The organism is Corticicoccus populi (assembly GCF_042686195.1).
Classification (GTDB): Bacteria; Bacillota; Bacilli; order Staphylococcales; family Salinicoccaceae; genus Corticicoccus; species Corticicoccus populi.
In genome coordinates, this window is sequence record NZ_JBHUOQ010000001.1 from 1497745 (window position 1) to 1554158 (window position 56414).

The following is a 56414-nucleotide window of genomic DNA, read 5'->3' on the forward strand; positions in this document are numbered from 1 at the left end:
TGTTCAGCTTGATTTCGGAAACTCAATCAGAGACAACATCCCTGTAGCAAACCATATTCAGGCAAGATTTCTGATTACTTTAGAACTCGCAATCTACTCAACAATATTTGCTATTGTTATGGGTGTTTTCACAGGAATTGTTTCATCTGTCCGCAGATACTCAATTGAAGACGTTACAATCATGGTTATCGCACTTTTTGGTTTATCCATGCCAAACTTCTGGCTTGGTTTGATGCTGATTCAATGGTTCTCCATTAATCTCGGCTGGTTCTCACCGACAGGCTGGGGCAGCATGAGTCAAAATGTACTTCCGGTTATTGCACTCGGTACAGGCGGAGCTGCAATTATAGCCCGTATGACACGAAGCAGTATGCTGGATGTTATATCACAGGATTACATCAGAACTGCACGTGCCAAAGGGGTTCAGGAGCGCGTCGTTATTTTCCGTCATGCACTGAAAAATGCAATGATTCCGGTAGTTACAGTTATCGGTCTGCAGTTTGGTTACTTACTTGCAGGAGCTGTACTGACAGAAAGTGTTTTCGCAATCAACGGTCTCGGCCGTCTGATTATTGATTCTATTCTTCAGCGTGACTTCCCTGTAGTGCAGGGTGCAGTATTAGTCATTGCAGTCAGCTTCGTCGTTGTAAACTTACTGGTCGATATTTCTTATAAGATGCTTAACAAACGTGTTGATCTAAACTAAGAGGGGGTACTCAATATGTCAGAAGAAGCAATTCTCGATATAAATAATTTACAAACTTCCTTCTTCGTTGAAGGCAACGAAGTTAAGGCAGTCGATGGTGTAACATTTGAAGTACCTAAAGGAAAAACTTTAGGTATTGTAGGAGAATCCGGGTCCGGGAAAAGTATTACCGCCCTGTCCATTTTAAGGCTGATTGAAGATCCGGGGAAAATTAAAGGAGGCAGTATAAAGTTTAAAGGTGAAGAACTGACATCTGTGAAAAACTCACGTATGCGCAGTATCCGGGGAAATGAAATCTCAATGATTTTCCAAGAACCAATGACTTCACTGAATCCTGTTTATACAATCGGGCAGCAGCTTAGAGAATCATTTAAAATTCACCAGGGTCTCGGTAAAAATGCAGGTACTAAACGGGCAATAGAAATGCTTGAACTGGTTGGTATTCCATCACCGGAAAAACGTGTCAATCAATATCCGTACGAACTATCCGGCGGTATGAGACAGCGTGTGATGATCGCGATGGCCTTGGCATGTAAGCCGGAGCTTCTCATCGCAGATGAACCAACCACCGCTCTTGATGTAACAATCCAGGCTCAGATTCTGGAACTGATTAAAGAACTTCAGGAAGAAATCGGCATGAGTGTCGTAATGATTACACACGACCTCGGCGTTGTTGCTGAAACGTGTGATTACGTTGCAGTAATGTACTGTGGTAAAGTCGTTGAATATGCAGATGTTGAAACACTGTTTGAAAGTCCGCGACATCCCTATACTGTAGGATTGATTAATTCACTGCCGCGTCACGATATTGACCAGGATGTACTCGTTCCTATCAAAGGTAACGTTCCAGCACCGAATGAAATGCCGTCAGGCTGCAGATTCGCGCCGAGATGTCCGCATGCGAGTGAAATATGTGGAAAACTTCCTGAACTTCTTGAACAGGAAGACGGCAATGATGTCAGATGCTGGATTTATACAGATGAATGGGATGGAGATAAGGAGGTAAAAGTCTATGACAGAGAAAGCACTTCTTGAGGTTGAAAACCTCCAGCAATACTTCCCTATCAAAGGAGGATTCCTGGGTCGTACAGTTAACCACGTAAAAGCAGTTGATGATGTTACATTTAACATACGTGAAGGTGAAACAGTATCTGTTGTAGGTGAATCCGGCTGCGGTAAGTCTACAACAGGACGTGCCATTCTGCGGCTTGATGAGCCCACAAACGGCAAAGTAACATTCCGGGGACAGGATGTTCTGTCACTTTCAAAAAATGAAATGCGTAAAATGAGAAGTGAAATGCAGATTATCTTCCAGGACCCATACGCTTCATTAAATCCGCGTAAAACAGTAAAACAGACATTAATCGAAGCAATGGAGATTCAAAAGATCGGTAAAAACGGTAAAGAGCGCGTTCAGCGGGCAATCGAGCTGATGGAAACCGTCGGTCTTCAGGAACATCAAATCAACCGTTTCCCGCATGAATTCTCAGGCGGTCAGCGTCAGCGTATCGGTATCGCCCGTGCACTGGCAGTAAACCCTAAGCTTATCATTTGTGATGAGGCTGTAAGTGCACTGGATGTTTCCATTCAGGCACAGGTGCTTAACCTGCTGCAGAGACTTCAAAAAGAAATCGGACTGACTTACCTGTTTATCGCACATGACCTTGGTGTTGTCCGTCATATTTCAGACCGTATCATTGTAATGTATTTAGGAAAAATCGTTGAAATGGGTGATACGAAGAGTATCTTTGAAAACCCGCAGCATCCATATACTAAAGCATTACTTTCTGCAATACCGGTACCGGATCCGAAAATGAAAAAAGAACGTATCTTCTTAAGAGGAGATGTGCCTTCGCCAATCGATCCGCCGGCGGGCTGCCGCTTCCATACACGCTGCCCGTTCGCAACTGAAAAATGCCAGACTGAAACACCTGCCTTGGAAGCTAAAGACACAGTTTTCGAAGGTAAACATGATGTTGCCTGCCACTATGCATTAGACATTCAGAGCGGTAAACATGAAGCTACTCACGAAATGAAAGACGTTCGTAAAGTACTTGACGATGCCGGTGAAGAAGCAGCTGCATCCAAAGAAGATTTTCAGAGCACTAAATAAACAAAAAAGCGAGATGTCCGGTTTCGGACATCTCGCTTTTTTTTTAAAATAGAAATACATCAAGCAGGAACCATATAATCAACAGAATGTATATCACAACATTAAACGCTGCACTTGAAAGAAATGCAAGAAGCGATCCAATGGATGCTTTTAATGCCTGATCAAAATTTCTTGATCCGATAAATTCAATGACCAGTACAAATATGAACGGGACAAATATGACACCGAAAGGCGGATAAACAAACATACCGACAATCATACCGATAATTGCTGCAGCCTCTCCTTTTTTGGTTCCTCCGTAACGTTTTACAAAATAACTGTTTGCGATAAAATCACTGATTAATACAATCACTGTAAGCACAAACGCAATAATCCAGAACATCCAGCTTAACTCATCGCTGTTAATCAGGAAGTGATATACCAGAAAACCGACCCAGTACATCAATACTGAAGGTATTACAGGGACAACCACTCCGACAAACCCCAGTATAAAACTTAAAACAACAATACCCCACCAAACAATCTCCATCAAACGACTCCTTCTTTTACTTCGTTTCCAGTGAAACAGAACAAGATAAATGCAACTGTTAAAAATGCTCCGGCCAGAAAAAACGAATTCTCTAACCCTACAATATCACTTGCAAGCCCTCCAAGTAAATTACCAAGAAGCTGGCCGATAATCATAGCATTCGCAAACATTGTTGAAGCATAACCCGGAAACTTCGGCAGAAGATCCTGGAAATAGCTGATTCCAAGCCCGAGCAGTATCGCAAGAAAGATTGATAATGGAACTTGACCGATGAGCATCGCTGTAAAACTGTTAAATACTCCGATAGATAAAAAGTAACCGGCTCCGAGGATCCCTCCGAATATTAACAGTGTTTTGGAACTTATCCTGCCTGCCATATACCCCATAAATATCATAAACGGTACTTCAAGCCCTGCACAGAGACTCGCCAGAATACCAACAGCACCTTCTGTCCGTCCCAGATACTGCGTGACAAAGAGCGGCATATTTAAGAGGTACATCCACTGGCCGACGTGCAGCATTGTAAATGCTATGAATGGCAGCAGCAGCTTCCAGTTCTTCAGCATATTCGGTGCCTTTTCATTCAAAAGAACGGGCGTTGACTGAACTGTTGTCACTTCTTTACTTTTTACAGGCTTAATCATCAAAGATAAAATCAGAACAATCGTAAAGGTAATTACTGTACCGCTGAACAGTCCCTTAAAACCGAACCCTGCAAGAAGCAGTGATCCGATTAACGGGCCGAATAAAAAACCGAAAGAAAACGTTGAACGCAGCACGGTATTCGCCATAACAGCAATACTTGAGCGGTATGCGTTAATTGATTCCCTGGCTGAAGCATAAAGCTGCGGCATCGCCGGAGCCCCGAGTGCTGCAAATATGATATAGGATGCAGCCAGAAGCCATACATTCCCTATTATCAAGTAACTGGAAAAGGCGATTATTTCCATCACAAGACCGATTAATATAATATATTTTCTTTCAAATCTGACTATATCACTCAATCGTCCGACAATAGTATTCATTGTAAATCCGCCTATCGCAACAAGCGCCATAAAAATACCGTACTGTGCTGTTGTCATACCGTGAGTCTCAGTCATAAATATAACCAGGAACGGTGCACTGAGTGCAACTGCCATTCCAAGCAGTGTCATATTCACTAAAAACAGCCGGTAGTTCTGTATCTGCATTAAATCTTTTAACATATTATCCTGCTCTCATCTAAAGTTAGTTGGCTGCAACAAGCGTCCTGAGCAGTGTAATAAACGCCCTCACCTGCGGCAGCTGTAATACATTTTTATCGTAGGAAATATACGTATTCCTCGTAATAGGTTCGTTATCGACATGCACCTCTTCGATACTGAACTTCTCTTTGTCAAAACCTTTGACAATTATTCCCGGAAGCACAGTCATTCCAACTCCCTCCAAAAGAAGTGCGCGGCAGGTTGCAATTTGGTCGACACGAATCTGCGGCCTGTATTTCTTTTGAAAACGTGACTCAAAATACTGCTCTATCTGCTTCAAGTACATTGGGTCTGATAAAAATTCAATTACCGGCAGATCTTCTGATTTTCTGCCTGACTTCGGCATAATTAAATAATGCTTATCCACCGCAAGCAGTTCATTTTCTTTGTTTAGTATCCGGCTGCCTCTGACAATTGTTAAATGATACTGATCCGAATCATTAATCAGCTGCTGGGATGATCCCACTTCAATGCTGATATTGACGTTCGGATACAAATGAGTATACTGTGCAAGCACCTCCGGCAGAATGGTATGTCCAATTAAAGAAGATACACCGATGGAGAAATTCCCCTGAATACCGTTTTGATTGGCTGAAATAAAATCTTTTACTCTTTTTTCACGTTCAACCACATGCCTGGCATGCTCTATAATTCTTTCACCCTCACCCGTAACATATAGTTCACGTTTAGTCCGCACAAATATCTGTACGCCCCATTCATTTTCAATCGAACGCAGTCTCTGACTGACCGCCGGCTGTGATATGTATAACATTTCCGCAGCTTTTCTTAATGTTTTAGCTTCATCCAGTGTTACTAATAATTTATAGTCATCTACTTTCATTCTACTCACCACGCTGTAATTTTATATAACATTCATGTCTCCAAGTTACATATTATACTCTCAAAATCATCAAATGGGTACTATTTTTTCACAATAAAAAGCCCCATCCTCTGTTGAAGGAGCCCGTTATACTTGTTTTTTAATCTTGGAAAGACATGACTCCGCGAATGTCTCGAAACGGGAGAAATCTTTCTCAAGGTCATTCATAATATTATGAGCGGTTTTATACGCTTCGTCTCCATCTTGACGCGAGATTTTATGATGTTTTTTAGCACGTTTTAAATCTTCTTCATCCACGAGTTCAAATGTCCCGTCCGGAAGTGCCAGAACATCCAGGTATAAATCTTTGCGGCGGGCTTTCCCCGGCTCCAGATAATGTTTTTTATTTACATCAAAATAATACTGCAGTACATTCCATTGGTCATCATACATTACAGTCATACTGTACGACCTTTTCTCTGGCATAATCTGCAGCCATCTGTAATTTTTATCGACCACTTTAACTTTTTTATTAACAATCGGAACAACAAGCGGCGAGCGGACTTTTTTTATGTCGATCAAACCAATCAATATCTTCTCATCATCAATCACCGTCAGTGTTTCATAATAATTAGATTGAATGATTCTGCGCCATCCCCGCTTATCAAGATATTTGGTTTTCATCATCATCATCTCCCAATCTCAATTATACCGAAATTGTGAAGAAAATGTGAAGGGATAAGGCTGTCCGGCCTTATCCCTTATTTTACTCTATACCTATCAGGTCATACATATACCCTGCAGGTTCCGTATATTCTTCGTCAGTGCCGGCTTCTGTAACAAAGCCCTCTTCACCCATATACGAGTTATAGATTAATACTTTTGATGCGGAAGCATCTAGTTCATTGTTGTTAATGCTTTCAACAGCCGCTTCCTTCTCTTCTTCAGAAAGCGCTGTAAGGCTGTATTTCTCTTCAATCTCTTCAAAAGGTATACTGTCAAAATCTCTGAAGAAATCCCGTTTCTCCTCCTCCGACAGCTCGAGAGTATACATGTCTCTTGAAACATCTATATCATAAAACAAAGAAATATCAACGTTATGTTCTTCCATCAGTTTAACCACTGCCGGGTGGTATGGAGAGACATTCACTTCAACATAATCATTATCTTCAAACTCCAGCTGCATCCATAGATTTGATGTACTTCCACGGTTGACCAGCGGTCCGTATGCGGACTTCAGCACCGGCAGGTCTGCTTTATACTCTGCGATAAAACTGCTGATTTCTTCTTCTTTTGTTAATTCGATTGTATCGATCATATTACCATTCAACGATAAATATTCAATCTTTGAAGGATCTGTCACTGCATTTATGAAATCCTGTTCTGCAAGAAGATTGTACTGATTAATATTGTTCAACAGATTTTCACCTTCTTGACTTTCCAGTAATGAATCAAATGAACGGGACATTGTACTGCCGTCACTGAGTTTATATGTGACATTCATGCTGGCGAAACGGTCTGGATCCTGTTTGTTCGACATATGACTCACTGCATATTCATGTGTTTGATATACAGCATCAATAAACGAATCGTCTTCTATAAACAAATAATCTTCATCAACATATTTTTCGAAGTCATACATATAATATGACGGGCTCTGGCTGTAAGCAAAATCTCCGTTCACTTCAACATATACACTTTCAACCTCTGCCCGGTCGGGAATTTTATTCACGTAATGATTCCATCCTGTAAAGAACAGTGCCCAGAAAATAACTACTGCTGCCAGCGCAGTAAGGATTGTTCTTAACTTGAATTCAAGCTTTACGGAACTTTGGAAGAACATTTCAATCACAATAAATGACACGATAAACCCAAGGACAAAAAAGATAATCTGTGCGAATGAATGAATCGCAAATGTCCATGAAATCACAGTTCCAAGTGCCAGCATACCGATAATTGAAATTAATGAAGTCAGAATATCTTTTACCCATGTGTAGGTAAATGCCTGATTGACAAATTCATTTTTCCGCCTTGCATAAAGCAGATAACTTACTGCTGTTAACAGAACCGCAATAACCGTCCACACTGCAATTTTCCATATTTCAAACGTTTCGAATGTCTGCGTTACAGCGAATACCGGAAATGTATTGTCTACAACCGGATCCATCAGGGAACTGCCGTAGCCTGTGAATGTTGACGCTGTAATACCATCAAAAAATAAGTCTGCTGTAACTACTGTCATCGCCCAGAATGCAAGTGGAAGGAAGAAGAGGACAACGACCATCTGTAAATGGACGAAGATTTTATTTACTAGAAATCCTGCAAATACAGAGACTGCAAATACTGTGTACAGTACAAACAGTGTATATAAAAACCATATGCCCACTTCACCGGCAGTAATTGTAAACACCAGCGCATACCGCAGGAAGAATAAAATCACTCCTGTAATAATAAGCGGAAGGGTCATCGACAGAAATCCGACAAATAATGCATGAGTCAATACACTGTGACGTTTCACCGGCAGGCTGTGTATGAAGTCTGATACATCCTCATTATTTTTGTAATTAAACATGAACAAAGTCAGCAGTACAACATAAATCCCGCTCAGAACGATGTGTACTGAAGCTATCTCCATCAGCATGTTATCCCCGGTACCCGGCATTTCCCCCGGCATGGAATTAATTGATAATATCCACAGAGACAGCGGAAGCGCAATAATACTTACGATTAAATAGACAAACGAAAGCCATACCACACTGCCGGAAAAATAATTAAACAACGATTTATTCCACAATGATGTTTGAGATTTCATAGCCCTGTTCCCCCATTTCATACGCAAATATTTCTTCTAATGTCAGTGGTAAAATATCATACATAAGAGGATTGTATTTTGTCACCTTCTCCTCAATATGTTCTAAATCCCCTTTAATAATACATGTCACAATACGTCCTTTTACGCTCTGCTGCACAACACCAAGATCTTTATAAAACGATGCATCAGGCAGTGTCTTAAATGCCATCTGAAGTTTGCAGTGCGTCCCTTTAATATCACTCAGCTCTCTGTGGAATAACAGTTTTCCGTGATGCATAATGGAAACTGAATCACACAGATCCTCCATCTCTCTCAGATTGTGGGATGATGCAATCACAGTCATATTGTGATTGGCAATATCTTGAAGCATTATATTTTTCACCTGACGTCTGATAATCGGATCCAGACCGTCAAACGGCTCATCGAGAAGCATTACTTTCGGTCTTGATGAGAATGCCAGGATAAATGATGCCTGACGCTTCATTCCTTTAGATAAGCTTGACAGCTGTACTTTTGGGCTTAATTTAAAATGTTCTGCAAGCTGATTAAAACGTTTATCCGAGAAATTCGGATACATACTCCGGTAAAAGCGGGCCATATCAGAAAGCCTTGCACCTCTGAAGAAATAGGGAATATCATGAATGAACATCAGGTCTGATTTCACATCAGTATTTTCAAATACATTATGTGTATCATAACGAACCGTTCCTTTATCCGCTTTGTAGATACCGGACAATACTTTCATAAAAGTTGTTTTACCTGCGCCGTTTGAACCCAAAAGCCCATGAATCGTACCGGCTTTAATATTGAGTGATACACCATCAACAGCTTTCTTTCTGCCAAATGATTTATCAACATTTTCAGCATTCAATATCATTTATCTCCCCCCAATCGGTCATCAATATCATTTCCACCAACTTTTAGTGCAGCTTTGTCAATCATCTCTTTTAACTCACCTGGAGATATTTCAAGATAAATCAGTTCTTTAATAATACGTTCAAGATCTTCAGTAAGCATTTGAATACGTTCTTTATTAATTGTCTCATTCATATCATTCACAAAGCTCCCTTTCCCGGGTACAGAATACGTATATCCGTCCCTCTCTAATTCACGATAAGCTTTTTGAATCGTGTTCGGGTTGATGGTTAAATCCTGAGCTAAATTCCTTACTGAAGGCAGCTGTTCATCAGGCTCCAGCACCTTTTGGATAATCATCATCTTAATATGTTCCACCAACTGTTCGTAAATCGGCTTTCGGCTTTTTAGATCCAAGTCAAACACAGGCACTCCTCCTAACATTCTAATTACGTCATCAACCGTACTATCTGTACTATTTATTATAATACAGTTAATACAATCTGTCTATAAAATTAATTTCCATGACAATAAAAAACCCGGCCAAAGGCCGGGCTGCTGTACCTATTCTTCTAAATTAACATTGTGGTACACATTGGATACGTCTTCCAGCTCTTCAAGTACATCAACCAAACGGTCAAAAATTTCTCTGTCATCGCCTTCCAGAGTCACTTCATTTTGAGCTGTCATAGACTGTTCTGCCACCTGGTAGTCTTCAACACCCATTTCGTCAAGTGCACCTTTAATTTCATGAAATGCATGGGGATCGCCGTAGACTACTGTAAAATCATTCTCGTCGGCAACATCATTGATATCCACATCTTTTTCCATCAGATACATCATCGTTTCCTCACTGTCAAAGCCTTCAAAAACAAAAACTGACACAGCATCAAACATGTAACTGACAGCACCGCTCACACCCATATTACCGCCGTTTTTACCAAATGCCGCACGGACATCCGATGCAGTACGGTTCACGTTGTTCGTAAGCGCATCAACAATCAGCATCGAACCGTTTGGTCCAAACCCTTCATAGCGAAGTTCAGAGAAAGTCTCCTCGTCGCCGCCTTTTGCTTTATCAATTGCCTTATCCACTATATGTTTAGGAACCGAATATGTTTTCGCACGATCGAGGACAGCTTTTAATGCCTGATTGCTCTCAGGATCAGGTTCTCCTTTTCTCGCAGCTACATATATCTCACGCCCGAATTTTGCGTAAATACGGCTTGTATTCTGATCTTTCTGGGCTTTCTTTTCTTTAATATTGTTCCATTTTCTTCCCATATCATTCCATCTTCCTTTTCAATCAATTCTATTTCTTATTATCTGTTATTCCCGAACCTTCTGTAAAGCTCGAGAAATCTTTTGATAATCATCAACAAGTCTATAAATAAATTAAAACCCATTACCCTCGGGTTGCGGTACGCCCTGTTTTTCATACGGTTAAAATCATACAATGTATAACCGAGATAGAGGATAAGACCTGTTACTGTAATTGTAAACGCCAGCCAGTCGAGCTGCAGAAAAAAGTTCAACAGACTTGAAAAAATCACAATCAACAGTGATACGAATAAGTATTTTCCCCAGCTGGTAATGTCTTTGAACACATAGTACCCAAAAAACCCAAACACCATGAAAACAAAAATACTTAATATAATAATGCTGTAAAACGTACCTGCATCAAACTGATTGATAAATCCTTCAAACGTACCGTACGATACCAGTCCAATCAAAATGGCATAAACATGGCTGATGACAGGCCCGGTTCTGTTAAATCCACGGGTAAACAGCGAGATCATAATAATGATGAAAATCGCCATGGATAAAGTCGGGCGTACTGATTCCGGTAAAAACTGCCCGAAAAATGTTGCGATACCGAATATCATCCAGTAATAAAGGAAAAACAGCCATACTTTACGATGATTCTTAATCATTCATCGATCCTCCTAAATTGTATATCATTATTATATTATACTACTCAAAATGTCCCTTTTACATCAATAAATATTACAGGCATCCCTAAAAGAGCGGGTTTTGTATTTTAATTATTTTACAATTATATTACAACCTACAATTCGGTTGAGATTTCTGATATTATATACTTTGTATTGATTTTAAGGATATTTAAATACTTAACCATTTATTTCAACTCAGACATTACATGCACCTATATTAAAATAAAAAATGCTTAAAAGCACAGGAGGACTATAATGAAAAAAGTACTTACTGCCTTAACAGCAACAGCAGCATTATCAGCAATCGCATTATCAGATGATGCAGAAGCTTCTTCACATAAAGTACAGAGCGGAGACACACTTTGGTCAATCGCTTCAAAAAACAACGTATCCGTATCAGATTTAAAGAGCTGGAACAATTTATCTTCTGATTTGATTCAAGTAAACCAGACACTTCAGGTAAACGGTTCTTCATCAAGCAGCTCATCATCCAACTCATCTTCATCAAATAATGCATCAGAAGAGAGTACAAGCAGCAGTTCACAATCTTCAAGTTCTGCAAGCTCAAACAGTTCATCAAATTCTACATATACAGTAAAATCCGGTGATTCTCTATACGGCATTGCCCGTCAACACGGAATCACATACAGAGAATTGATGTCATTAAACAACCGCGGCAATAATATTGTTATTCACCCTGGTGATACTCTTACAGTCAGCGGTAATGCTTCATCAAATTCAAATGATACATCTTCAAATGATACAAGTGAAGCTTCTGAAACAACAAGCAGCAGTTCATCAAGTTCTGCTTCTTCAAATAACTCAAGCAGTTCAAGTTCAAATGCTTCCCAGGCACCGTCACCGACTCAGTCATCATACGGTACAAACTACTACGCTTGGGGCGACTGCACATGGTATGCATTCGAGCGTCGTAAAGAACTCGGCAAACCTGTAAGCAACAGCTGGGGCAATGCTTCATCATGGGCTTCAAAAGCACAAAGTGCAGGTCACAGTGTTTCAAGTACACCTTCAGTAGGTGCAATCATTCAAGCTGACGCTTGGACAAACAATGCATATGGTCTTGGCCATGTCGGCGTTGTTGAACGTGTGAATCCTGATGGATCAATTCTTGTTTCTGAAATGAACTTTGGCGGCGGCCAGGGTAACAAAGCATTCAGAACAATCAGTGCTTCATCAGTATCAAGCCACAACTTCATTCATTAATATGAAAAAGCGTATCTCCCGGGAGGTACGCTTTTTATACCGTCTGATAATTTGTTAACCGGCAGGAAACTATGATTTTAACATCCACCCTGAAAACATTCGTTCAACACTCATTCTATAACCATTAACAAACTTATTGTTATCATTATCTATAAATATTTATTAAATATCTTTCCCATCTGATTTAAGAAATACACACCATCCTGATTTTCTTCCCATCCGTCCGTAAATACTGAAAATATAAGCGTCCGCCCATTTTTATAAATTACTCCGTATTCGTGCTCCAGCCCTTCAACAGTCCCTGTTTTAGAAGCGATATATTCTCCATTCTCTTCATCTATACCAATATATCCTCCGACACGTTCATTAAACTGCTGAGATTTAAGCACATCAAAAAAAGATTCTCTCATGTCTTTAGGCAGAATGCCGGAATCCTCATTCAACAGCTTCATCACTCTGAACATATCACCGGCAGATGCTGAATTTCTTTTACCGTTTTTTGCCGCTTCAAAATCATAATAATTAAGGCCTGCAACAGAATTCTTCAGACCCATTTCCTCAAATCCTGTCTTTAACTTTTCAAAACCAACATGATTCATAAGCATGTTGGAAGTCGAATTATCAGACACAATATTAGAAAGAACCACCGTGTCCCAAAGTGAAAGTTCATCCATATCTTTAAGTGTATGAAGCACACCCGAACCACCGACTTTTTTACCTGCCTTCAATTTTATATCTTCATAATCCTCTGTGTGCTGCTGAAGACAGACGATACTGATTGGTACCTTAATCGTACTTGCCGAGCGGTATTTTTCATCCTCATTCCAGCTGAATACTTCATCCTGAAACTGAATTTTATACGAAATATCCACTCCGGACTGTTTTTTAATCAGTGTTTCTATTTCTTCAATAAACATAATGTCTCCCCCTCGTTTTATATAAAACTGTACATTTAAAAAGATCCCTCTTTTATGTATAAGAATAAACCAGCATACCTGTTATCTCAATATTTTCGAAAAAGAGGTGCATGAATATTTAATTCATTGAAAAATTAAAATAGGTTCAGTGATGATTCAGATGTATAAATAAGATTTGAGAATGTAAAAAAGAAGACTTAAAAGTCAGAGGGAAAACAAGACGAAAAGTCTTAATAAATATTTTCTTAAAATTTATTGCCTCGGATATAAAGAAAACCCCCGAGAACTCAATGTTCTCAGGGGGATATTATGCCAGGTGCGAGAATCGAACTCGCGATTCAGCCTTACCATGACTATGTTATACCATTTAACTAACCCGGCTGCTTAATCAAGAATCCAATCAGTAATCATTTCATTAATACTAAGGATTGTGTTCATTTATATGATGAAAACACTAAATATTATTCTATCATATTAAATGATAATTCTTAAGCATTTTATAATTTAATTTTACAATCTGTAACCATAACAAAGCAGGCATGATATCTTATAATCAGTCTCCCATAAGATATCATTTCTTTTTATATTTCTGCGTGAATTCGTTCATACCCGCGTCATTAATCACCATTTCGACCTGATAAATACGATTTATCAGTGCGTGAATAGGTGCCTGCATAAACACATACATTATCCATGGGAGCTTCGGTTCATAGTCATGAAGCGCCATAATAAATGATTCCCCGCCGGGCATTTCCCTGAACTCAAGTCTTGACTGCTTATTTGGATATTTTTTGGACATCTTTCCACCTATTATTTTATATATTTCTACGCCACCGCCACTGTTTTCTTCATCATATTTCACCATAAAAACAGGGTCATCTATACCTATGACACTGATTTGAAAATGCTGATTTTCTTCTTTTACATTAATGCCTTTATAAAGTATTTCATCCAGCCATGCAAAATAGTATTTACCGACTTCTTCAATCGTCCATGTTTCCGGCAGAGGTGCTTTTTGAATACTTCTTACATTATTGTAATCAGACTGTTTATAGGATAATGTTTTACCGTACCTTTTAACGGGTGTTTCTGTCTTCTGAACCGGCGTCCCATATGCCCCGAGTACATCAATTAATTCTTCGGATGCCAGTTCATCACCGACATAGATAATCTGTTCGACATGATTTGTGTTTGAGGCTCTCGCGATATTGTCCGCAATTAAAAGATAAATTTCATCAAAACGCCCCTGCGTCAGCCGGTTGAGCCGCATAATCGGGTCTTCAAAGAATATTACAATATCAATATTTTCAAGTGCCTCTTCCACCTCAGGCAGTATGAAAAGATCTTTTTTCACATAAGTGATTTTCAAGTCATCATCCTCACGCCCTGCACCGGAAAAACAGTGAAGCCGGTATGTGTCTTTCAGCTCCAAATATAAATGTTGGCCGATTCTGCCGTGAATACCCATCAGCATCACATTTTTCATATCGCTCATCCTTTTCACACAATTTTTGAATACTTTCTAATTATCAGCTGCACACACAGCATCACAAACAAAATGATGCCTATAAATATAAACGGGAACTGAAAATATGTCGCAAATACCCCGGATAAAAATGACCCTGCCACCGAACCGATGGAGAAATATGCATAAAATATTCCGTTCGCCTTTCCCCGTTCATACACTTCTGTATTTTGGGCAATCATTTTATTCATTGAAGGGAAAATCAAACTGAATCCAAGACCGTACATCAGCATCACAACCACCATCATCCACATGTCAGAGACTACATGAAGTGACGACATAGATAAAGCAACGATTAGAATGCCTGATGCCACTAAATCTTCGGACCTGAATCTGGTATATACAACGTTCAATTTTGAAGCGAAAACGATAATAGCTGTGATTCCGAAAATTGACAGGAGCATGCCCGTAATATGATCCTCAAGCCCCAGCGCAGTCACTTTCAACGGCAGACCGAATGCAAGTGAGCCGTTGGCAATCATCAATGTAAATGAAGAAATATACGCCACATTTAATGCTGGTCTTTTAATCAATGCTGAAAATGATGTGGTATTATACTGCAGACGCTCTTCTTTTGTAGTACTCTCTTTCACAGCGAAAAATGTAATCAGCAGTCCGACAATATAAATTACAGCAAGCACCATATAAACAGCCTGGTAAGTGAACTGTGATGAAATAATCCCGCCGAGTGCAGGACCGATTACAGCAGCTGAACCGATAGATACACCGGTAAGTGCCATTGATCTGCCGATCATTTCTTTACGTGATAAATCTGCGACTAAACTGAATGCTACCGGTGTCAGCATCCCGCTCGACATACCGTGTATCATTCTGAGGAAAATCAACCCTCCGACTGAATCAATCAATGAATAACTGAACAGTACAAATATATTCACCATCATTCCAACAATGAGTATGTTCTTTCTTCCAATTCTATCAGAAAAATAACCGCCGAACACATTGCCGAAAAGATTAAACAATGAGTATGCTGCAACCACAATCCCCGCCTGATATTCAGATGCCCCGAGTGACATCGCGAATGGTGTGACAATCGGCAGTTCTATAAATAAATCCATGAAACATATAAAAATGACAACATATAATAATCGTCTCATATTCTCTCTCTTTCAAACTAAAATTCGTCTGACCCTATTATATATGAATTTTCCGGAGGATACTTGAATTTCATTATATTGTTAAAATTAACGTTTAACATTCCCGCACCATAAAAAATGCATTACCATTTTAAATGATAATGCACGGAAAATTAAATTCATTTTTGATATTTTAATTACTCACATATTATCAATATACACTTTAATCGCAGCTGCCTGATTATACTTCTCATCTTTCGCTGCATACAGAAGTGTAACATTATGTCCTTCCGAAAGTTTTTTAATATCTTCCAGTATTTCTTTATGGGGATAAAGTTCCTCAAAATATTTTTCCTGAAATTCATCCCATTTATCGGGATCATGGTTAAACCATTTTCTCAGCTCTCGTGACGGGGCAATTTCTTTTAACCAGTCATCATATTGTAAATCTGTTTTCTTAATGCCGCGGGGCCATAAAGCGTCAACGAGTAATCTTCTGCCGTCCTGACGGGAAACTTCATCATATACACGTTTTATTTTAAGCATACAGGCCCCCAATTTATGTTTCAGCAGTATATGAACTGCCTCTATAATTTTATTTTACCGTTATTTATTAATTCTCTGCTCCACAGCATCAACAATACCGGCAACGGCACCATCACCAGTAATGTTTGTTGCCGTACCGAAACTATCCTGAGCCATATACAGTGCAATCATGAATGCAACTGCCGCTTCAGTAAATCCTAAACTGCTCATTAAAACACCGCTCGCTGCCATAATGGCACCTCCCGGTACCCCCGGAGCTGCTACCATCACTACACCAAGCAGCAGGATTGTTCCAAACATTGAAGCAAACCCCGGTACTTCATACCCGGGCAGCACAGTCATAACTGCAATCGAACAGCTGACAATCGTAATTGTACTTCCGGATAAATGAATTGTCGCACATAAAGGAATCACAAAGTCCGCGATTCTGTTTCTAATACCGTTCTGTTTGGTCTGTTTCAGAGTAACAGGAATTGTTGCGGCACTGCTCATTGTACCAAGCGCAGTAAAATATGCAGGCAGCATGTTTTTTAGCATGGCAAACGGATTTCTTTTAAGCAGAGACCCTGCCACTGTATATTGAATCGTGAGCCATACCCAGTGCAGTATCACAGCCACTAACAATACAAGACCGAATACCGCGAGTGTATCAAATACCGTACCTTCAGATGCCATGCCTGCAAACACTCCTGCAATATAGAACGGAAGGATACGAATGATGACTTTTTCAATGATATATTCTGTAATGATCTTACCGTCATCCACCCATTTGCGCATTGTATCCGTCTTCGTAAGTGTAATGACAATTCCGAGCGCAAATGCAAGAACCAGTGCTGTCAAAATATCCATTACCGGCGGAATTTCAAATTCAAAAAATGCTCCCGGTGCCGATCCTTCCTCAGGCACTGAACCGCCGTCTGTAATACGCGGCATCACAAGTGTTGCTACAAAGTATGCAAGAAGTCCTGCACCAATGGTAGACACATACGCAATTCCGAGTGTCGCTCCGACCACTTTTCCGGAGCCCTGATTAATTTGAGAGATTCCCGATGCAATAAAAAACAATATAATAAATGGAATCATAAAAAAGATAAATGATCCGAGAATCGTTTCAAGTGTTGCCAGTAATCTTACCAAAAACTCAAGAAACCCGCCCCCGACAGCGTAATAACCGGCACCAACTGCCACACCGACAATGATACCGCTGATTAATTTTAACAATAACTTCATTTCCTGCTTCCTCCAATGCTGTTCACTTTATCCCTCATTTTACACTAGATGATATGTAAATGGATAGAGCAGTTTTAAATAACGGTCAGTATACTTTCAAGAGTCTGTGTTTTCATTATCAAAAAAGAGTACCGCCTGGAGGCGGTACTCTCAATTTAACTCTTAGTCCTCGGATTCATTATGAAGCTGCCGCTTTTCAGATTTCTGTCTGCGGACATCTTTTCCACGGTCCGCTTCATATTTTGCCTGCTTTGACGGCGGACTGTCAGGCGGCACATCTTCTTTCACTTCATCATTCGGTGCATTCTCTTTTTTCCGGCGCTTAAGCTCTTCTTCCTCTTCCTTTGTCGTCATTCTCTTCTTATCAGCCATATTAAGTCACCCCTTTTATACTTATATTCCACAAATACAAAACTTAAAACCTGACCGGAGTAAAGCGTAACTTCAGTTTACGATTAAATACAGTGTAACCTGGGATTATCGTCCCGTGTCATATAATAACTTCTCGTAAGCCACATACCAGTCGTCTTGATTATCATCGAGATGGAGCTTCCCTTTGAAATGAAAACCGTTCTTTCTAAAGATATTCTGCATTACTTTATTCTCAAGTGACGTATCTGTATGAATGCCGGAATACCCCGCAGTCTTAATAATATTATCTGCACTTTGAAAGATTTTGGATGCGATGCCCTGTCCCTGTGAATCCGGATCAACTGCCATACGGTGCATCGCCATTGTGTCATTTCCCGGCAGCGTCCATTCAATTTCCTCATATGCTTCAGCATGATTGTTATCAATCACTACAAACCCTTTAATTTCCTGTTCTTCGTAAACAAATAGTGTGCCGTTATTGATATCTTCTAAAAATCGTTCTTCATTCGGATACCTTTCAGACCACTGTGTATTCCCTGCAGCTCTCATAATCGGTACGACCTTTTCCGTAATTTCAAGAACCTTTTTTAAATCGGATATTCCGGCCTGTCTTAATGTCATATAGTGTCTGCTCCTTCATCAATTATTCTGTAATTTGCTATTTTTTTTATCATTCGTATTGTATAATATGAGTATGTTTTATAGTAGAGGGGATTTTAAAAATGTTTAAATTCGATAAAAACACAATTCCTTATCACATCTCAAATCTAGTTTTCTATGTATTTACTACAGTCGTCATTGCGTTGATTTTTGCATACGGTTTTCTGCCGCCTATTTTAGAAGTGGCTTCCGGAGAAGGATTCTTCTCAGGTATCGGTGTAAGGGAAGTCGGCGGATTACTATTTTTCGTCATCACCGCTGCAGTACCGCTGCTTGTCATTTTCGGCGCAGTGTATCATCTATATAAACTGATTACTTTTAATAAAAACAAAGAAGCTGCTGAATAAGCACATATTGGGATGGGGTATAGAAAAGAGACGGTGGAAATCACCGTCTCTTTTTTAACCTTTATAATTGCCGATCATCTCAGTGTTCCGGAAGTCTGAATGTCTCAGTTCCGAAAGACGTGCTTCAACAAATTCTTTGGATAAACCATGTTCAACACTGTAGCGGTTTTTTGGATGCTCCGCACACTCCATTGAACATCCGCCCAAATGATATGCTTCGTTTTCTTCAGAAGCAAGAATCTGAGCATTACACTCAGGGTTTGAGCAGTTTATATATCTTTCGCAAGGTTCATTATCATAATGATCCTTACCGACAATCACGTGTTCAACCTGATTCACAGGCACAGTAAGCCTTTCATCAAATACATACATCTGCCCGTCCCACAGCTGTCCTTTTGCTACCGGGTCTTTTCCATACGTTGCGATACCGCCGTGAAGCTGTCCGACATCATCAAAGCCCTCACGTTTTAACCATCCTGAGAACTTCTCACAGCGGATACCGCCTGTGCAGTATGTCAGAACTTTTTTACCTTCAAACAGCTCACGGTTATTTCTCACCCATTCCGGTGTATCACGGAATGTTTCAACTTCCGGACGGATGGCGCCTCTGAAATGACCCACATCATATTCATATGTGTTTCTCACATCAAGCACCACAGTATCTTCACGCTGCATCTGTTCATAAAAATCAGCAGGCTCCAGATACTCACCGGTAATTTCATGAGGATTCACATCATCTTCAAGACTCAAATTCACCAGCTCCGGACGCGGACGCACATGCATTTTTTTGAATGCGTGATGTTCTGATTCGTCTTCTTTAAATACAATACCTTTAAATAATGGATGCTTCTCCATATACTGCCTATACTTTTCAGTATTTTCTACAGTTCCGGATACTGTTCCATTGACCCCTTCATTCGCAATCAGTATACGGCCTTTAAGGTCCATATCTTTACAAATGCGTAAATGCTCTTTACTCAAACCTTCAGGGTCAGAAATGTCTGTGTAAAAATAATAAAGTAAAATTCGATATTCCATTGTCAATTCCACCTATCAATTATATTTGCAGGATATACCTGAATCAGTGTTTTAGCCCGTCATCATAGGCTTTTAAATTCTCATGCTCATGTTTTTGCTCATGTTTCAGTCGAATTTAATTTTTCTGATACACTTCCCATAAGCTGACTAAACTTATTTGAAGCATCCTGTTTCATTGTTTTGGTCATACTGGCATAGATATCCATTGTCGTGCTTAATGAAGCATGTCCCAGACGTTCTTGTATTTCTTTGATGTGTACACCGGCTTCAATGAGTAATGAAGTATGAGTATGTCTGAACGAATGTGACGACAATTCCTTCTCTATACTAGTCTGCCCCAATAACCTTTTCATTCTATCATTTATCAATGTGACTGTTAAGGGGTATCCCTCATTACTGGCAAAAATAAAATTGAAATCATTATATAGAATATGATTTTCTTTCTTAATTTGAACCTGCTCATTTTTGTGCTGTTTCAATAGTTCAACAACAAATGGATCAATGCTAATGGTCCGAATAGATTTCTGTGTTTTCGGTGTAGTGATATCAAATTTCTTGCGGTTATTCTTAATATTGTGGAGTGTCTTCCTCACTTTAATAGATTTTTCCTTGAAGTTAATATCCTTCCACTGTAAAGCCCTCAATTCTCCCACACGTAAGCCTGTGTATGCGATTGTAGTAAATAAAGCAAAATCATTTAACATACCATTATTTTTAGCGACCGTTAAAAATTCTTCCAGTTCTGCTTTCTCCATATAGTTATATGACATATCTTCATTTTCAATATCTTCAACTGTTTGCCGTTCTTTAGGTAGTTTCACACCGTCACATGGTGAATGATTAATTAATTTCATTTCTTCCTGGGCATACTGGAAAAGCATTCTTGAAGAAGTGTGGATAATCTTAACGTGATTTCGACTATAGATTTTAGACAAGTCATTGATAAACTTCTGATAATTTTCTTTCGTGACCTGTTGAAGTATTTTGTCATCAAAATTATCAATTAATTTCTTTATAGCCTGCCTTCTCATTTTCACAGTGCTTTCTTTTGCATCCACACTGTAAGCATCTAACCAAGCTTCGGACACAGTTTTTAAATTGATCTTACTCGGTGCAACATACTGACCACCGTGAAATTGTCTTTCTACAATTGCAGCTGCAAGCTGTGCATCTTTCTTCTTAATGAATCCACTTTTGGTTTTCTGCTTATCTTTGCCTGTCACAGGGTCTTTGCCGACATACACACGATACGACCACTTACTGCCACGTTTATAGATATTTGCCATTTAATCACCCTTTATAAAAGTACGATCTAACAATGAGATTAAAAGTTCTTTGTCATCCTTATCTAACTCATTCCTTTTATACATTACATTTTCAGTTTTCGATAATATTTCATAAATATCAAGATAATTATACTTTGAATAATCAACGACCCCACCACTACCAACGGCTTTTGTAAATTCTATGTTACCTTTGCTATCACTTGCAGTCATGTATCCTTGTTTCTCATTTTCATGTTGACTAGGCGGGAACATATCTGCAAAAGAAGATATCGGAACACTACCGTCATCGTCCGTATAACCTGCTTCAGTCATTAATTCTACATATGATATATCTAAAGCTTTTGAAAACTTTCTGAGCGTATCAGGCTTCGGAATTCCTTTTTTGCCATTTTCTAAATTAGATATATAAGGTTGAGATACGCCTAACACTGTTCTTAATTCTTCTATAGTCATTTTCTTTTCTTTTCTTTTCTTCCTTAAAAACGCACCAAATTCTTTAGCTTCCATAATCACACCACCAAGTTTATTTATATAACTATTTTATCATCAATATAACTTTTTTGGTATTTATACTTGTTTTTTATTTAACCATGTGGTTTAATATATCCATAAGGTTATATAACATAATAGTTATAAAGGGGGTGAGAATGTGAATACAATAAAGAAAAAAAGGTCTAAAAAAGGATTGACCCAATATCAATTAGCTGTACTTATGGGTTTGAGTACTGCCACGATTTCATATTACGAACGTGGAGTTAAGCGACCATCTTTACACAATGCTTTCAAGCTTGCCAGAGTATTAGATACATCTATTGAAGATATATTTCCTTTAGATGCGGTAATTCATGAAAAGGAGGCCAACTAACAATGTTCCAATTACAAGTAGATGAAAACACAGCTAGAAAGATGATGCAGGATTCAATTGACAAACGTGTGGAAGAACTGGCGCAGGAAAAATTCTTTATGACGTACAAGGAATTATCTGAGTATCTGAATATCAGTAAACCTGTGATTGAAGATCGTTTAATTAAGAACGGACTCCCCTTTTACAAAGCAGGTTCCAAATATTTATTCCGAAAATCAGAAGTAAATAACTTTCTTGACCAAATGACAGCGCAGATGTCCGCAACGAACAATGATTTAAAATTCTTTGAAGGTTTGAAGGAGGATAACTAAATGGAAAATGGATATGAAGAAGGTAAGTACCAGGCTGAACATGATTTTAAAGAGTTACTGGATGAAATAATGATTAATGAAGCAAATAACCATGAAGTAGTGAGTGTGCTTGCATATGTCAAAAACGCATATGAATGAGCGCATAAAAAAAGTCCCCTGTAACAGCAGAGGACAAAAAGCGAATAGGAAAATTAATACTTCTTATTATACCTTCCAAAACACAAAAATACAACATAAAAATGAGGTGGTGGATACATGACAGTAACAACGAATAAAGTCTCACCGGTTGATTTTGAAAATATACCGGATGAATTGAAAGAAATTAATGCCTGGGTCTTGTGGAAATTAGAACCTGTGCCTGATAAAGAAACTGGAGAAATTAAATATTACACGAAAGTACCTATACAGCCCACAAGTAAAAATGCTTCGGTAAGTAATCCATCCACATGGAGTACATTCTCTTCCGTTGAGAGAGCATATAACAACAATGTGGGCGATGGTATAGGCCTAGTGTTGAATGAGAGTCATGACGTGTTTGTACTTGATATAGACGACACTTCAGAGCATGAGTATCATGACCAGTTCAAACAAGGTACGTACTGTGAGTATAGCCCCAGTGGTAATGGGATTCATGTGTATTTCAAGGGTAAGAAACCGAAGACTCACAGTAAACATAATCAAGCCAAAGACCTGGAGTTATTCTCTAAAATTGGTTTTGTGACAGTCACGGGGCATCAGACGAATGATATTGACTATGTGGCTGAAATGGACTCGCATATTGATAATTTAATTGAGAAGGAATTTAAAGAGGATGTTCCCACACATGAGGAGTCTGATATAACAGAACGTTCTCCTAGCCTATCGGATGATGAAATAATTACATTATTCAGGAAAGCTAAGAACAGCGATAAATTTTCGCAGTTATTTGATGAAGGTGACACCTCTAATTATAACGGTAATGAATCAGGTGCAGACCAAGCACTAGCGAATATAATTGCTTTTTATACGCAAGATCCTGCACAGATTGAAAGAATCATGCGCATGTCCGCCCTAGTCCGTGATAAGTGGGATAGAAAGGAAAAGTATCCCTATATACAGCGTACTATTGATGAAGCTATAGGCAGCCTTAAAGAGGTGTATAAAGGTTCATCTGCTTCAGAATATAACTTTGAGATTTTGAACGGAGATAAGCCACAAACTATGAGTGAGTTAAGACGATCTTTGATTCAACGCAGAAGTTTGGAAATTGAAAAATTAATAGAGCAATGGGAACTTGAAGGTAAGAATGGTTATAAACCATACAAGCTCACACCTTCACACTGTGCGATGTTCCTGCCTGAATACGTACACTTTGCACTATTTGACATGGAGGAGAACACCAGGTTAGCCATGTATTTACCGGAAGACGGTGTGTACACCCGAAACCGTACTTTAATTAATAGAGTGGTTTCATGGATAGAACCGACACTTTCTGAAAATCAAACACATACGGTTATATTCTACCTAACGAATAGAGCTGAGGTTATAGAGCCTACAAACTCCAAATACTTGATACCTGTGAATAATGGCGTATTCAATTTAAAAACAAAAGAACTCGAACCTTTCACACCTGACTATGTTTTCACTTCAAAGATCAGTACTAATTACATTGAGAAACCCGAGAATCCACTAATTGATGGCTGGGATGTTGAACAGTTTCTCAATTCAATCGCTTGTGGTAATAGCGGGGTCATCAAATTATTATGGCAAGTGATATCTGATTCCTTGAACGGTAACTATACCCGTAAAAAAGCAATCTTCTTAGTTGGTGAAGGTAATAACGGTAAAGGGTCTTATCAGGATCTTATCACTCACCTAATAGGTGGTTCTAATATCGCAAACCTTAAAATGAATCAATTTGAAAAAAGATTTATGCTCGGTGGATTAGAAGGTAAAACGGCAGTCATTGGTGACGATAATCCGAATGATGTGTATTTAGAAGATTCATCGAACTTCAACAGCATTGTGACAGGGGACCGTGTGCTTGTGGAGTTAAAAAATAAGCAGCCATATTCCGCAAGATTCCATACAACCATAATTCAGTCAACAAATGGCATGCCTCGTTTCAGAAATCAGACCAATGGGACTTATAGAAGATTAATCATTGTTCCTTTTAAAGCAAATTTCAATGGATCAGTGGAAAACACCAAAATTAAGGAAGAATATATTAAAGATAAGCGTGTACTTGAATACGTACTATATAAGGCTATCAATATGGAATTTGATAGGTTTCATGAACCTCATGCTTCAATAGTAGCCATAAGAGAATTCAAAAAAGACAATGATCCAATCTATGAGTTTAAAGAACAAGAGTTTGATATGTGGAATTTAGATGCTATTCCCAAAAATGTGGTCTATAAAATGTATATGTTTTTCTGTGAAAACAATGGCTATAAAAGTATATCCGTTCGTAAATTCCACAATGGTTTGAAAAGACATCTCAATTCTAACTGGGATACGACAAGTACTAAGAGATTTACTGCAGATGAAATTAACAGGTTTAAGGATTTAAACCATACAGGCTATGAAAAAATATATTATGAATTACCAGAAGAAAATGAAACAACAAGAGTTTATAGTAAAAACTTATTGTAACTGAAATGGTCTTGTAACTAAATTTGTAACTGAAAAAAATCACTCCAGTTACGGCGGGGCTGTTACTCCCCCATAGGATTGACCACAGTTGTAACTGAGTAACTGGAATATGTCCTATTGAAATATAAATAAGAAATTGTTCTATAGGGTGTTAAATAAAGTAATAGTGATTCTTCCAGTTACAGTTACAGAAACGCTACACACCTTGTGGGCCAATGGTTTTGACTGTAACTGAAAAATATCGTTTCAGTTACAAGATATCTTAAGAGGTAATATTACACAAAGGAGAATAAATCATGACTTTCATTCAATGGCTGTCACAATTTGAAGAATTGGACGAACCTATAGGAGATTTAGCGGATGATTTTAGAAGATGTTCCGATTTTCACGGTTTGAAAGAAAAAACGGATATCGAATTCTATTTAAAAAGAAAAGGTGCTTGTGTGGATGCTATGAGAACATTTAACGAAGCCTGGAATTTATATAAAAAGGAGATTATAAAATGAATAAAAGAGTATTTAACAATCGAGCGTTTGAACTGGTAAGAAATGTTGTTGTCATGAGTGAAGTATTAGTTGAGGATGAAACGCATTCTTTCACTCTAAGTGAGGACCCATTCAATATGAAGTTCATTGTGGGGGCGGGTCAATTATTCGCTGCTATGGAAGTGTATGCGACTCAGGGCGTGCAGAAAGCCTATAACATCGCCGGAGTGGAGCATTTAGAGCGATTGCTGTATCCAATGGATAGAGATTATACACAAGAACAGCATACGGAGTTTTTCATTAGTCAACTGAAGAGGACTACTTCCTACATTTACTTGAAGAATATCTAACTAAAGATGTCTTCTCTGTTCCTGCAGATGAGATGGAACTTATGAGTAGTTCGAAGGCTGATTTGGTCGGTCATATTGAACAATTGTACTTATACGCTTTACCCCTTAATAATCCGGATGAAAAATTAGTCGATATATTACGAGATATCACAATAATTATGAATATAGAAGAAGTATCTATATCAGATTTTGAATCACTTAAAACTAAATTGGAGGAACTATAAAATGAATAAAACTGAACTGAATCAAATGACGGAGAAATTATCGAATATACAAAATACTTTGGAGATGCAAAATCATTTATTTGAATTTGTTCCTTCGGTGGGAGGAATGGAAAAAGATGAATTGTTACTCGCTTATCATAAACTGTACTGTGCAACAGATACGATTTATGAAATGAATCAGAAGACTAATAATGTACTGGAATCTTTAATTAATACCTTGCTAAAGGCTGAGGAGGAATTGGAAGATGATTAAAACAATATTACCGGAACTGATATTTCTCACTGCAGGTTTACTAATCATTATAGCCATGTGGTCGCTTATGGGGAGGCCGTATGCGGCTATCTTTGCAGGTGGGTTCCTGCTTGTGACATCACTGTATTTATCCAGTGTGATGTATTCTGAGTATTAAAAAAAGCCGATACATTAAGTATCGACCGACTCATTTCAACTTGTGGGAGGTCTAAGCCGTGAACACCACAGAATATACAACAGGAAGGAGGTTAATGTTATGTACGGCGATTTAGATCATACCGATGAGTTTATAAGCTCACACCATACGAGCAGGCGGCACTGATTGAATGGTGTGAACAATTGGAGAAGGTAAGGACCATACACAAAAGTGAGAATTCTTATACGATTAAGCATTACTTTGAGTATTCAGGCAAAGGTTTCTATGTGACAAACGGTGCAATGAAAGAGGCGTTAGTGCTTTCCGGCTTCGAGATACTTGACCGGAGGCAACAGAATTATCAAGTCAATGTTTCAAAACGATGTGTCAATAAACTGTTTAAAGAAATGTGCATGGTTCATTAATTCATATCTCTACTATTATAACATGGCAGGGGTTGAATTGATGAAAGAAATTGATGAAGTTTTGACGGATTATGAGGTAATGACTCACTTCAATAGGTACTTTCAAGAATGGCGGATGAATGAGCTGCAAGATGATTTACAGGATTTATATTATCAATCTATCGGCAAAACAGATTACGACGGTGTGTACGGCATATCCATGGCAGCGACATCGGTTGAGAACATCGTTGAACGGACATGCGCTGTTAAAAGTCTTATAGCGATGCAAGATGAGAAGGATCGTATGTATAACTCCATGCTCAATGCATATTTAGAATCGTTACCTGAAGCATCTGTTCGTGTGGTGAATCGTTATTTCTATCAACAGTTTCATCACGGCATCACACTTCAACATCCAGTTATGGATGCGCTGAAAGATAATTTATATATTGCCAGTCAAGATGCCCGAGCAGACCGTAATCAGAAACGTAACTTTGAGCGTTATCAGCAGGCAGTGAAAAAGGCAGCTGCGATTAAGACAAAACCAAAACGGGACAAAATTAAATTAATATGGAAGGAATTTTAATTTGAAATTTAATCAAGTATATCAAGAGCAAGTGCTTTCAAAAGTGAAAGGTAAGAAAGAATATAAAAAACAGTACGGTATGTTAAATGATAAGTATCAATCATTAAATCACTCTTTATCTGAATCCAATGATTATATTGAGAGGCAGAACATCGAAACTTTAATTAAAGAAGTTGTGTCTGAAATAGAAGTACTCCGTGAAGTATACGGTACAGACCCGGACTTTAGTATCAATCGATCAAATGTGGACACACTTGTCGGATTGTATCAAACAGAAGTCAAACCGATTCACGAGGCTGTAAATCAAGAATATGTCAAACTCATTGCGATGTTGGATGAAGTTGCCAACCAATATGATAAGGTGCTAGGACATCAGTATCAAGCAGTAGTGTTGCGTTCTAGATTGACTGCCAGTAAGAATCTGATATCCAACCCGGATAATGCCCGTCTACCGGATAATATGACTACTGTACCCGCTAACTATATTACTCCTGGAACGATGGAGAACACTAAGAACTCTGAAGCCATATTGAAAGTATTAAAGGCTAAATTGAATTATACAGAATATCATTTCAAAGGAGAGAAATAAATTATGAACATACCAACATTTAAAAGACAGGAAGAAATAGCAACACCAGTATTTGATTTAAAAGGCATCGAGTCACGTTTAACACAGGCATTGACTGTAGAGTTGAAGGCTAAGCAGCAGGAATATATGACAGCTGTGAGAAAGAAACATCAGAAGTATATAGGTTACAGTATAAACCTCAGTAACTTTAATGAGGCCAAAGAAAATTATCCAAGTGATCCAAGAGTGATGCGTGATATTAAAGACGGTTATGAAACAGCTGTTCAAAGTTATGAGAAATCAAAGCAAGATGAGTCGAACATTGAACAACAAATCATGACAGCAATTGAAACACAATCATTAGGTGATGATGAGAAAGCGTATATTAAGCAGCAGAGAGACGTCTTGAATAGAATGGACAAAGACACTGCAAAACGTTTGAAGGCTTGCGTTGACGAGATAAAGGGCATCCTCGAAGGTGAATATAACGAACTAAAAGCAGGCATTGAAATATTGAATCGACTGGAACAGTACGATAAAAACATCCACCGTTTTGGTAGATTGAAGTCAGAACCACCAATGACACATATCCCAAAAATGACAACGGAGACTGATCAGCTGATGGCAGACTTCCGAAAGTATTTGAAATAAAGCCCCCCATAATTTTTCAACGTGTTGTTTGGAAAGAGAATTAACCGACGCTCCCCCCTTGTTGGCGTGATTCTCTAGAAAAAAGCTGAAATTCACAAAATATTACAGAAAGGAGGGCATCTATGGGAAAAGACCGATTATTAGTAGACAATGTAAAAGGGAATCTCACTCAAGATGAAATTGATGCCCGTAAATCAGCTGAGAAGCGTATGTATGATTTAGAGCCGATTGATATTACACCCCCTGAACATTTAGATGACATTGCTCAAACGGAGTACAAACGTATTGTGCCACTGTTACGAGAATTGCCGATTGCGGCACTGGACTATTCTATGGTGTGCGCATATTGTCAATTTTATTCCAACTGGCTGCAGGCTTCAGAACAAATGAAATCTGAATCACTTACGATTACTACAGCGCATGGCGTACGTTCCAACCCGCTCATTATAATACAGCGGGATGCACATCGTTCCATGCAAAGCATCGCGAGCAAGTTAGGTATGACAATAGACAGTCGGTTGAAGATTATGACACCGAAACAGTCAGAACAGAAATCAGATCCATTCAAGAGCTTCTTTGAATAACAATTGAGGTGATTATGTGGGAATGACTTACCGGGAATATTTAAGAAAAGGGATTGAATCTGAAGTGATTAGACGTTGTCATGGATTGTCGTCTGAACATATAGAAGTAGACCCATATATTGAGAACTGTTTTAAACAAATATCGGTGGCAAAGAAATATTGCCAAACTCGAATGGATTTTGAAAAAAGAATTAATGAGATTATTCTAAAAATAAATGAATATAGAAGGGGTGTTTCATAATGGTGAAAGCAGCAGGTTACGGTATCATTTACGGTGCCCCGGATGCAGAAGGTAAAATTTTTGACAGTGGTTGTTTTGATGATGCGGATATGAGGGACACACGGTTTTTAGTGGAAAAGGTTGACCCGATATCGAATGTTGCATTCGGTACTGCCAAACTCATGTTAGATGAAAAAGGGATAAAGTATATTACGGATTTACCACAGACATTGACTGGAGGTCGTGATGTAGCTGAAAGTATTCGAAATGGTAACTTCATGGGGGTAGATGTGCACGCCAATATTCAGACACGTATAGTTGATGGTGTGAAGCATGTGACGAAAGTTGAAAGGCTTCTGGGATTCCGGTTTAATTCAAACTCTAATGGCACATATAGTAGCGCTTATTTGATTGATGATGATAACCTCACAGTGGAAGAACTGCATGAGCGAAAGCGTAAGTTAAAATTAGAACTAGAGTTATTGGGATAATAGGTTTTAAAATGATACAATAGTTATGTACTTTAGACATGTACAAAGATGGTTTTCCATTAAAACACTCAGTCAATTTGGCTGAGTGTTTTTAATTTGATAAACAACATATGCTGGTAATATTTAGTGGTGAAATTTTATTGATTTTTTATTCAAAATTAAGATTGATATGAAAGATGTGTATTGAAATGGTAGTTCAAGATAATCCGACCTCACATAATAGCCTGTATGAAGTGTTTAACATCAATTTAATGGTATAAACTATTGATGAGTTAAATGCTCTGTACGGGCTTTATTTGACGTTGTGTGGGACTATTAGTAATGATGCCATAAATATAGATGGTTCGGTAGTACCGACGGCACAAACACGAGTGAAGATGTGATAGCTGAAATTGTCGAGAGGGCGAAGGAAAGACAAAAGGAATCAATAGAAATTGCAAACATGAAAAATCCTAAACACAAAAGAAATAATGTGTTAGGTTCTGCCGGTCCAAACCCATTAAAGCCCACCAACACCAACCAAGAAATCGGAAAACTAGCAGGTGTTTGCACACTTGCGTGAGAGGTTATACAATATGCGACATCGCACAATTTAGGCATGGATTGGAACACATCAAATAGATTTATGAAAGTTGCTGATGAACTACCGAATTCTGATACGTACCACAATTTAGGCATGCAAGTATAACCTCGCACACACGTGCGTGATGAAACATTTCAATCCACGCACCCTCGCGGGGTGCGACTCTGTATAACCTCGCACACGCGTGCGTGATGAAACGTAGTATGTGTATTTCATATTGCTCATCCCCTATGTATAACCTCGCACACGCGTGCGTGATGAAACGGTTATCATGGGTTTACTCATCCGATTGAAGTAATGTATAACCTCGCACACGCGTGCGTGATGAAACTCGATGAAAACTTAAATCGTTCTACGTCGAACAATATCGGTTTGGAGGCTTTGTATCAAATCGCAACTTTACCCGAACCTGAACGCACTAAAAAATACGTTACAGAAAAAGACGAAACGAAGGTATTACTTTTGATTCTACTCTATAAAGAAAATATAATAGTTATTAATAAATATTTAGAGAAGAGTGATTATGTTGTCAATTTATGACTTTGAAGTAACAAAGGAAAATGGTGAATCATACAGTTTAAATCAATACGAAGGCAGACTGATGATTATAGTGAACACAGCTACTAAGTGTGGTTTGAGTGGTCAATTTGAAGAACTCGAAATGCTATATCAGAAGTATAAAGAGGATGGTTTAATTATATTAGGTTTTCCTTCCAATCAGTTTAAACAGGAGTTAGGTAGTGCAGAAGAGTCTGCAGAATCTTGCCGGCTAACGTATGGAGTTACTTTCCCTATGCATCAGTTAACTGTAATTAATGGTAAGGATGCTGCCCCACTCTTTAAATATCTCAAAGAACACGCACCAGGTACTATGGGGAATTCTATAAAATGGAACTTCACTAAATTTCTAGTTAGCCCTGATGGTGAAGGAGTGAAGCGTTTTGCTCCAAAAACAAGTCCCAAAGACATGGTTACAAGTATAGAAGAGTTATTAAAAAGATAAGTAGTAGACATCCCTTCAATTTTAAATTGAGGAGTTTTTTTGTGCAAAAAAACCACCTTCCCTTTGGAAAAGTGGCGGAAGGATAGTTAGATAATGAACAGTCGAAAGAAAAATTTTAAAGGGTTCTATTTCTAACTATATTATATCATTATGAACCTTTATTTTATACTTAATTACTTAGGTTTTATTAATGAATATTATTTTTAATGATTTAAATTTTATGCTTACTTTCTCTCGTCAGAGGGTTTCTCAAATTTAAATTCTTGAAGTTTTTCATTTGCGTATAACGCAGACCTTAAATACTCACGAAAATAATTTTCTCTTCGAGACTCTAAATACTTTAGATAATCTTTTTCATTATTGAAGTCTGATTGCTGTTTCGAGTGAGGCATGGTTTGAACATACGCTGCAGCAAAAGAAGCTGGGTCAAATTGAAGGGCATTAGACATACTTATCATCTCCTATAACAACAGTAACATAGTTAGGAAGGTATATGTAATTTATCCTTCGATGATGAATTCTCTTAATTATTGAGACCGGTGAAATGAGTGACAGAATTAAATAAATATGATATAATATATAAGGTTATAATATACACAAGTGATTAAAGACCACTCAGCCACTTCCTAACAAGGATGTTGCGACTGTGATAATATAAATACACTAGAAACTCAGTGTATAGTCTGACAGAGCCCGAATATCTGTCCATAACTTGAATTAAGTTAGATATCCTAATATGAGATATTCATATTCGAGTTTTATATATGCGCCCGTAGAAGGGTACGTCGAGACACATACTAGTTAATGTGTCTTTTTTATTTCTAAAATTTGAGTAGACCCTTTAATTAGGTTAATACTAGTTTACATGTTACACTTACATATACAGTTCACCAAAGACTGAAGTTAGACTCCTTATCTGTGCGGTAAGGACTTTCATATAAGACCAGCCACTTGGGTTGGTCTTTTTTTAATTATAGATGCTTTCTGCCAATAAAAACCGGCCTTGGTGAGCGTCTTTTTGGATAATTTAGTTTAGGAGATGAAAAAAATGGAAGATAGAAGTAAACTTACTTTAAATACTTATTTAACAGTCGACTTCACTTATGCGGAAAAGGTACCGTTCGAGGATCGTGATATTGCTACATTCATAAATGATTTAGCAAAAGATACGAAATTTATAAAGGATTATAGAGGGGTATGGCATAATAAAGATTGTATCTTAAGATTTAGACGTAAGGAAGTATCAGAAGAACTAGATAAACGTTATGGTAGTCCTTTATATGATGAGTTAACACAATAATTTATAAAATAGGCCTTTAAATTCTTCCTTATAAATAATCGTTGTTTTACTTACTTTCTTATATATAAGGAATGGCATACAGCTTGAATCTATGATTAAACATGCTAGGTCAGGAGATAAAATATATATTACGAAAAATAGACCGCCTGGCACGTTCTATCATGGATTTAAACAAGATTGTCAGTACATTGAATGAGAAGGGTGTATCTGTGTGTTTTATACAGGATAACTTAACCTTTGAAGCAGGTAACAATTCACCAATGAATGCACTGATTTTTAACATGCTGGGAAGCTTTGCACAGTTTGAGCGTGATCTAATCATACAGCGGGCTTCTGAAGTGCGTGAGCGTGTTAAGAAGCAAGGGAAAACACCTAGGTAGACCATCACAGCCTAAAGAGAAAATAAGCCGAGCAGTAAGCTTATTTAACGATAGAGAGAACAATAGTTTAAGTGTTAATGATATTGTAGACATGACTGCTGTGCCGAGAGCTACACTGTATAGAGAGATTAAGAAAGTGTAGTATGGAATATATAATTTGTGACGCCTAATAAATGCTGATTTATCAATGTTTTTTGTTAAATATTAAGTTGTTTTTAATGTAAAAAAGTCTTAAAAATGTGACCAAAAGAGTACAATAAGTGATGGAAATACCATAAAATCAGAAAAAAAATAGTAAATGCTGTGTTTTTAGTTTAATATAAGGGTATTAGAAATATGGAGGAGGAGAGCTCTAATGATTAAAAATGAGCACTTTTTTAATAATATTGATGATTTGATTGGATATATGAAATCTAGGTATCAGTATATATCTCCGTTAAAACTTCAAAAGGGATTATACTTCCTATTTGCATACTATACCCAATTGTATGGGCAAAAGTTACAAATGGCTAGTGGACTGTCAGAACAAGATTTCAGTGATTATCCTAAGTATTTATTCGGTGAAGATTTCGAAGCATGGAGATATGGTCCTGTAATAAGAGATGTGTACTTTAAGAATAGAAACGGAGAGTACACCGATGATTTTAACGAGGATATATTTGAGGGAGATACAGGCAGAGAAATTCAATTATTTATTGATGATATATTAGATGACCTTATGAGAACAAGCGATTTTAACTTGGTTGATAGGAGTCACGAAGATGAATCGTGGATTACCGCATATCATTCAGGCGGAGGAACAGGTACTATACCAAAGGAAGATATAGTGAAGGATTATTCAAAGAATAGTTAATATGTCTAGATTAGATAGGAAAAATAACTTATTCAAATCAAATCGATTTGATCAAAAACGACTAATCCCAGAAGAAGAACATAAACCTATACGTATAGACGCAGAATCCCTTTATTCTAAGCACATTCCTGAAGCAGAATTTACAAATTTCTTAAACAAAAGTAATAAATCTGATTTTGAAAAAGGGATGGTAGACTTTACTAATAATCCTGATAGAATTTTTGAATATACTAATGGTGATGAATCTGATGACTTAGAAGAAGAATTACAAGAAATATTAAAAATATGTTATCCCGATAAAAGTCCAGATGATTTTGAGTTTATTATGAAAACAAGATGGAGATCATTGCTTGATGATCCTAGTGCCTTTAGATTGTATTTCGCTTTGAATCTTGAAGGGGATTGCTACAATTTAATATTAGTAGATCCTTTGCATTTATGTATACCAAGTGCTATTCAAAGACGTGAAAAAACGTATATTAATAATAAAAGTAATAATATTTGTATCTCTGAGAGTGTTCGATATATAAAAGAATCACTTTTTATCAAAAGCAAAAATATATTAAGGGAAGTAAGTTTAGATTGACCACCTTTCAATAGGTGGTCTTTTTTTAACTTCAAGGAGATGATATTATCACATTAATCAACGAACAGGCATTAAAAAAATTGATTCGCGAAGCAGTCCGAGAAGAATTATCCCAACAGGACAATGAGCAAATTTATGCCGGTTACGCAGACGTGAAGCAGTTTATGGAAATCTCGGGGATATCAAAAAGAGATATGGAAGATAGAGTAATACCACACCCTGACTTTACGCATTGTGTAAGACGATTTGACGGTGGAACAAAAAGATACATCCACATCAGAGACGGTTTATCAGCATTGGATAACATACTAATTTCTAGGAGGATTGAGACGTCTTTAGCGATATCTCTGTAGTTTCTGGAGAAGTTAATATATTTAATTCCATCATTATAACTGGCACATAACTGGCACATGCAATAATTAAACCAGCCGATTACGGCTGGTCTTTTTATGCTCATGTTTTGCTCATGTTCTTTAGTAAAAATAGCTGTTTTAACAACTGTTAAAAATAGTAAAACATTGATTTAAAGCCATTTATAAAGTATGTGATAATGTATTTTCAGCAATATTATATTTGCAGGATATACCTGAATCAGTGTTTTAGCCCGTTATTACAGGCTTCATTTTTCCGATACGCTTTTCATAAGCTGACTAAACTTATTTGAAGCATCCTGTTTCATTGTTTTGGTCATACTGGCATAGATATGTTTATTACCGTGTAACGTCCCTATTCTATACCTGCCTCCCAATAACCTACTTATTTTATCATTTATTAATGTCATTGTTAAGGGATAAATCCTATTACTGACAAAAATAAAATGGACGTCCTTATATAGAATATGATTCTTTTAGTTTATTTCAAGCTTCACTTTATTAAGCTGCCTTAGTTATTTCATTTTGATAAACATTCAATTACCTGAAAAGCACTGATATTCTACGATGCTTACTTAGCTTTTTTAAAAACTGAAATCAGTAAGTAAACCAATAATATAATTATGAGGATAGAATATCCGATGTTGAAGGCTTCAATATCGAAGAAATTCACAAAAGATAAGAAAGTAATATTTAAGTCTTGAGCTACGTCCTCTATTCCCCTCACGTCAACTTCTATTTTATTTAAAAGCCAAAAAACTATGTATACGCCAACGAGTAACACTATCGAATTTATTAAAGCCTTTAGAAAGTTTTTCATTCTTTAACCCCTTTTAAATTTTATTTTACAAATATATGATACAACACTTTTTCATACAATTTCAGATAACACACCAGAAGTAAAATAATCAGCTGCAGCTAAGTAAATCATCCTCAACTATCTCCCACCCGCTGCAAATGAATTTCTAATCATCATATCATTATTTCCAATATAATCCAATAACAGAGTTAAGAACTAGATACCGTTAATAAAATTCCATATTTATTACTAAACTGTTTCACGCTCAGATTTTTATTGTAAAGATTCCAGAGCGGCTGGTGGATTATTATTTGCGAAATTGATAAAATTTAGTGAAGATACTGAGTAAGGACGGTAATTTATGAATAAAAATAAAGCAGTTGTTGTGTTTTCCGGCGGTCAGGACAGTACGACATGTATGTTTGACGCGCTAAACCGTTATGAAGAAGTTGAACTGATTACTTTTCAATACGGCCAGAGGCACGCAGAAGAAATCAATACAGCCAGAAAAATTGCAGATGAACATCAATTGAAACATCATGTGATGGATATGAGTCTCCTGTCACAGCTCAGTCCGAATGCACTGACCAATCACGACATGGCAATAGAAGAGACAGACTCTGTGCCAAACACTTTTGTACCGGCACGGAATATGCTGTTTTTATCTTTCGCTTCTGCACTTGCCTATCAGATTAATGCAGGCGTGATTATTACAGGTGTCTGTGAGACAGATTACAGCGGCTATCCTGACTGCAGGGATATGTTTATTAAATCGATGAATATTACCGCAAACCTCGCAATGGATAAAAACTTTGTGATTGAAACACCGTTGATGTGGCTTGATAAAAAAGAGACATGGGCACTGGCCGACTCTCTTGGAAAACTGGATTATATCCGTCATAATACACTGACGTGTTACGAAGGGGTTATTGGTGACGGCTGTGGTGAGTGTCCTGCCTGTAAATTAAGACAAGACGGTCTCACTGAATACTTATCAGAAAAGGAGGCTGAGTAATGTTTTACCAGACGCCCGAACATAACTATCAATATGAACTGAATAAAGACTTAAACTTTTCCGCTGCACATCATATACCTGATGAACGTGCGGGGAAATGCTCCCGTATTCACGGGCATACCTACCATGTTAATATCACTGTTGCCGGAGATACACTTGATGAGCTCGGATTTTTAGTCAATTTCTCCGCTTTGAAGGGCTTAATTATGGATGCCTTCGATCACCGGCTGATTAATGATCATGAAGCATTTAAAGACATTCCGCCGACTTCTGAAACACTTTCAAAAGTCATCTATGATATGGTGGATCATTTCATACAGACTGAACAGCCGAACGACTTAAGATGTCTCCAGATTATTTTAAGAGAAACACCGACAAGCTATGTAGTATACCGCCCAAAGGAGTATCGTTGATAATGAAAATACCTGTACTCGAAATTTTCGGACCGACTTTCCAAGGGGAAGGTGCTGTTATCGGCCGTAAAACGATGTTTGTCAGAACAGCCGGCTGTGATTACAGCTGCAGCTGGTGTGATTCAGCCTTTACATGGGACGGCAGTCAGAAAGAAAACATCAAAATGATGACAGCAGATGATATTTTTTATTCACTGGACCGGACGGCGCCGGGCAACTATAATCATGTCACCATCTCTGGAGGCAACCCGGCACTCCTTAAGAATTTGTCGGAATTTGTTGAAAAGGCAAAGTCACGCAATATAAAACTCGCTGTTGAAACACAGGGCACTGTTTATCAGGACTGGCTGAAAGATATTGACGATGTCACCATCAGCCCGAAGCCGCCGAGTTCCGGCATGGATACTGATTTTAACAAGCTTGAATTGATAATGAACGAACTCAATCAAAACCATTTCAATCTGAAGGTCGTTGTATTTGACGACACGGATTTTGAATATGCGAAAACCGTACACCAGCGTTACCCCGATACAGATTTTTACCTGCAGATCGGAAACCCTTATCTGGATGGTGAGCATATAGAAAACCATACCGCAAAACTCATGGCCCGCTATGAGTGGCTGGTGGAAAAAACAATGGCGGATACCGCGATGAATAACGTTCGTGTCCTCCCGCAGCTTCACACACTCCTTTGGAGTAATAAACAAGGTGTATAAGAAAGGAATGAAAATATGAAGATAGATGCATGGCTCGATATCGCCTGCCCTTTTTGCTACATCGGATTAATCAATTTTAATAAAGGGATGGAAGGATACAACGGCAGCACACCCCTTGAAATTGAATATAGAAGTTTCCAGCTTGAAAGAACCATCGGAACCGCTCCGACAGAAACACTCATCGAACGTTTATCTGAAAAATACAATCAATCTGAAGAAGAGACAAAAAATATGGTTGATGATGTAGTGACCCGGGGCCGGGACGCTGGAATTGAAATGAATATGGACAAAGTCCTCCCGGTAAATACATTAGATGCCCACCGGCTTGTAAAGTATGCAGTCACCGAGGGAAAAACTATTGAAACACTTGAACAATTATTTAAAGCCTATTTCAGAGACGGCATCAATGTTGCAGACCACGCGGCACTGATTGACATTGCAGAAAATATTGGGCTTGATACTACAGCAGTAAAAGAAATGCTTTCAGGGAATCAGTATAAGATGGAAGTCATCAGCGACCAGAATTTAGCCCGTGATATGGGCATCCAGGGTGTACCGTTTTTAGCATTGAACATGCAGTACGCTGTCGGCGGCGCCCGGAGTCCGGAAGATTACCTGAAAGCCGTCACAGAAATACAAAACCAATAAATTTAAAACACTCTTTCAGTTACTGTCACTTTATAGTATACTGTCACAGTGCAAACGAATACGAAGAGGTTCTTAGCCCAACCCTCTATAAAAAACTAAGTCACATCAGTCATGTGCCTTGAGGCCGCATGACTTTTTTATTTATTCTAAAGGAGTGTTTTGATGAGTGATCACACTAAAGATTTAAACCTGCTCGGTGACCAGAATGTCCCCTATTCATTCGAATATAATCCGGGGATTTTGGAAACTTTCGATAATAAATATGCGGGACGGGACTATTTTGTTAAGTTCAACTGTCCTGAATTTACGACACTGTGTCCGATTACCAATCAGCCCGATTTTGCAACACTGTACATTTCCTACATACCGGATGTGAAAATGGTGGAATCAAAATCTCTTAAGCTGTATTTGTTCAGCTTTAGAAATCATGGCGGCTTCCATGAAACGAGTGTGAATATGGTGATGGATGACCTCGTAAAACTTATGGATCCGAAGTACATTGAAGTGTGGGGAAAATTCACCCCGCGCGGCGGCATCTCTATTGATCCGTATTGTAATTACGGCAGACCCGGTACAAAATTTGAACAGATGGCTGAAAACCGTATGATGAACCACGATTTATATCCGGAAAATATCGACAATAGATAAGAGAACAGGGCTTTGAATTTCTTTCGTAATATCAGGGAGGAAATTGAATGTTATTCTATTTAACTGCACTATTTTCAGGATTACTCGTACTTTCAAACATACTTGGTATTAAAATATTTATGATTGGCAGCTTCATGCTGCCTGCAGCAGTACTCGTTTATATGCTGACTTTCCTTGTGACAGATGTCATCGGTGAAGTATACGGCAAAAAGACAGCAAAACAAACAATCAGGGCCGGTTTTATTACGCAGATTATTGCATTAATTTTTATTTATCTCGCAATCGAACTCCCTCCTGCACCAGCATTCGGCATGCAGAATGAGTATGAAATGATTTTAGGCGGAAGTTTTCAGCTCATCGCAGCAAGCCTGATTTCATATGTCGTCAGTCAAAATATTGACGTCCATATCTTTCACCGCCTGAAAGAACGACACGGCCGTGAAAAGTTATGGCTTCGTAATAATGCATCGGCAGCAGTCACACAATTTGTAGACACTGCTCTCTTTATCACGATTGGATTCTGGGGCATCATGCCTTTTGAAGTGTTAATCAGCATGATTTTCATGCAGTACATCGCTAAATTCATCATTGTTCTGCTTGATACACCTATTGTTTATGTGCTGGTTTATTTCGCAAGAAAATACCAGATGAAATCAGACCGCAGCAATTCTCAGAACCTTGCATTCGACAACTGATCAATCAGCCCGCTCACAGATAGTGGACGGGCTGATTTTTTACTAATCTGAATGACGCTCTCTGCATTTTAATTCTCTCCATTAAAAATACGGTATCTGCCTCAATCACAGATACCGCACTTTACAACTATATTCTATTTCTTATCATTCACTTCAGTTTGTTCTTCTTTCTGCTCTGTTTCATAAAGGACTGTCTCTTTTTCTTCTTTTCTCCTGCGTCTGCGCTCTCTGATTTTAACAATATAAATACTGATTTCATACAATACAATCATTGGTGACACCGTAATGATATGTGTGAAGAAATCCGGCGGAGCTATCAACGCAGTAATGACAAGCAGTCCAAAGTACACATAGAGCCTGATATTTTTCATGATTGTCGAATCAAGCAGTTCAATGTAATGTAGGAATAGTACGACAATCGGAAGTTGGAATATCAAACCGAAAGGCATTGTTGTCATCAACAGAAATGACATGTACTCATCTGCTGTAACCAGTACATCAAAGTTCTGCTCACCCATCTGGATTAAGAAATAATAACTGATTGGATGAACAACAAAATATCCAAAGCTGATTCCAAGGAGGAATAAAAACATCATAAACGGAAAATATGATTTGATGAATTTCGTTTCTTTCTCAACCAGTCCGGGACTCATAAACTGCCATAAATAATAGCAGATAAACGGCAGACTCAAGCCTATTCCCATCGCTCCGGAAGTTCTTAAGTAGAAGCGGATGACCTCAAACGGCCCTCGGACAATCAACTCATGTCCCTTTGTTAAATAAGGAAACCAAAACTGGATTGTTGTGAAAATGAGGATGAAAAATGCCGCAAATACAAGAATAGATTTCACTAATACACTTCTCAGATCGTCCAGATGTTCTATCAAAGTCGCATCAGGATTCTCAGCCGTCAGCTTACGCCTTTTATTACTATTCTCATCACCGCCGCTCGTGAGTGCTTTTATTAAATTTTTACGAGGGTTTTTATCCGCCATTTCCTCACCTTCCTGTGTAAACAATAAGGCATATACGGTAAACGCATATGCCTTATTTCATGTCATCATTATTTTATTCTACATGAAATCAAACTATTCTGCATCAATAAGCGGGCCGTTATCATCCAGATACATTTCAATACCTTCTGCTGCACGGTAGGCAAATGCACCTACTGTACATGTCGGGTTGTAACCGCCGTTGTGAGGCAGGGAAGATCCGCCGATAACAAATACATTATCTTCATCCCACATTTGGCAGTAGTTGTTTAATACACTTGTCTCAGGGTCAGCACCTACAATAGTACCGCCTAAAATGTGGTCATTTAATGGTTTATAAATATCAAAATGCTCATCAAGTGTTCCACGGTTTAATGATACGGCTCCCATTTCTTCAATGATTTCCTGTATTCTGTCAGTCATAAATTCATGAGCTGCTCTATCGTGATCAGTGAAATCATAAGTCACACGCAGTAGCGGACGTCCGTAATCATCAGTATATTCAGGGTCTAATGATAAATAGTTATTTCTGTGCGGCAGTGTAATACACTGTGACGTTGCAGCTACAGAAGTGTTATATGCTTTAAGAGATTCTGTTTTAAATTCCGCACCCCAGTTTTTAACACCTTCAGGTACAGCATTTTCAGCAATCGGACGTTTACCCAGCTGCTTCATAGTGATAGAGCCGCCGTGAATAAAGTCCAGGTCGCTGTGATCAAAATGATCGCCGTTGTAATCATCAACAGATACACCAAGTGAACCGGCACCCATAGATGCATTGTATTCCCAGTCAAAGAAACCATAAACCTCAGGTGTAATATGGTGTGTATAGTTTTTACCTACTGTTCCTTCACCAGTCTCAGGGTCATATGGTGTCCCAAGATCTGAGTGCAGCAACAGTTTAGTGTTATTTGTAGTATGACTTGTGACAACAACAACATCTGCCGGCTGGAAAAATTCTTCATGAGAACGTGTATCTACGAAAGTAACACCTGTCACTTCATCGTCTTCTTTTGTAATTTCAACCACATTGGCAAATGTACGAAGTTCAAAATTATCGTGCTCTTTTGCTGCAGGTATTGTTGTTGTAATTGGTGATGCTTTCGCTCCCCACTCACAACCGAAACGTTCACAGAATCCACAGTACTGACATGCTGCAATAGTCTGTCCATCTGGATTTGTATATTCCTCTGAAAGGTTCGAAGACGGGAGTCTAAACGGATGGAGTCCAACATTTTCACATGCATCTGTAAATCTTTGAAGCAATGGTGTCATTAACATAGGCGGTGTCGGGAATGGAATGTTTCTCTCAGGTGCCAGAGGATTTTGCTCACCGCTCACCCCGGAAGTTAATTCATACTTCTCATAGTATGGTTCCATTTCATCGTACGTAATACCCCAGTCCTGAATCAAATAGTCGTCAGATATTTTATCTTCACCATATTTTTCATCAGTTTGAGATTTAATTTCAAAGTCATACGGCAGGTAACGCCATGTATCACCATTCCAGTGTACACCGCCGCCACCGACATCCGTTCCGATTAAATAAGCACCAAACTGTCGCATAGGCAGTGCTTCCTCATCCGGGTTACTTCTAAAGGTCATGGATTCTTTTGATAAATCCTGCATTAATTCCTGACCGATAACATATTTATATTCATCATGCGCTAATAAAAAGTCTTCTGTTTTTCTTTCTGCGCCACGTTCCAGTCCGATGACGTTTTTACCGGCTTTGGCAAGTTCTGCAGCAACAATACTGCCTGCCCAGCCCATGCCGACAACGACAACTTCTTTTCTATCTAATTCTGTAGCCACTTAAAATAAGCCCCCTATAATTCTCTTTTCATTCATTACTTAACTATTAATGGTCATGCTGCACATGAGATGCCATCGCCTGAGGCTCCATCTCATTAAATTCTTCTGATTCAATTTCATTGATGTAGCTCATATAAGCACCAGGGAAGCTCTTCATTTCCCAGCCTGCCATATCTTTGTTACCCCGGTATAACGGGTCTGCATAAGTTCCTGAAAGCGTCGCAAGTCGCAACTGTTCAAAGAAATAGCTTGAAGGTACGCCGACCATATCAACATCGCCGTCCTGCATTGCCTGCAGTATTTCATCCTGCTGATCATCTTCCAGCTCATGGAAAAATTCAGCATCATGATTGTCTCTAGCTTCTCTGTCTAATGCTGAAATTCCTTCTAAATAAACTTCCCGACGGTTCATCGCATACTGCGGTCCCTGATATGCTGTTGCTGTATCTGGTTTAAACGGTCCTTTTCTATATTCTTTCGAATTCAATCCGTAACCGCCCGCAAGTTCATGGTCAATAAAAAAAGCAACACCAAGTTCTGCTGCCCCGGGACCATTATCATCTGCAGGAAATATTCTTTCAACTGCTGCCTGAATCGTATCAAACTGATCTTGTACATGGAAAAACTTCAGTGCTTTAGAGTAGTCCTCTGCTGCTCCACCTGATTCCTCAGAAGCACCCTCACCTGCAGTTGATTCTTCGCCAGTCTCTACTGCCGTATCACCGTCTCCGAGTAATGACCCTAAATATGTACCGGCAACCAGTGAACCTGTCGCAACGCCTGACATTTTCAAGAAATTACGACGGGAGAAAGATTTTTCTTCTTCGTCACTATGATTTTTAATTTCATCGTTAGACAATACATTCACCTCTTAAAAAATTATTAACTTTATAGATTTTACATGATAAAATGAAAATATACAAGGAGGTTACACAAATGAATATTCCTTTTTCAAAGGTTTCTCATTATCTATTTAAGCCTAATAAGGATGTTGAGATTAAATATTTAGAAAATGATTACAGTGGTGAAATCACTGTAACAGAATTTCTAACTACTGATGCTAAAGATCATCTGGCCGGTTCTTCCGAGGATAAATATGCGGCATTTGTAAAAGATATTACTGATGAAGTACGCAACCAGATTCGTCAGCTGAATTTTTACCGCTATGTCAGTATTGCATTGCTGCTTCTCTGCATACTCATCCCAAGCCTGTTCAGCTTCTTTTTAACAGGGAACCACTGGGTAATTATCGGCGGTGTTTATTATTCTTTCTTTAGTTACTTGCTTGTAGAAGCGTACATTCAAGCCAATAGAAATTACTTTGAAGATATACTCTATAAAGAATTTCAGAATAATTATTTAAAAAATTAAGGATACAGATGCTTTCGCATCTATATCCTTTTTTATTTCCCGGGAAATTTCTTTATTTATCAGAGACAACTGCTGTCTTTGCGTATAAATCATGAAGGGCTCTTTTGTCTTCTCTTGTCACCATCATAATCATTGAAATGACTGCCAGTATACCGAAAGACAGGGGATAGACAATCAACATGAATAACTCTCTTTTCAACATTACTTTATAATTAAGCGGTGATTGATTCATTGTTAGAATATGAATCGAACACACACGTTTTCCTATTGTATAACCTTTCCATCGTAACGGAACAGCGACCATATATATAATTGTGAGACACAGCATCACTATATTGAAGATGAAATTATCACTTCGTTCTGTGACGTACGTGAATCCAAAACTAAATCCTACTATAAAACCACTCGGCACACCGATAATAATGATATCCAAAATACGTGCGGCGAGTCTCGGCAGTAATCCTCTAAACTCCAGCAAAGTTGTACCCTCCCAGTTTGTGCATCCATTTTATACTAACATATATTTTGTAATGAGAATGTAACTTGTATATATTGCCTGAAAAATATATAATTTCTTAGCTGGAAATAATTTAATAGAGGTACATTATATGAATAATAATGAAAAAAAGTATGAATATTTGTCACAGAATCCTGATGTTAAAACGAAGCCGATAATGATTTCTCTTATTATCGGTGCATTTTTTGCGATTCTAAATGAGACACTTTTAAATATCGCATTAATTACACTGATGGAAGAATTCAATATCACACTGCCGACCGTTCAATGGATGGCAACCGGATTTATGCTTGTCATGGGTATCGTCATTCCGGTTTCAGCACTTTTACTTCAATGGTTTACAACCAGGCAGTTATTTATTGGAACAATGACTGTATTTACAATCGGAACGATCATTGCAGCAAGTGCGCCGACATTCTCTATTTTATTGACAGGTCGACTTGTTCAAGCGGTAGGAACCGGGATGCTGATGCCTATTCTTTTCAACGTATTTCTCCTGATTTATCCACCTGAAGTACGCGGTAAAATCATGGGTACACTCGGTCTAGTAATTATGTTTGCACCGGCAATCGGTCCTACATTATCCGGTGTCATCGTTGAATATTTAGGATGGAGATATTTATTTATCGTTGTCATCCCTTTTACAATATTCTCAATATTGTTTGCCTATAAATATTTAGTCAACGTATCGGAAGTAACAAAACCTAAAATCGACTGGCTTTCTGTCATTCTTTCTACAGTCGGATTTGGTGCAACGATTTATGGATTCAGTTCAGTTGGTAAAAGTGATGCAGGTTTTACCAACCTGGATGTTCTGATTCCTATGGCTGCAGGACTTTTAGGTATTATTTTCTTTGTCCTAAGACAGCTTAAACTTGAAGAACCTGTGATGGATGTACGTGTATTTAAATATCCGATGTTCTCCCATGCCGTTGTAATGTTTGTCATTATCGTTATGACAATGTTCGCGTCCGAACTGATTCTGCCGTTATACATGCAGGGGGCACTGCTTCTGAGTGCTGCAACAGCCGGACTCGTACTGCTGCCGGGAAGTATCCTGAACGGTATTATGTCACCTTTCATGGGTGCTTTATTCGATAAGGTCGGTCCGAGAGTCATGATGATTCCTGCAACAATCATTCTTGCAGGAACAATGTTTGTCTTCAGCCGAATGGATTTAAGTACACCAACATGGCTGATTGTTGTTGGTTTCATACTCATCATGCTGTCCGTCTCTGCAACAATGATGCCTGCTGAGACAAATGGTTTAAACCAGCTGCCGAAACATTACTACCCACACGGTACAGCCGTGATTTCATCACTGCAGCCGCTTGCGGGTGCAATCGGTGTTTCAGTGTTTATCAGTATCCTGAATACACATCAGGCACACTACTTGAGCGGTGTATCAAACCCTGAGTCAGAGCAGGCTGTCCGTGAGTCATTTGTTGCCGGTGTTGAACTTGTGTACTTTATCATCTTCATATTCACACTCGTTGCGGTACTCCTGTCATTTATTGTTTACCGTGCACGTCCGATAGATGAAACCCCTGAATCAGATGCAGTTAATGATGCAGAACAAAATTAAAAACCAGAGCCTGTCTGAGGCTCTGGTTTTTTTAATTTTCAAGTGATAATTTAATTTCAGGTGCGTCAGTGACTACAATATCACCCGCTTCAAGTAACGCCATGTGCGTTTTAGCACCGCCATAGCTCGGATCCCCCAGCTGAAGACGCATTTTACGTTCCTGATGACTGCCGTTGTATACATCAAATGAAAGATAGCTCTCTTCAGTATCCGCAGAAATTTCATAAGTCCCCGGCTCTATATCTTCTCCCACAATATACTGACCGGGAGGAAGGGCATCAAGCGGGACTGTCCCTTCAAATGGTGTAAATGACAGCGATGTGCTGTAAATCGTAATTTCATGCCCGTCGAATAAGTATGTAATAATTTCATCTGCAGCGGATTCATCACTCTCATCATCCGATACTACTGCGTTGACAAAGTTCTGACGTTTTTCTGATTCGCTCGTGACAGAAAAATTACCGCGTCCCTCAGAGCTTGTTACTCTGTAACGGCCTTCCGGAATATCTTTTCCAACCTCATATTCGCCTTCTTCAAGTGTTGTTTCAGTGCCCTGCCCGTTCAGTAATTCATAATTAAATAATGACGCTTCAGCATCATTTTCCCCGTTTCCGCCTGAACCTGACTCTGATGTACCACCGTCTGAGAACAGCCCGTTGATTTCATCTGCAAGAGAATCAAATGGGTTGCTGCATGCTGAAAGTATAATTGAAGACAGGAATATTAACCCCAGAAACTTCACTTTACTGCCTATATTCGTTTTCATATAGTGACTCCGTTCTATTTTATTGTGTCTTTTATTATATATGTCAAAAATATGACGGTCAAATACATAAAAAGTCCGAACCCACAGGTCCGGACTAAATAATCATATTCAAGTGATACTATATTTTCACTACTGAAATTTCACCGTCTGTTACTTCAACACTGACATGACCGACAGTATCTTCTTCCAGTATTAAATCAGTCAGCTGGTCTTCGACCTTATCCTGAATGACACGTCTTAACGGTCTTGCACCGAATCGTTTATCATAACCCAGTCTCACTAATTCTTCTTTCGCATCTTCAGAAATATCAATTCGGATTGACTGCTCCTCAATTGTTTTCTGTAAATCAGCAAGCATTAAGTTTACAATTTTCATCAAGTCTGTTTCTTTTAATTCATTAAACTGAACGATGGAATCAAATCGGTTCAGGAATTCCGGTTTGAAATAATCACCGAGTGTTTCAAGTGCGGAAACAGAATCATGCTGGTCCGGCGTAAAGCCGACACTGTTCGTATTCACACCCGTACCTGCATTACTGGTCATAATAATGACAGTATCTTTAAAACTCACAGTGCGTCCGTGTGAATCTGTTAAGTGACCATCTTCCATAATTTGAAGGAAGACATTCTGTACATCCGGATGTGCTTTCTCAATCTCATCAAGGAGTATAATGCTGTACGGATTGCGTCTGACTTTTTCCGTCAGCTGTCCCGCTTCGTCGTAACCGACATAACCCGGAGCAGAACCGATAATTTTAGACACAGTGTGTTTTTCCATATACTCACTCATATCGAGTCTGATTAATGACTCTCTTGAACCGAACAATTCTTCTGCGAGTGCTTTTGTCAGCTCAGTTTTACCGACACCTGTCGGACCGACGAACAGGAATGATCCGATTGGACGGTATTTCGATTTAAGACCGGCACGACTTCTGCGGACAGCTTTTGAAACTTTTTGCACCGCTTCATCCTGACCGATGACTTTTTCGGATAATGCATCATCAAGATTCCGCATCTTCTGCTGCTCATCCGTCTGAAGTTTTGTCACCGGAATCCCTGTTTTTTCTTCAACTATCAGCTGAATATCAGAAATATCCACTTCAATCGTCTGTTCTTCACCTTTCGCTTTTTCAAGCTGTTTTGTTAACTGAATTTCTTTATATTTAAGGTGTGCAGCTTCTTCATAATCCTCTTCTTCTGCAGCAAGATCTTTTTTCTTTCTAATATCCTCAAGCTGCGCTTCAATAGCACTTGAGTCTTTTTCAGAATTGGATAAGTTCAGTCTTGAACCGACTTCATCCATTAAATCAATCGCCTTATCCGGAAGAAAACGGTCCTGAATATAACGGTCCGACAGAGTAATAAACGCCTTAACTGCTTCATCGGAGTAACATACTTCATGAAATGCTTCGTACTTATCTTTAATACCGTTTAGAATTAATTCCGCTTCTTCAAGTGAAGGTTCCTTAACAATAATCGGCTGTAGACGTCTTTCAAGGGCAGCATCTTTTTCAATCTGTCTGTACTCTTTCAGAGTCGTTGCACCTATAATCTGGACTTCTCCTCTTGCAAGTGCAGGTTTTAAAATATTTCCCGCATCCATTTGAGAACTTTCGGCAGTTCCGGCACCGACAATCTGATGGATTTCATCAATAAATAAAATCACATCTTCTCTTTCTTCAAGTTCTTTAACCAACTGCTTCATACGCTCTTCAAACTGACCGCGCATGCTGGTATTCGCAACCAGGGATGCGACATCGAGAACGTAAATTTCTTTCTCCATTAATTTGCGGGGCACAGAACCTTCTTCAATCTTTAAAGCCAGTCCTTCTGCAATAGCGGTTTTACCGACACCCGGCTCACCAATTAACACCGGATTATTCTTATTGCGTCTGTTTAATGTTTCAATGACACGCTTCACTTCTTTTTCACGGCCGATGACCGGATCAATTTTCCCGTTTCTTGCATCATGGGATATATTTTTACCCAGCTGGTTTAACAGACTGTTGTCCTGTGCTGCTTTACGGCGTGTTTTTGTTCTTGTCTGTCCATTGTTACTTTGAAACTGCTGATTTTGTGAAAAATTACTGCTGTCGAATGATGCACCGCCGAATGCATCATTGTTATTCATCATTTGGTCTTTTATATCATTAAAACATTCATTACATAAATGTACCTGAATCTTTTGATTATTCATGTTCATTGCTAAATTTACGTTTGCTTCATTCATTCCACAGTTTTGACAAATCATATGTCATCCCTCCATGTTTTGATAGTCTAACTATTATTGACTTTGACTATCTTTGACTATAACTATATTATAAGGAGTCCATTATGACTTTTCAAACTTAATGCTTACTATATTTTAAAACTTTTTCTTTTTATTTCTTAGTATACTGAAGCCATAATCCGTCGCCTTCAACCCGCTCTGCATTCTTTAAATGAAATGCCTCAGGAACTCTTGAATTATTCTCATCATTATTATCAAATAATGCAGGACGGTTCAGATGATCATCTACAACCGGCGCAAGAATGATACTGACTTCATCAATTAATTCTTCCTTGAAAAACGACCAGTTGATACTTCCGCCGCCGGAAACTGTCAATGTTTCCACATCAAACTGTTCATTTAATTTTTCTGCTACAAGCGATAAATCCAAACGTTCTTCACCGCCGAAAATATATGAAATGTTCAAGTCTCTCAAGTACTCAAGATAGGCATCAGATACCTGTTCGGTCAACACTTGAATCACATGCATTTCAGGTCTCGTACTGTATTGAATCGAATTCTTCTGCCATCCGGCTTTTCCTGATGGATCAATAGATACGACATAACGGTCGAGATTAGTATCCGCCCTGAAATCTGTACGGTCATATTTTTTGGGATTATCATTTAATTCGGGTTCATGAAAATTCGTAAACGCTTCTTCAATCGTTCTTCTTCCTAAAAGAAGTGCATTCGAGTTGAATGTCTGGTCCGTGCGGTCATACGCTTTAGATATTGCTTCTGCATCCCCTGTAGAATGATAGGGACCAGTGATATTTCCATTGATAGACATTGTCATATGAACAACAATATACGGCTTTGCCATTTAAAATTCCTCCATTATCGTTTTAAAAAAGTGATAAGAGGAAGTTCTCTTATCACTTTTTTAATTTTATTTAAAGATGTTTGTTATAGAATGGAACCAATTTGCTTAATGCTTCATCCACAGGCTCCGGCTGATCATACAAATCATAGTGTGTTGCACCTTTAACTATATGCAAATCTTTTTCAGAAGAACGTGCACGGTTGAATAAGTCAAAAGCATCACGATATGAACCGAATGCCCCTGGTACATCTCCTGCTACAATCTGGAGCGGCTGTGTTAACAAGTCTTCTGCCGGGAAGAATGCATCAAACGTATACAGTCCTGCTGAACCTGAATATCTCCATTTGTTCGGAGAATTCTCGCTGATTCCACGGTCTGTACGATAATAATCCACTGCTTCCTTAACGTCCAGTTCTTCAATCCCTGACTCTTTTAATTCTTCAGGAGAGTTCGGAATATACTGTGTTACGAAAGGCTTAGCACCGTTCGCTTCGTTGGTACGAAGTTCAGCAATCTTTTCTAAATCTCTGATTGCAGCGTCCGGCGTCACATCACTTTCTCTGCTGAAACGCCCGAAGTTCACACCAACGACAGTACCGAGTGCTTTAATCCGGCGGTCCGACATCGTCGCACTTGTTGCATAACCGCCGCCTGCACATATACCGATGGCTCCGATTCTGTCATTATCCACAATATCCAAAGTGGTTAAATAATCCACCGCTGATCTGACATCTTCTACACGGTAAAATGGATTCTCAACATATTCCGGATCCGCAAGACTTTCACCCTGATGGGAAGAATCGTACGCGAGTGTGACGAAACCTTCCTGTGCTAATTTTTCAGCATACAATCCTGCAGTCTGCTCTTTCGATCCGCTCACAGGGTGTACAGAAACAATCGCCGGAAGCTTTTCTCCGTCTTTATTGTCAGGCTTTCTTAATACACCGACAACATCTACATTATGAGATTTAAATACAACTCTTTCTTCAATGATTCCCATTAAAAATCGTCCTTTCTAAATCTACTATTATTTTATTCGTTTAATTAAACACAATTACGCTAAATACTAATCTCTTACATCCAGTCCGGTTTGTCACCGTCTGTATTCGGTTTATTCATACCGATACTTTCTCTGGAATGAAGACTTGAATCTTTTGAAAGGTCCACAGATAAGTCTGCAACACTTTTTCTTGAAACCTCTGTCCCTTTAAACGGTTCGCCTTTCGCAGTCGTTTCATATTCCACTTCATCATAATTCGTCAGCCACGCAGGTCTCAGAATTGTATAGTTTAAACTTGAAGCTTCGATAATATCAGCTGCTTCGCGGAACGGGCCGAGGTATGGACCGATATTCTCATCATTCCACTTACCAAATTTACCCGGAACTTCATCGTAAATGTGTAATGCAGTCACAAAGATTAAGCGTTCTACACCTTTTTTCTCCATCGCATTCACAATTTCCTGCGCCTGAGTCCCTAAAGTGTCACCTGTTGAACTTACAAATACAACGTCCATTCCTTCAACCGCTGCTTCTACTGCATCTTTATCCGTCGCATCTCCTTCAATAACACTGATACGGTCTGAATCATATGCAGGCAGTTTAGATTCATCTCTTAAAAAGAGTGTTAAATCAAAATCTGTTTTTTCTAAATACAGGTCAATCGCTTCTTTTGAAATCTGGCCGCTTGCACCGACTACTAAAACGTTTGTCATATTATCTCTCCTTCAAATTTCAATCACAGTATTATCATTTTTCTAAAGACTCTATGAGAAGAGAAGCCAAGTCGAAGTGACCCGGCTTCAGTTTTAAAGATTAAACATTTTCAGAGAAGAATGATTCGAGCTTAGGCAGTACCTGGCTCACATACTCTTCTTTGTCGTATAAGTCTACGTGGGACGCACCTTTTATTTCAAAGAACTCATTGTTGTCGCCCGCTGCATTTTCAACTGTTTCCACACTGAAGTAACGTGTATCTGCATCACTGCCGGCAATAGTTAAGAACGGCTGTGTTAATAATGGATCGATATATGCGTATGGTGCAAATGATCCGATTTCAGTGAAACTTCTTAATACCATCTTGTTCGGTGCATTTTTATGGCAGCCGCGGTCAGTTAAATAGTAGTCATGCCCCTGATACATTGTTGAATTTTCAGGCATAGAATCATCCAGTTCTTCCGGTACATAACCGCCCATGCCGACTTCTCCGCCGTTTGCTTCTGCTGTACGCTGGTCGGAAATCTGTTTTAAGAATCCAAGCTGATCTTCAACCGGTACCACACGGTCGATACCTTCTCTGAACAATGAACCGATATCCACCATGCTCACTGTTGCGAGAGATTTAATCCGGCGGTCCGTCTGTGCTGCTGCGACTGTGTAGCCGCCGCCTGCACATACACCAAGTGCTGCGATTCTGTCGTTATCGACAAAGTCCAGTGTCGTCAAGAAATCAACAGATGCTCTGACATCTTCTGTACGTGCATACGGATCTTCTAAATATTTTGGTTCGCCTTCACTTTCACCCTGGTGGGATGCATCGTAAACCACTGTCACGTAACCTGCTTCAGATAATTTCTCTGCATACATGCCGGCTGTCTGTTCTTTAACCCCGCCGCCCGGGTGTGCCACTGTAATGGCTGCGTATTGTTTATTCTCATCAAAATCTTTCGGAACAAAAAGGTTCGCTGCTAATTTGTTTTGTTTACTTTTAAAACTTACTGACTGACTCATTTATAATTCCTCCTAAATTAAAATTGGAATACTCCAGTCATTAATACACTCGATTCACTAAATACTCTTGAGTGTCTTAGTGACCTTGTGTATAATATAATACATGATACATACTTTATCAATTACCAGCATAGAACAAACGTGTCTTATGACACACATACTTAAAAGTGGGTATTAAATGGAGGGATTTACATGAAAGTTATGGATAGAAGACAGATAAAAACCCAGTCGGCAATCAAAACGTCATTTTTAACTCTACTCGAGAATGACGGCTTTGATGAAATTACTGTTAAAGGAATTGCCGAGGAAGCAGATATCGGAAGGAAAACATTTTATCTTCATTATATAGATAAGTTTGAACTACTCGATACAATTGTCGACAGCTACCTTTTAGAATTGAAGGAAATATGTGAGTACAAGAAAGACATTGACCTATCCAAAGGTTCCATTATCTGGTTTGAATTCTTTGAGGAGAATAAAGCCTTCTTTGCTTCTTTATTTAAAAGTACGACCACTTTTTCCTTCAGACGCAAACTATTGACGTTTATCAAGGATGATTTAGAAGCAAGAACGGGCACTGCCCTCGACGAAATGGATGAAGTCAAAAAGAAAGTCACACTTAAATTTTTAAGTATGGCTGTTGTCGGCGTTGTTGAATCATTTCTGCTTGATGAACTGGATGCAGATATGGAAGATGTCGCAGTACAGGTTGGAGAGCTTGTGTATCACAATCTTTAAAAACTGCCATAAAAAATAAGCCTCTCAATATAGAAAGGCTTATTTTTTATTCATTTTCAAAGTTAAATTCATCCAGTAAATGCCGGACTTCATCTGTTGTTTCTGTACTCATCATTTTATGACGAAGCTCACCTGCGCCTCTGAATCCTTTAACGTAAATCTTAAAGAATCTTCTGAGCGGCTTAAACGCACGGGATTCATTCTCTGTGTATTTATCAAATAAATCCAGGTGCAGTCTAAGCAGCTTTATATTTTCCTCGCTGGTGTGCTCTTTCGGTTCCTTTTCAAACGCAAATGGATTTTTAAATATACCACGGCCGATCATCACACCGTCAATACCGTACTTCTCAGCGAGTTCCAAACCTTTTTCCCGATCCGGAATATCACCGTTAATCGTCAGCATCGTTTCAGGTGCCACTTCATCACGCATCTCTTTAATCGCTGAAATAAGTTCCCAGTGTGCATCCACCTTGCTCATTTCTTTTCTTGTCCGGAGATGGATGGATAAATTCGCAATATCCTGTTTGAAAACATGTCTCAACCAGTCGCTCCATTCATCAATGTCAGTATATCCAAGTCTCGTCTTCACACTGACCGGCAGGCCGCCCGCCTTCGCTGCCTGAATAATTTCCGCCGCCCTTTCAGGCCTTAAAATCAAGCCACTGCCTTTACCTTTTGATGCCACATTCGGGACCGGGCAACCCATGTTGAGATCGATACCTTTAAAACCCATTTCAGCCATGCCGATACTCATTTCTCTGAAATGTTCCGGTTTGTCTCCCCAAATATGGGCAACCATCGGCTGTTCATCTTCCGTAAACGTCAATCGTCCTCTGACACTGTGTATACCTTCCGGGTGACAAAAACTCTCCGTGTTTGTAAACTCCGTAAAGAACACATCCGGGCGTCCTGCTTCACTGACGACATGACGGAACACAACATCAGTCACATCTTCCATCGGTGCCAATATAAAAAACGGTCGTGGTAAATCACGCCAAAAATTTTCTGCCATCTTTCCTTCAATCCTCTTATCTATAAAATCAATATTATATGAATTATTTTCACCATGATGATATTACCACATGTTGAAACCTTACACAAAACAAACTTTATACTAAAAATAAAGTTCCCTGACAGTTCTGTATCTTTACCGTACGTTTGAAGCAGCAGACCTTTGGTATTTCTGTTGTACTTAACACTCCGGAATCGAAGTTTTTATTCCACCTGTGACGTTTTACTGGTTGGAACGCTACAGATTCACTTAATTCAGACGACCTGTGGTGTTTCACTATCTGAAATGCTACAGATTCGTTAAACAGAGGTCACCTGTAGCGCTCAACGACACAGATTCACCAATTTCAGACAATCTGTACCGTTTCAACACCTGAAATGCTACAGATTCGTTAAACAGAGGTCACCTGTAGCGCTCAGCGACACAGATTCACTTAATTCACGGGACCTGTACCGTTTCACCACCCGAAACGCTACAGATTCATCAAATAGAGATCATCTGTCGCACGCCGAAAGCGTTCAGCCCCAGCCACCCATAAGTCAGAGCAAATTATCCCTGAATGACATCAAATAAAGTACCCGGCTAATGTCTGAGGATTTTCTCCATGGATTTCCCTCTGGCGAGTTCATCAACCATCTTATCCAGGTAACGGATTTCCCGCATAATTTCCTCTTCTATTTCTTCAATACGGACACCGCATATGACACCTTTGATCAGCGTACGGTTTTCATTCATCCGTGGCGCTTCCTTAAAGAACGTTTTAAAATCTGTCCCTGATTCAAGCACATGATTAAGACCCGCTTCATCATATCCGGTCAGCCAGAAGATAATTTCATCTACTTCCTCTTTTGTACGTCCCTTCCGCTCTGCCTTATTAATATAATGGGGATATACACTATTCACGCTCATTGAATAAATTTTATGTTCAGCCATTAGTATCATTCTCCTTAATATCTATCTGCTTAATCAACCTCGCCGGATTGCCGCCGACAAACACATTGTCCGGTACATCTTTAGTCACAACGGCTCCCGCACCGACCACAACATTATCTCCTATAGTCACGCCGGGATTCACAATCACACCGCCGCCCATCCAGACATTATCACCAATCATCACGGGACGACCTTTCTCAAGACCGGAATTCCTCTCATCGGGGTCAAGAGGGTGTGTCGCTGTATAAATTTGAACACCCGGTCCGAGCATACAGTTCTTACCGATACGTATTTCGCATACATCAAGGAAAGTGCAGTCATAGTTGGCAAAGAAATTTTCTCCGACAAATGTATTAAAACCATAGTCAAAGCGGATATTCGGCTCCATATGAATTTTCCCGCCGGTACTGCCAAGCAGCTGCTTCAATATATTGATACGCTTCTCTTTCTCACCGTCCAATGATTCATTGAATGCTCTCACCAGAGATTTTGTTATGACCCGGTCCTCTATCAGTTCCAGGTCTTCAGGATCATACATTTCTCCTGACAGCATCTTTTCTTTTTCAGTTTTTTCCATTCACATCACCTCTAAATCATTACTCTGTTTGATTAATCTCTCTGCATCGGAATATACTAAGTATATTATATCCCAGGAGGCTGCACATGAATATTAATGATTATTTAAAGACATCCAAAATACTGGACGGGACCTTTCCCGAACTTGAAAGTACACCGGACAGTCCATTTACTTTATTTAATAAATGGCTCAGTGACGCATTTGAATCCGGCAGCGATGAACCTGCAGTGATGGTGTTAAGTA

The 56414-nt window shown here is 38.8% G+C and carries 70 protein-coding genes, 1 tRNA gene and 1 riboswitch (2 of these 72 only partly in view); of the genes, 37 read left to right on the plus strand and 34 right to left on the minus strand.

Annotated elements, in window-relative coordinates; translation table 11 throughout:
- The 3 genes in view from ACFSX4_RS07500 to ACFSX4_RS07510 are tightly spaced (at most 15 nt apart) and all read left to right on the plus strand, a layout consistent with a single transcriptional unit that may run on beyond the window.
- Positions 1-706, plus strand: partial view of an ABC transporter permease gene (locus tag ACFSX4_RS07500; RefSeq protein WP_377773127.1) — the 3' portion only. 215 nt of this gene lie to the left of the window's left edge; the window shows 706 of its 921 coding nt (coding positions 216-921); the start codon falls outside the window, past its left edge; it ends in the stop codon at positions 704-706.
- 15 nt (positions 707-721) lie between these two features.
- Positions 722-1741 (plus strand): ABC transporter ATP-binding protein, encoded by a 1020-nt coding sequence (locus ACFSX4_RS07505; protein ID WP_377773129.1) that lies wholly within the window; start codon positions 722-724, stop codon positions 1739-1741.
- The gene (locus ACFSX4_RS07510; protein ID WP_377773131.1) at positions 1719-2819 is read left to right on the plus strand and encodes an ABC transporter ATP-binding protein; all 1101 of its coding nucleotides are present in this window, start codon (positions 1719-1721) and stop codon (positions 2817-2819) included. Before ACFSX4_RS07505 ends, ACFSX4_RS07510 begins: the two co-directional genes overlap by 23 nt.
- Positions 2820-2862: 43 nt before the next feature.
- On the opposite strand, the gene ACFSX4_RS07515 is transcribed toward ACFSX4_RS07510, so the two are convergent.
- From ACFSX4_RS07515 to ACFSX4_RS07555, 9 genes are all read right to left on the minus strand, one after another.
- Entirely contained in the window at positions 2863-3348 is a 486-nt protein-coding gene (locus ACFSX4_RS07515) for a DUF456 domain-containing protein (RefSeq protein WP_377773133.1), read from the minus strand.
- On the minus strand, positions 3348-4553 hold the full coding sequence (locus ACFSX4_RS07520; RefSeq protein WP_377773135.1) for a sugar efflux transporter: 1206 nt from the start codon (positions 4551-4553) through the stop codon (positions 3348-3350). The genes ACFSX4_RS07515 and ACFSX4_RS07520 overlap by 1 nt, the downstream gene beginning before the upstream one ends.
- Positions 4554-4575: 22 nt before the next feature.
- Complete coding sequence (locus ACFSX4_RS07525; RefSeq protein ID WP_377773137.1) at positions 4576-5433, minus strand: LysR family transcriptional regulator; 858 nt, start codon at positions 5431-5433, stop codon at positions 4576-4578.
- 126 nt (positions 5434-5559) lie between these two features.
- Complete coding sequence (locus ACFSX4_RS07530; RefSeq protein WP_377773139.1) at positions 5560-6096, minus strand: DUF402 domain-containing protein; 537 nt, start codon at positions 6094-6096, stop codon at positions 5560-5562.
- A gap of 82 nt (positions 6097-6178) precedes the next feature.
- A complete protein-coding gene (locus ACFSX4_RS07535; RefSeq protein ID WP_377773141.1) occupies positions 6179-8224 on the minus strand; it encodes a hypothetical protein in 2046 nt (681 codons plus the stop codon).
- Positions 8196-9101: an ABC transporter ATP-binding protein gene (locus tag ACFSX4_RS07540; RefSeq protein WP_377773143.1), complete on the minus strand. Its 906-nt coding sequence runs from the start codon at positions 9099-9101 to the stop codon at positions 8196-8198. Before ACFSX4_RS07540 ends, ACFSX4_RS07535 begins: the two co-directional genes overlap by 29 nt.
- Positions 9098-9505 carry a GntR family transcriptional regulator gene (locus tag ACFSX4_RS07545; RefSeq protein WP_377773145.1) on the minus strand — a complete coding sequence of 136 codons (408 nt, stop codon included), beginning with the start codon at positions 9503-9505 and terminating at the stop codon, positions 9098-9100. The genes ACFSX4_RS07540 and ACFSX4_RS07545 overlap by 4 nt, the downstream gene beginning before the upstream one ends.
- Positions 9506-9643: 138 nt before the next feature.
- Positions 9644-10363, minus strand: coding sequence for a YebC/PmpR family DNA-binding transcriptional regulator (locus tag ACFSX4_RS07550; RefSeq protein WP_377773147.1), 720 nt, complete (start codon positions 10361-10363; stop codon positions 9644-9646).
- A gap of 38 nt (positions 10364-10401) precedes the next feature.
- A complete protein-coding gene (locus ACFSX4_RS07555) occupies positions 10402-11013 on the minus strand; it encodes a Bax inhibitor-1/YccA family protein (RefSeq protein ID WP_377773149.1) in 612 nt (203 codons plus the stop codon).
- A 276-nt stretch (positions 11014-11289) separates the two neighbouring features.
- On the opposite strand from ACFSX4_RS07555, the gene ACFSX4_RS07560 reads away from it, so the two are divergent.
- Entirely contained in the window at positions 11290-12258 is a 969-nt protein-coding gene (locus ACFSX4_RS07560) for a LysM peptidoglycan-binding domain-containing protein (protein WP_377773151.1), read from the plus strand.
- Positions 12259-12407: 149 nt separating this feature from the next.
- Here the strand turns inward: ACFSX4_RS07560 and ACFSX4_RS07565 are convergent, their stop codons facing one another.
- The 8 genes from ACFSX4_RS07565 to ACFSX4_RS07600 all read right to left on the minus strand — a co-directional run bounded on the left by ACFSX4_RS07565 (position 12408) and on the right by ACFSX4_RS07600 (position 18563).
- On the minus strand, positions 12408-13175 hold the full coding sequence (locus ACFSX4_RS07565) for a serine hydrolase (RefSeq protein WP_377773153.1): 768 nt from the start codon (positions 13173-13175) through the stop codon (positions 12408-12410).
- 310 nt (positions 13176-13485) lie between these two features.
- Positions 13486-13556 (minus strand) — tRNA-Thr (locus tag ACFSX4_RS07570).
- Positions 13557-13746: 190 nt separating this feature from the next.
- Positions 13747-14661, minus strand: coding sequence for a hypothetical protein (locus tag ACFSX4_RS07575; RefSeq protein ID WP_377773155.1), 915 nt, complete (start codon positions 14659-14661; stop codon positions 13747-13749).
- Between the two features lie 14 nt (positions 14662-14675).
- Positions 14676-15815: an MFS transporter gene (locus ACFSX4_RS07580; RefSeq protein WP_377773157.1), complete on the minus strand. Its 1140-nt coding sequence runs from the start codon at positions 15813-15815 to the stop codon at positions 14676-14678.
- Between the two features lie 180 nt (positions 15816-15995).
- Positions 15996-16340, minus strand: coding sequence for a DUF488 domain-containing protein (locus tag ACFSX4_RS07585; protein WP_377773159.1), 345 nt, complete (start codon positions 16338-16340; stop codon positions 15996-15998).
- 60 nt (positions 16341-16400) lie between these two features.
- Complete coding sequence (locus tag ACFSX4_RS07590) at positions 16401-17570, minus strand: dicarboxylate/amino acid:cation symporter (protein WP_377773161.1); 1170 nt, start codon at positions 17568-17570, stop codon at positions 16401-16403.
- Between the two features lie 162 nt (positions 17571-17732).
- On the minus strand, positions 17733-17942 hold the full coding sequence (locus ACFSX4_RS07595) for a hypothetical protein (RefSeq protein WP_377773163.1): 210 nt from the start codon (positions 17940-17942) through the stop codon (positions 17733-17735).
- Between the two features lie 105 nt (positions 17943-18047).
- Positions 18048-18563, minus strand: a complete 516-nt coding sequence (locus ACFSX4_RS07600) for a GNAT family N-acetyltransferase (protein WP_377773165.1) — start codon at positions 18561-18563, stop codon at positions 18048-18050.
- Positions 18564-18664: 101 nt separating this feature from the next.
- On the opposite strand from ACFSX4_RS07600, the gene ACFSX4_RS07605 reads away from it, so the two are divergent.
- A complete protein-coding gene (locus ACFSX4_RS07605) occupies positions 18665-18949 on the plus strand; it encodes a hypothetical protein (RefSeq protein WP_377773167.1) in 285 nt (94 codons plus the stop codon).
- Between the two features lie 54 nt (positions 18950-19003).
- On the opposite strand, the gene trhO is transcribed toward ACFSX4_RS07605, so the two are convergent.
- From trhO to ACFSX4_RS07620, 3 genes are all read right to left on the minus strand, one after another.
- On the minus strand, positions 19004-19987 hold the full coding sequence (gene trhO, locus ACFSX4_RS07610) for an oxygen-dependent tRNA uridine(34) hydroxylase TrhO (RefSeq protein WP_377773169.1): 984 nt from the start codon (positions 19985-19987) through the stop codon (positions 19004-19006).
- A gap of 98 nt (positions 19988-20085) precedes the next feature.
- Positions 20086-21273, minus strand: a complete 1188-nt coding sequence (locus ACFSX4_RS07615; RefSeq protein WP_377773171.1) for a site-specific integrase — start codon at positions 21271-21273, stop codon at positions 20086-20088.
- Entirely contained in the window at positions 21274-21780 is a 507-nt protein-coding gene (locus tag ACFSX4_RS07620) for a helix-turn-helix domain-containing protein (RefSeq protein WP_377773173.1), read from the minus strand.
- Positions 21781-21922: 142 nt separating this feature from the next.
- On the opposite strand from ACFSX4_RS07620, the gene ACFSX4_RS07625 reads away from it, so the two are divergent.
- From ACFSX4_RS07625 to ACFSX4_RS07705, 18 genes are all read left to right on the plus strand, one after another.
- A complete protein-coding gene (locus tag ACFSX4_RS07625; protein WP_377773175.1) occupies positions 21923-22138 on the plus strand; it encodes a helix-turn-helix transcriptional regulator in 216 nt (71 codons plus the stop codon).
- A gap of 2 nt (positions 22139-22140) precedes the next feature.
- On the plus strand, positions 22141-22449 hold the full coding sequence (locus ACFSX4_RS07630; protein WP_377773177.1) for a helix-turn-helix domain-containing protein: 309 nt from the start codon (positions 22141-22143) through the stop codon (positions 22447-22449).
- The gene (locus tag ACFSX4_RS07635; protein ID WP_377773179.1) at positions 22450-22587 is read left to right on the plus strand and encodes a hypothetical protein; all 138 of its coding nucleotides are present in this window, start codon (positions 22450-22452) and stop codon (positions 22585-22587) included. It abuts the gene before it with no gap.
- Positions 22588-22704: 117 nt separating this feature from the next.
- Positions 22705-25083: a phage/plasmid primase, P4 family gene (locus tag ACFSX4_RS07640; RefSeq protein ID WP_377773181.1), complete on the plus strand. Its 2379-nt coding sequence runs from the start codon at positions 22705-22707 to the stop codon at positions 25081-25083.
- A gap of 296 nt (positions 25084-25379) precedes the next feature.
- Positions 25380-25589 carry a YozE family protein gene (locus ACFSX4_RS07645; protein WP_377773183.1) on the plus strand — a complete coding sequence of 70 codons (210 nt, stop codon included), beginning with the start codon at positions 25380-25382 and terminating at the stop codon, positions 25587-25589.
- Entirely contained in the window at positions 25586-25918 is a 333-nt protein-coding gene (locus ACFSX4_RS07650; protein ID WP_377773185.1) for a hypothetical protein, read from the plus strand. The genes ACFSX4_RS07645 and ACFSX4_RS07650 overlap by 4 nt, the downstream gene beginning before the upstream one ends.
- 41 nt (positions 25919-25959) lie before the next feature.
- Positions 25960-26142, plus strand: a complete 183-nt coding sequence (locus ACFSX4_RS07655) for a hypothetical protein (RefSeq protein WP_377773187.1) — start codon at positions 25960-25962, stop codon at positions 26140-26142.
- Between the two features lies 1 nt (position 26143).
- Positions 26144-26395, plus strand: coding sequence for a hypothetical protein (locus tag ACFSX4_RS07660; RefSeq protein ID WP_377773189.1), 252 nt, complete (start codon positions 26144-26146; stop codon positions 26393-26395).
- Positions 26388-26552, plus strand: coding sequence for a hypothetical protein (locus ACFSX4_RS07665; protein WP_377773191.1), 165 nt, complete (start codon positions 26388-26390; stop codon positions 26550-26552). The genes ACFSX4_RS07660 and ACFSX4_RS07665 overlap by 8 nt, the downstream gene beginning before the upstream one ends.
- A 182-nt stretch (positions 26553-26734) precedes the next feature.
- Complete coding sequence (locus ACFSX4_RS07670; RefSeq protein ID WP_377773193.1) at positions 26735-26956, plus strand: hypothetical protein; 222 nt, start codon at positions 26735-26737, stop codon at positions 26954-26956.
- A 40-nt stretch (positions 26957-26996) separates the two neighbouring features.
- Positions 26997-27521 (plus strand): hypothetical protein, encoded by a 525-nt coding sequence (locus ACFSX4_RS07675; RefSeq protein WP_377773195.1) that lies wholly within the window; start codon positions 26997-26999, stop codon positions 27519-27521.
- Between the two features lies 1 nt (position 27522).
- The gene (locus ACFSX4_RS07680) at positions 27523-28110 is read left to right on the plus strand and encodes a hypothetical protein (RefSeq protein WP_377773197.1); all 588 of its coding nucleotides are present in this window, start codon (positions 27523-27525) and stop codon (positions 28108-28110) included.
- Positions 28111-28113: 3 nt separating this feature from the next.
- Positions 28114-28740 (plus strand): hypothetical protein, encoded by a 627-nt coding sequence (locus ACFSX4_RS07685; RefSeq protein WP_377773199.1) that lies wholly within the window; start codon positions 28114-28116, stop codon positions 28738-28740.
- Between the two features lie 122 nt (positions 28741-28862).
- Complete coding sequence (locus ACFSX4_RS07690) at positions 28863-29324, plus strand: phage terminase small subunit P27 family (RefSeq protein WP_377773201.1); 462 nt, start codon at positions 28863-28865, stop codon at positions 29322-29324.
- A 240-nt stretch (positions 29325-29564) separates the two neighbouring features.
- Positions 29565-30035, plus strand: a complete 471-nt coding sequence (locus ACFSX4_RS07695; protein ID WP_377773203.1) for an HK97 family phage prohead protease — start codon at positions 29565-29567, stop codon at positions 30033-30035.
- A 379-nt stretch (positions 30036-30414) separates the two neighbouring features.
- A complete protein-coding gene (locus ACFSX4_RS07700) occupies positions 30415-30597 on the plus strand; it encodes a hypothetical protein (RefSeq protein WP_377773205.1) in 183 nt (60 codons plus the stop codon).
- A 318-nt stretch (positions 30598-30915) separates the two neighbouring features.
- Positions 30916-31158, plus strand: coding sequence for a hypothetical protein (locus ACFSX4_RS14335; protein ID WP_449257579.1), 243 nt, complete (start codon positions 30916-30918; stop codon positions 31156-31158).
- Positions 31145-31621, plus strand: a complete 477-nt coding sequence (locus ACFSX4_RS07705; RefSeq protein ID WP_377773207.1) for a glutathione peroxidase — start codon at positions 31145-31147, stop codon at positions 31619-31621. Before ACFSX4_RS14335 ends, ACFSX4_RS07705 begins: the two co-directional genes overlap by 14 nt.
- A 224-nt stretch (positions 31622-31845) precedes the next feature.
- Here the strand turns inward: ACFSX4_RS07705 and ACFSX4_RS07710 are convergent, their stop codons facing one another.
- Positions 31846-32070 (minus strand): hypothetical protein, encoded by a 225-nt coding sequence (locus tag ACFSX4_RS07710; protein ID WP_377773209.1) that lies wholly within the window; start codon positions 32068-32070, stop codon positions 31846-31848.
- A gap of 599 nt (positions 32071-32669) precedes the next feature.
- Between ACFSX4_RS07710 and ACFSX4_RS07715 the strand changes: the two genes are divergently transcribed.
- From ACFSX4_RS07715 to ACFSX4_RS07760, 10 genes are all read left to right on the plus strand, one after another.
- The gene (locus tag ACFSX4_RS07715; RefSeq protein WP_377773211.1) at positions 32670-32921 is read left to right on the plus strand and encodes a hypothetical protein; all 252 of its coding nucleotides are present in this window, start codon (positions 32670-32672) and stop codon (positions 32919-32921) included.
- 161 nt (positions 32922-33082) lie between these two features.
- The gene (locus tag ACFSX4_RS07720) at positions 33083-33301 is read left to right on the plus strand and encodes a recombinase family protein (protein WP_377773213.1); all 219 of its coding nucleotides are present in this window, start codon (positions 33083-33085) and stop codon (positions 33299-33301) included.
- 355 nt (positions 33302-33656) lie between these two features.
- Complete coding sequence (locus ACFSX4_RS07725) at positions 33657-34154, plus strand: Panacea domain-containing protein (protein WP_377773216.1); 498 nt, start codon at positions 33657-33659, stop codon at positions 34152-34154.
- Between the two features lies 1 nt (position 34155).
- A complete protein-coding gene (locus ACFSX4_RS07730; protein WP_377773218.1) occupies positions 34156-34740 on the plus strand; it encodes a hypothetical protein in 585 nt (194 codons plus the stop codon).
- A 1531-nt stretch (positions 34741-36271) separates the two neighbouring features.
- Positions 36272-36925, plus strand: a complete 654-nt coding sequence (queC, locus tag ACFSX4_RS07735; protein WP_377773220.1) for a 7-cyano-7-deazaguanine synthase QueC — start codon at positions 36272-36274, stop codon at positions 36923-36925.
- Complete coding sequence (queD, locus tag ACFSX4_RS07740; protein WP_377773222.1) at positions 36925-37338, plus strand: 6-carboxytetrahydropterin synthase QueD; 414 nt, start codon at positions 36925-36927, stop codon at positions 37336-37338. The genes queC and queD overlap by 1 nt, the downstream gene beginning before the upstream one ends.
- Positions 37338-38054, plus strand: a complete 717-nt coding sequence (queE, locus tag ACFSX4_RS07745; protein ID WP_377773473.1) for a 7-carboxy-7-deazaguanine synthase QueE — start codon at positions 37338-37340, stop codon at positions 38052-38054. Before queD ends, queE begins: the two co-directional genes overlap by 1 nt.
- Positions 38055-38069: 15 nt before the next feature.
- Complete coding sequence (locus ACFSX4_RS07750) at positions 38070-38702, plus strand: DsbA family oxidoreductase (RefSeq protein ID WP_377773224.1); 633 nt, start codon at positions 38070-38072, stop codon at positions 38700-38702.
- Between the two features lie 59 nt (positions 38703-38761).
- A riboswitch (PreQ1 riboswitch) is annotated at positions 38762-38807 on the plus strand.
- Between the two features lie 57 nt (positions 38808-38864).
- Positions 38865-39350: a preQ(1) synthase gene (gene queF / locus ACFSX4_RS07755; RefSeq protein WP_377773226.1), complete on the plus strand. Its 486-nt coding sequence runs from the start codon at positions 38865-38867 to the stop codon at positions 39348-39350.
- 47 nt (positions 39351-39397) lie between these two features.
- The gene (locus ACFSX4_RS07760) at positions 39398-40045 is read left to right on the plus strand and encodes a queuosine precursor transporter (RefSeq protein WP_377773228.1); all 648 of its coding nucleotides are present in this window, start codon (positions 39398-39400) and stop codon (positions 40043-40045) included.
- Between the two features lie 134 nt (positions 40046-40179).
- On the opposite strand, the gene tatC is transcribed toward ACFSX4_RS07760, so the two are convergent.
- From tatC to ACFSX4_RS07775, 3 genes are all read right to left on the minus strand, one after another.
- Positions 40180-41040 carry a twin-arginine translocase subunit TatC gene (gene tatC, locus ACFSX4_RS07765; protein ID WP_377773230.1) on the minus strand — a complete coding sequence of 287 codons (861 nt, stop codon included), beginning with the start codon at positions 41038-41040 and terminating at the stop codon, positions 40180-40182.
- A gap of 93 nt (positions 41041-41133) precedes the next feature.
- Entirely contained in the window at positions 41134-42852 is a 1719-nt protein-coding gene (locus ACFSX4_RS07770) for a GMC family oxidoreductase (RefSeq protein WP_377773232.1), read from the minus strand.
- A gap of 46 nt (positions 42853-42898) precedes the next feature.
- Positions 42899-43711, minus strand: coding sequence for a gluconate 2-dehydrogenase subunit 3 family protein (locus ACFSX4_RS07775; RefSeq protein ID WP_377773234.1), 813 nt, complete (start codon positions 43709-43711; stop codon positions 42899-42901).
- A gap of 77 nt (positions 43712-43788) precedes the next feature.
- On the opposite strand from ACFSX4_RS07775, the gene ACFSX4_RS07780 reads away from it, so the two are divergent.
- A complete protein-coding gene (locus ACFSX4_RS07780) occupies positions 43789-44223 on the plus strand; it encodes a hypothetical protein (protein ID WP_377773236.1) in 435 nt (144 codons plus the stop codon).
- Between the two features lie 52 nt (positions 44224-44275).
- On the opposite strand, the gene ACFSX4_RS07785 is transcribed toward ACFSX4_RS07780, so the two are convergent.
- A complete protein-coding gene (locus ACFSX4_RS07785; RefSeq protein ID WP_377773238.1) occupies positions 44276-44701 on the minus strand; it encodes an RDD family protein in 426 nt (141 codons plus the stop codon).
- A 130-nt stretch (positions 44702-44831) separates the two neighbouring features.
- Between ACFSX4_RS07785 and ACFSX4_RS07790 the strand changes: the two genes are divergently transcribed.
- Positions 44832-46325, plus strand: coding sequence for an MDR family MFS transporter (locus ACFSX4_RS07790; protein WP_377773240.1), 1494 nt, complete (start codon positions 44832-44834; stop codon positions 46323-46325).
- A gap of 31 nt (positions 46326-46356) precedes the next feature.
- On the opposite strand, the gene ACFSX4_RS07795 is transcribed toward ACFSX4_RS07790, so the two are convergent.
- From ACFSX4_RS07795 to ACFSX4_RS07820, 6 genes are all read right to left on the minus strand, one after another.
- Positions 46357-47091, minus strand: coding sequence for a hypothetical protein (locus tag ACFSX4_RS07795; protein ID WP_377773242.1), 735 nt, complete (start codon positions 47089-47091; stop codon positions 46357-46359).
- A gap of 118 nt (positions 47092-47209) precedes the next feature.
- A complete protein-coding gene (locus tag ACFSX4_RS07800; RefSeq protein ID WP_377773244.1) occupies positions 47210-49342 on the minus strand; it encodes an ATP-dependent Clp protease ATP-binding subunit in 2133 nt (710 codons plus the stop codon).
- A 130-nt stretch (positions 49343-49472) separates the two neighbouring features.
- Positions 49473-50183: a dihydrofolate reductase family protein gene (locus ACFSX4_RS07805; RefSeq protein ID WP_377773246.1), complete on the minus strand. Its 711-nt coding sequence runs from the start codon at positions 50181-50183 to the stop codon at positions 49473-49475.
- Positions 50184-50253: 70 nt separating this feature from the next.
- Positions 50254-51183, minus strand: coding sequence for an alpha/beta hydrolase (locus ACFSX4_RS07810; protein WP_377773248.1), 930 nt, complete (start codon positions 51181-51183; stop codon positions 50254-50256).
- A 74-nt stretch (positions 51184-51257) separates the two neighbouring features.
- Entirely contained in the window at positions 51258-51896 is a 639-nt protein-coding gene (locus tag ACFSX4_RS07815) for an SDR family oxidoreductase (RefSeq protein WP_377773250.1), read from the minus strand.
- 100 nt (positions 51897-51996) lie between these two features.
- Positions 51997-52911 (minus strand): alpha/beta hydrolase, encoded by a 915-nt coding sequence (locus ACFSX4_RS07820; RefSeq protein WP_377773252.1) that lies wholly within the window; start codon positions 52909-52911, stop codon positions 51997-51999.
- A 192-nt stretch (positions 52912-53103) separates the two neighbouring features.
- On the opposite strand from ACFSX4_RS07820, the gene ACFSX4_RS07825 reads away from it, so the two are divergent.
- Positions 53104-53649 (plus strand): TetR/AcrR family transcriptional regulator, encoded by a 546-nt coding sequence (locus ACFSX4_RS07825; RefSeq protein WP_377773254.1) that lies wholly within the window; start codon positions 53104-53106, stop codon positions 53647-53649.
- A 46-nt stretch (positions 53650-53695) separates the two neighbouring features.
- Here the strand turns inward: ACFSX4_RS07825 and ACFSX4_RS07830 are convergent, their stop codons facing one another.
- The 3 genes from ACFSX4_RS07830 to ACFSX4_RS07840 all read right to left on the minus strand — a co-directional run bounded on the left by ACFSX4_RS07830 (position 53696) and on the right by ACFSX4_RS07840 (position 56171).
- Positions 53696-54661: a tRNA dihydrouridine synthase gene (locus tag ACFSX4_RS07830; protein ID WP_377773256.1), complete on the minus strand. Its 966-nt coding sequence runs from the start codon at positions 54659-54661 to the stop codon at positions 53696-53698.
- Between the two features lie 582 nt (positions 54662-55243).
- Positions 55244-55594: a DUF2200 domain-containing protein gene (locus ACFSX4_RS07835; protein WP_377773258.1), complete on the minus strand. Its 351-nt coding sequence runs from the start codon at positions 55592-55594 to the stop codon at positions 55244-55246.
- Positions 55587-56171, minus strand: a complete 585-nt coding sequence (locus ACFSX4_RS07840) for a sugar O-acetyltransferase (RefSeq protein ID WP_377773260.1) — start codon at positions 56169-56171, stop codon at positions 55587-55589. The genes ACFSX4_RS07835 and ACFSX4_RS07840 overlap by 8 nt, the downstream gene beginning before the upstream one ends.
- Before the next feature lie 86 nt (positions 56172-56257).
- Between ACFSX4_RS07840 and ACFSX4_RS07845 the strand changes: the two genes are divergently transcribed.
- Positions 56258-56414: the beginning of a pyridoxamine 5'-phosphate oxidase family protein gene (locus tag ACFSX4_RS07845; RefSeq protein WP_377773262.1), read on the plus strand. It continues 356 nt past the right edge of the window; 157 of the gene's 513 nt are visible here — the first part of the coding sequence; the start codon lies at positions 56258-56260; the stop codon falls past the right edge of the window.

Coding starts and splice junctions, on each gene's coding strand:
- ACFSX4_RS07550 (WP_377773147.1), bottom strand. CDS start 10,363: ATGGGAAGAAAATGGAACAATATTAAAGAAAAGAAAGCCCAGAAAGAT.
- ACFSX4_RS07810 (WP_377773248.1), bottom strand. CDS start 51,183: ATGGGAATCATTGAAGAAAGAGTTGTATTTAAATCTCATAATGTAGAT.
- ACFSX4_RS07830 (WP_377773256.1), bottom strand. CDS start 54,661: ATGGCAGAAAATTTTTGGCGTGATTTACCACGACCGTTTTTTATATTG.
- ACFSX4_RS07750 (WP_377773224.1), top strand. CDS start 38,070: ATGAAGATAGATGCATGGCTCGATATCGCCTGCCCTTTTTGCTACATC.
- ACFSX4_RS07565 (WP_377773153.1), bottom strand. CDS start 13,175: ATGTTTATTGAAGAAATAGAAACACTGATTAAAAAACAGTCCGGAGTG.
- ACFSX4_RS07530 (WP_377773139.1), bottom strand. CDS start 6,096: ATGAAAACCAAATATCTTGATAAGCGGGGATGGCGCAGAATCATTCAA.
- ACFSX4_RS07795 (WP_377773242.1), bottom strand. CDS start 47,091: ATGAAAACGAATATAGGCAGTAAAGTGAAGTTTCTGGGGTTAATATTC.
- ACFSX4_RS07555 (WP_377773149.1), bottom strand. CDS start 11,013: ATGATTAAGAATCATCGTAAAGTATGGCTGTTTTTCCTTTATTACTGG.
- ACFSX4_RS07760 (WP_377773228.1), top strand. CDS start 39,398: ATGTTATTCTATTTAACTGCACTATTTTCAGGATTACTCGTACTTTCA.
- ACFSX4_RS07710 (WP_377773209.1), bottom strand. CDS start 32,070: ATGTCTAATGCCCTTCAATTTGACCCAGCTTCTTTTGCTGCAGCGTAT.
- ACFSX4_RS07635 (WP_377773179.1), top strand. CDS start 22,450: ATGGAAAATGGATATGAAGAAGGTAAGTACCAGGCTGAACATGATTTT.
- ACFSX4_RS07515 (WP_377773133.1), bottom strand. CDS start 3,348: ATGGAGATTGTTTGGTGGGGTATTGTTGTTTTAAGTTTTATACTGGGG.
- queD (WP_377773222.1), top strand. CDS start 36,925: ATGTTTTACCAGACGCCCGAACATAACTATCAATATGAACTGAATAAA.
- ACFSX4_RS07580 (WP_377773157.1), bottom strand. CDS start 15,815: ATGAGACGATTATTATATGTTGTCATTTTTATATGTTTCATGGATTTA.
- ACFSX4_RS07805 (WP_377773246.1), bottom strand. CDS start 50,183: ATGGCAAAGCCGTATATTGTTGTTCATATGACAATGTCTATCAATGGA.
- ACFSX4_RS07590 (WP_377773161.1), bottom strand. CDS start 17,570: ATGAAGTTATTGTTAAAATTAATCAGCGGTATCATTGTCGGTGTGGCA.
- ACFSX4_RS07790 (WP_377773240.1), top strand. CDS start 44,832: ATGAATAATAATGAAAAAAAGTATGAATATTTGTCACAGAATCCTGAT.
- ACFSX4_RS07675 (WP_377773195.1), top strand. CDS start 26,997: ATGAAAGAAATTGATGAAGTTTTGACGGATTATGAGGTAATGACTCAC.
- ACFSX4_RS07665 (WP_377773191.1), top strand. CDS start 26,388: ATGATTAAAACAATATTACCGGAACTGATATTTCTCACTGCAGGTTTA.
- ACFSX4_RS07505 (WP_377773129.1), top strand. CDS start 722: ATGTCAGAAGAAGCAATTCTCGATATAAATAATTTACAAACTTCCTTC.
- ACFSX4_RS07645 (WP_377773183.1), top strand. CDS start 25,380: ATGACTTTCATTCAATGGCTGTCACAATTTGAAGAATTGGACGAACCT.
- ACFSX4_RS07690 (WP_377773201.1), top strand. CDS start 28,863: ATGGGAAAAGACCGATTATTAGTAGACAATGTAAAAGGGAATCTCACT.
- ACFSX4_RS07725 (WP_377773216.1), top strand. CDS start 33,657: ATGATTAAAAATGAGCACTTTTTTAATAATATTGATGATTTGATTGGA.
- ACFSX4_RS07720 (WP_377773213.1), top strand. CDS start 33,083: ATGGATTTAAACAAGATTGTCAGTACATTGAATGAGAAGGGTGTATCT.
- ACFSX4_RS14335 (WP_449257579.1), top strand. CDS start 30,916: ATGTATAACCTCGCACACGCGTGCGTGATGAAACTCGATGAAAACTTA.
- ACFSX4_RS07595 (WP_377773163.1), bottom strand. CDS start 17,942: ATGGCTGATAAGAAGAGAATGACGACAAAGGAAGAGGAAGAAGAGCTT.
- ACFSX4_RS07535 (WP_377773141.1), bottom strand. CDS start 8,224: ATGAAATCTCAAACATCATTGTGGAATAAATCGTTGTTTAATTATTTT.
- ACFSX4_RS07655 (WP_377773187.1), top strand. CDS start 25,960: ATGAGTAGTTCGAAGGCTGATTTGGTCGGTCATATTGAACAATTGTAC.
- ACFSX4_RS07660 (WP_377773189.1), top strand. CDS start 26,144: ATGAATAAAACTGAACTGAATCAAATGACGGAGAAATTATCGAATATA.
- ACFSX4_RS07840 (WP_377773260.1), bottom strand. CDS start 56,171: ATGGAAAAAACTGAAAAAGAAAAGATGCTGTCAGGAGAAATGTATGAT.
- queF (WP_377773226.1), top strand. CDS start 38,865: ATGAGTGATCACACTAAAGATTTAAACCTGCTCGGTGACCAGAATGTC.
- ACFSX4_RS07800 (WP_377773244.1), bottom strand. CDS start 49,342: ATGATTTGTCAAAACTGTGGAATGAATGAAGCAAACGTAAATTTAGCA.
- ACFSX4_RS07650 (WP_377773185.1), top strand. CDS start 25,586: ATGAATAAAAGAGTATTTAACAATCGAGCGTTTGAACTGGTAAGAAAT.
- ACFSX4_RS07630 (WP_377773177.1), top strand. CDS start 22,141: ATGTTCCAATTACAAGTAGATGAAAACACAGCTAGAAAGATGATGCAG.
- ACFSX4_RS07815 (WP_377773250.1), bottom strand. CDS start 51,896: ATGACAAACGTTTTAGTAGTCGGTGCAAGCGGCCAGATTTCAAAAGAA.
- ACFSX4_RS07695 (WP_377773203.1), top strand. CDS start 29,565: ATGGTGAAAGCAGCAGGTTACGGTATCATTTACGGTGCCCCGGATGCA.
- tatC (WP_377773230.1), bottom strand. CDS start 41,040: ATGGCGGATAAAAACCCTCGTAAAAATTTAATAAAAGCACTCACGAGC.
- ACFSX4_RS07520 (WP_377773135.1), bottom strand. CDS start 4,553: ATGTTAAAAGATTTAATGCAGATACAGAACTACCGGCTGTTTTTAGTG.
- queC (WP_377773220.1), top strand. CDS start 36,272: ATGAATAAAAATAAAGCAGTTGTTGTGTTTTCCGGCGGTCAGGACAGT.
- ACFSX4_RS07640 (WP_377773181.1), top strand. CDS start 22,705: ATGACAGTAACAACGAATAAAGTCTCACCGGTTGATTTTGAAAATATA.
- ACFSX4_RS07585 (WP_377773159.1), bottom strand. CDS start 16,340: ATGCTTAAAATAAAACGTGTATATGATGAAGTTTCCCGTCAGGACGGC.
- ACFSX4_RS07685 (WP_377773199.1), top strand. CDS start 28,114: ATGAACATACCAACATTTAAAAGACAGGAAGAAATAGCAACACCAGTA.
- ACFSX4_RS07730 (WP_377773218.1), top strand. CDS start 34,156: ATGTCTAGATTAGATAGGAAAAATAACTTATTCAAATCAAATCGATTT.
- ACFSX4_RS07560 (WP_377773151.1), top strand. CDS start 11,290: ATGAAAAAAGTACTTACTGCCTTAACAGCAACAGCAGCATTATCAGCA.
- ACFSX4_RS07820 (WP_377773252.1), bottom strand. CDS start 52,911: ATGAGTCAGTCAGTAAGTTTTAAAAGTAAACAAAACAAATTAGCAGCG.
- ACFSX4_RS07780 (WP_377773236.1), top strand. CDS start 43,789: ATGAATATTCCTTTTTCAAAGGTTTCTCATTATCTATTTAAGCCTAAT.
- ACFSX4_RS07620 (WP_377773173.1), bottom strand. CDS start 21,780: ATGGAAGCTAAAGAATTTGGTGCGTTTTTAAGGAAGAAAAGAAAAGAA.
- ACFSX4_RS07605 (WP_377773167.1), top strand. CDS start 18,665: ATGTTTAAATTCGATAAAAACACAATTCCTTATCACATCTCAAATCTA.
- ACFSX4_RS07575 (WP_377773155.1), bottom strand. CDS start 14,661: ATGAAAAATGTGATGCTGATGGGTATTCACGGCAGAATCGGCCAACAT.
- ACFSX4_RS07835 (WP_377773258.1), bottom strand. CDS start 55,594: ATGGCTGAACATAAAATTTATTCAATGAGCGTGAATAGTGTATATCCC.
- trhO (WP_377773169.1), bottom strand. CDS start 19,987: ATGGAATATCGAATTTTACTTTATTATTTTTACACAGACATTTCTGAC.
- ACFSX4_RS07540 (WP_377773143.1), bottom strand. CDS start 9,101: ATGATATTGAATGCTGAAAATGTTGATAAATCATTTGGCAGAAAGAAA.
- ACFSX4_RS07600 (WP_377773165.1), bottom strand. CDS start 18,563: ATGACATTAAGACAGGCCGGAATATCCGATTTAAAAAAGGTTCTTGAA.
- ACFSX4_RS07510 (WP_377773131.1), top strand. CDS start 1,719: ATGACAGAGAAAGCACTTCTTGAGGTTGAAAACCTCCAGCAATACTTC.
- ACFSX4_RS07715 (WP_377773211.1), top strand. CDS start 32,670: ATGGAAGATAGAAGTAAACTTACTTTAAATACTTATTTAACAGTCGAC.
- ACFSX4_RS07825 (WP_377773254.1), top strand. CDS start 53,104: ATGAAAGTTATGGATAGAAGACAGATAAAAACCCAGTCGGCAATCAAA.
- ACFSX4_RS07615 (WP_377773171.1), bottom strand. CDS start 21,273: ATGGCAAATATCTATAAACGTGGCAGTAAGTGGTCGTATCGTGTGTAT.
- ACFSX4_RS07525 (WP_377773137.1), bottom strand. CDS start 5,433: ATGAAAGTAGATGACTATAAATTATTAGTAACACTGGATGAAGCTAAA.